The 52,195-nt window shown below is 67.5% G+C and carries 51 protein-coding genes and 2 pseudogenes; 31 read left to right on the forward strand and 22 right to left on the reverse strand.

What is annotated here, in order from left to right:
• The coding region (locus tag AC1DWC_RS21570; protein WP_477908196.1) for an integrase core domain-containing protein at positions 1-138 on the forward strand (138 nt) is incomplete at its 5' end.
• Between the two features lie 13 nt (positions 139-151).
• Here the strand turns inward: AC1DWC_RS21570 and AC1DWC_RS21575 are convergent.
• From AC1DWC_RS21575 to AC1DWC_RS21590, 4 genes are all read right to left on the reverse strand, one after another.
• Complete coding sequence (locus AC1DWC_RS21575; RefSeq protein ID WP_477911351.1) at positions 152-1,210, reverse strand: alcohol dehydrogenase catalytic domain-containing protein; 1,059 nt, start codon at positions 1,208-1,210, stop codon at positions 152-154.
• Positions 1,207-2,400 carry an LLM class flavin-dependent oxidoreductase gene (locus AC1DWC_RS21580; RefSeq protein ID WP_477911353.1) on the reverse strand — a complete coding sequence of 398 codons (1,194 nt, stop codon included), beginning with the start codon at positions 2,398-2,400 and terminating at the stop codon, positions 1,207-1,209. The genes AC1DWC_RS21575 and AC1DWC_RS21580 overlap by 4 nt, the downstream gene beginning before the upstream one ends.
• A 188-nt stretch (positions 2,401-2,588) precedes the next feature.
• Positions 2,589-3,227, reverse strand: coding sequence for a TetR/AcrR family transcriptional regulator (locus AC1DWC_RS21585; RefSeq protein WP_477911355.1), 639 nt, complete (start codon positions 3,225-3,227; stop codon positions 2,589-2,591).
• A gap of 170 nt (positions 3,228-3,397) precedes the next feature.
• Positions 3,398-4,471 carry a M48 family metallopeptidase gene (locus AC1DWC_RS21590; protein WP_477911357.1) on the reverse strand — a complete coding sequence of 358 codons (1,074 nt, stop codon included), beginning with the start codon at positions 4,469-4,471 and terminating at the stop codon, positions 3,398-3,400.
• A 61-nt stretch (positions 4,472-4,532) separates the two neighbouring features.
• Here AC1DWC_RS21590 and AC1DWC_RS21595 point away from each other — a divergent pair, with 61 nt between their 5' ends.
• Both AC1DWC_RS21595 and AC1DWC_RS21600 read left to right on the forward strand, forming a co-directional pair.
• Entirely contained in the window at positions 4,533-5,006 is a 474-nt protein-coding gene (locus tag AC1DWC_RS21595; protein ID WP_072845014.1) for a ribose-5-phosphate isomerase, read from the forward strand.
• Between the two features lie 9 nt (positions 5,007-5,015).
• Complete coding sequence (locus AC1DWC_RS21600; RefSeq protein WP_477911359.1) at positions 5,016-5,813, forward strand: Fpg/Nei family DNA glycosylase; 798 nt, start codon at positions 5,016-5,018, stop codon at positions 5,811-5,813.
• A 64-nt stretch (positions 5,814-5,877) separates the two neighbouring features.
• Here AC1DWC_RS21600 and AC1DWC_RS21605 read toward each other — a convergent pair whose 3' ends face one another.
• The 3 genes from AC1DWC_RS21605 to AC1DWC_RS21615 form a co-directional block, all read right to left on the reverse strand.
• Positions 5,878-6,705, reverse strand: coding sequence for a DUF1542 domain-containing protein (locus tag AC1DWC_RS21605; RefSeq protein WP_477911361.1), 828 nt, complete (start codon positions 6,703-6,705; stop codon positions 5,878-5,880).
• Positions 6,706-7,191: 486 nt separating this feature from the next.
• Positions 7,192-8,130, reverse strand: a complete 939-nt coding sequence (locus AC1DWC_RS21610) for an SMP-30/gluconolactonase/LRE family protein (protein ID WP_477911363.1) — start codon at positions 8,128-8,130, stop codon at positions 7,192-7,194.
• A gap of 37 nt (positions 8,131-8,167) precedes the next feature.
• On the reverse strand, positions 8,168-9,703 hold the full coding sequence (locus AC1DWC_RS21615; protein ID WP_477911365.1) for a class I adenylate-forming enzyme family protein: 1,536 nt from the start codon (positions 9,701-9,703) through the stop codon (positions 8,168-8,170).
• Positions 9,704-10,277: 574 nt separating this feature from the next.
• Between AC1DWC_RS21615 and AC1DWC_RS21620 the strand changes: the two genes are divergently transcribed.
• Positions 10,278-11,162 (forward strand): hydroxymethylglutaryl-CoA lyase, encoded by an 885-nt coding sequence (locus AC1DWC_RS21620; protein WP_477911367.1) that lies wholly within the window; start codon positions 10,278-10,280, stop codon positions 11,160-11,162.
• Here AC1DWC_RS21620 and AC1DWC_RS21625 read toward each other — a convergent pair.
• Positions 11,088-11,861 carry a GntR family transcriptional regulator gene (locus AC1DWC_RS21625; RefSeq protein WP_477911369.1) on the reverse strand — a complete coding sequence of 258 codons (774 nt, stop codon included), beginning with the start codon at positions 11,859-11,861 and terminating at the stop codon, positions 11,088-11,090. The genes AC1DWC_RS21620 and AC1DWC_RS21625 overlap by 75 nt on opposite strands.
• On the opposite strand from AC1DWC_RS21625, the gene AC1DWC_RS21630 reads away from it, so the two are divergent.
• Complete coding sequence (locus tag AC1DWC_RS21630; RefSeq protein WP_477911371.1) at positions 11,840-13,207, forward strand: CaiB/BaiF CoA transferase family protein; 1,368 nt, start codon at positions 11,840-11,842, stop codon at positions 13,205-13,207. The genes AC1DWC_RS21625 and AC1DWC_RS21630 overlap by 22 nt on opposite strands.
• 358 nt (positions 13,208-13,565) lie before the next feature.
• Here the strand turns inward: AC1DWC_RS21630 and AC1DWC_RS21635 are convergent, their stop codons facing one another.
• From AC1DWC_RS21635 to AC1DWC_RS21645, 3 genes are read right to left on the reverse strand one after another with little or no spacing between them, the layout of a single operon-like run.
• Positions 13,566-13,862, reverse strand: a complete 297-nt coding sequence (locus AC1DWC_RS21635) for a putative quinol monooxygenase (RefSeq protein ID WP_477842392.1) — start codon at positions 13,860-13,862, stop codon at positions 13,566-13,568.
• Positions 13,863-13,917: 55 nt separating this feature from the next.
• Positions 13,918-14,556 (reverse strand): carboxymuconolactone decarboxylase family protein, encoded by a 639-nt coding sequence (locus AC1DWC_RS21640; RefSeq protein WP_477911373.1) that lies wholly within the window; start codon positions 14,554-14,556, stop codon positions 13,918-13,920.
• Between the two features lie 20 nt (positions 14,557-14,576).
• Entirely contained in the window at positions 14,577-15,143 is a 567-nt protein-coding gene (locus tag AC1DWC_RS21645; RefSeq protein WP_477911375.1) for a VOC family protein, read from the reverse strand.
• 272 nt (positions 15,144-15,415) lie between these two features.
• Here AC1DWC_RS21645 and AC1DWC_RS21650 point away from each other — a divergent pair, with 272 nt between their 5' ends.
• From AC1DWC_RS21650 to AC1DWC_RS21665, 4 genes are all read left to right on the forward strand, one after another.
• Positions 15,416-15,802, forward strand: a complete 387-nt coding sequence (locus AC1DWC_RS21650) for a nuclear transport factor 2 family protein (protein WP_477911377.1) — start codon at positions 15,416-15,418, stop codon at positions 15,800-15,802.
• Positions 15,799-16,983 carry an acyl-CoA dehydrogenase family protein gene (locus AC1DWC_RS21655; protein WP_477911379.1) on the forward strand — a complete coding sequence of 395 codons (1,185 nt, stop codon included), beginning with the start codon at positions 15,799-15,801 and terminating at the stop codon, positions 16,981-16,983. The genes AC1DWC_RS21650 and AC1DWC_RS21655 overlap by 4 nt, the downstream gene beginning before the upstream one ends.
• Positions 16,974-18,350, forward strand: coding sequence for a phosphotransferase (locus tag AC1DWC_RS21660; protein ID WP_477911381.1), 1,377 nt, complete (start codon positions 16,974-16,976; stop codon positions 18,348-18,350). Before AC1DWC_RS21655 ends, AC1DWC_RS21660 begins: the two co-directional genes overlap by 10 nt.
• 205 nt (positions 18,351-18,555) lie before the next feature.
• Complete coding sequence (locus AC1DWC_RS21665) at positions 18,556-19,158, forward strand: TetR/AcrR family transcriptional regulator (protein ID WP_477911383.1); 603 nt, start codon at positions 18,556-18,558, stop codon at positions 19,156-19,158.
• 267 nt (positions 19,159-19,425) lie between these two features.
• Here AC1DWC_RS21665 and AC1DWC_RS21670 read toward each other — a convergent pair.
• From AC1DWC_RS21670 to AC1DWC_RS21680, 3 genes and pseudogenes are all read right to left on the reverse strand, one after another.
• Positions 19,426-19,562 (reverse strand): annotated as a pseudogene (locus AC1DWC_RS21670) (acyl-CoA dehydrogenase); the annotation flags it as partial.
• A 16-nt stretch (positions 19,563-19,578) separates the two neighbouring features.
• Positions 19,579-21,111: an endoglycoceramidase I gene (locus tag AC1DWC_RS21675; protein ID WP_477911385.1), complete on the reverse strand. Its 1,533-nt coding sequence runs from the start codon at positions 21,109-21,111 to the stop codon at positions 19,579-19,581.
• Positions 21,112-21,236: 125 nt separating this feature from the next.
• Positions 21,237-22,073: an SGNH/GDSL hydrolase family protein gene (locus tag AC1DWC_RS21680; RefSeq protein WP_477911387.1), complete on the reverse strand. Its 837-nt coding sequence runs from the start codon at positions 22,071-22,073 to the stop codon at positions 21,237-21,239.
• A 422-nt stretch (positions 22,074-22,495) separates the two neighbouring features.
• On the opposite strand from AC1DWC_RS21680, the gene AC1DWC_RS21685 reads away from it, so the two are divergent.
• The 12 genes from AC1DWC_RS21685 to AC1DWC_RS21740 all read left to right on the forward strand — a co-directional run bounded on the left by AC1DWC_RS21685 (position 22,496) and on the right by AC1DWC_RS21740 (position 34,266).
• A complete protein-coding gene (locus tag AC1DWC_RS21685; RefSeq protein ID WP_477911389.1) occupies positions 22,496-23,872 on the forward strand; it encodes an MFS transporter in 1,377 nt (458 codons plus the stop codon).
• A 35-nt stretch (positions 23,873-23,907) separates the two neighbouring features.
• Positions 23,908-25,371 (forward strand): aldehyde dehydrogenase, encoded by a 1,464-nt coding sequence (locus AC1DWC_RS21690; RefSeq protein ID WP_477911441.1) that lies wholly within the window; start codon positions 23,908-23,910, stop codon positions 25,369-25,371.
• Positions 25,372-25,468: 97 nt separating this feature from the next.
• Complete coding sequence (locus AC1DWC_RS21695; RefSeq protein ID WP_477911391.1) at positions 25,469-26,407, forward strand: VOC family protein; 939 nt, start codon at positions 25,469-25,471, stop codon at positions 26,405-26,407.
• The gene (locus AC1DWC_RS21700) at positions 26,404-27,210 is read left to right on the forward strand and encodes an aspartate dehydrogenase domain-containing protein (protein WP_477911393.1); all 807 of its coding nucleotides are present in this window, start codon (positions 26,404-26,406) and stop codon (positions 27,208-27,210) included. The genes AC1DWC_RS21695 and AC1DWC_RS21700 overlap by 4 nt, the downstream gene beginning before the upstream one ends.
• Before the next feature lie 5 nt (positions 27,211-27,215).
• A complete protein-coding gene (locus tag AC1DWC_RS21705) occupies positions 27,216-28,001 on the forward strand; it encodes an alpha/beta fold hydrolase (RefSeq protein WP_477911395.1) in 786 nt (261 codons plus the stop codon).
• Between the two features lie 25 nt (positions 28,002-28,026).
• Positions 28,027-28,563 carry a cupin domain-containing protein gene (locus AC1DWC_RS21710; RefSeq protein ID WP_477911397.1) on the forward strand — a complete coding sequence of 179 codons (537 nt, stop codon included), beginning with the start codon at positions 28,027-28,029 and terminating at the stop codon, positions 28,561-28,563.
• The gene (locus AC1DWC_RS21715) at positions 28,563-29,327 is read left to right on the forward strand and encodes a 3-oxoacyl-ACP reductase family protein (RefSeq protein ID WP_477911398.1); all 765 of its coding nucleotides are present in this window, start codon (positions 28,563-28,565) and stop codon (positions 29,325-29,327) included. The genes AC1DWC_RS21710 and AC1DWC_RS21715 overlap by 1 nt, the downstream gene beginning before the upstream one ends.
• Before the next feature lie 57 nt (positions 29,328-29,384).
• Positions 29,385-30,167, forward strand: a complete 783-nt coding sequence (locus AC1DWC_RS21720) for an SDR family oxidoreductase (RefSeq protein ID WP_477911399.1) — start codon at positions 29,385-29,387, stop codon at positions 30,165-30,167.
• A 37-nt stretch (positions 30,168-30,204) separates the two neighbouring features.
• On the forward strand, positions 30,205-31,854 hold the full coding sequence (locus AC1DWC_RS21725; RefSeq protein WP_477911401.1) for a thiamine pyrophosphate-binding protein: 1,650 nt from the start codon (positions 30,205-30,207) through the stop codon (positions 31,852-31,854).
• A 174-nt stretch (positions 31,855-32,028) separates the two neighbouring features.
• On the forward strand, positions 32,029-32,991 hold the full coding sequence (locus AC1DWC_RS21730; RefSeq protein WP_477911403.1) for a PDR/VanB family oxidoreductase: 963 nt from the start codon (positions 32,029-32,031) through the stop codon (positions 32,989-32,991).
• Between the two features lie 10 nt (positions 32,992-33,001).
• Complete coding sequence (locus tag AC1DWC_RS21735; RefSeq protein ID WP_477911405.1) at positions 33,002-33,220, forward strand: recombinase-like helix-turn-helix domain-containing protein; 219 nt, start codon at positions 33,002-33,004, stop codon at positions 33,218-33,220.
• Positions 33,220-34,266: a Rieske 2Fe-2S domain-containing protein gene (locus AC1DWC_RS21740; protein ID WP_477911407.1), complete on the forward strand. Its 1,047-nt coding sequence runs from the start codon at positions 33,220-33,222 to the stop codon at positions 34,264-34,266. Before AC1DWC_RS21735 ends, AC1DWC_RS21740 begins: the two co-directional genes overlap by 1 nt.
• 84 nt (positions 34,267-34,350) lie before the next feature.
• Here AC1DWC_RS21740 and AC1DWC_RS21745 read toward each other — a convergent pair whose 3' ends face one another.
• Together AC1DWC_RS21745 and AC1DWC_RS21750 are read right to left on the reverse strand one after the other, a co-directional pair.
• Positions 34,351-34,893 (reverse strand): MarR family winged helix-turn-helix transcriptional regulator, encoded by a 543-nt coding sequence (locus AC1DWC_RS21745; RefSeq protein WP_477911409.1) that lies wholly within the window; start codon positions 34,891-34,893, stop codon positions 34,351-34,353.
• A 71-nt stretch (positions 34,894-34,964) separates the two neighbouring features.
• Positions 34,965-35,330, reverse strand: coding sequence for a RidA family protein (locus AC1DWC_RS21750; protein ID WP_477841397.1), 366 nt, complete (start codon positions 35,328-35,330; stop codon positions 34,965-34,967).
• A 391-nt stretch (positions 35,331-35,721) separates the two neighbouring features.
• Between AC1DWC_RS21750 and AC1DWC_RS21755 the strand changes: the two genes are divergently transcribed.
• The gene (locus tag AC1DWC_RS21755) at positions 35,722-38,088 is read left to right on the forward strand and encodes an ATP-binding protein (protein WP_477911411.1); all 2,367 of its coding nucleotides are present in this window, start codon (positions 35,722-35,724) and stop codon (positions 38,086-38,088) included.
• Between the two features lie 725 nt (positions 38,089-38,813).
• On the opposite strand, the gene AC1DWC_RS21760 is transcribed toward AC1DWC_RS21755, so the two are convergent.
• Positions 38,814-39,500: a TetR/AcrR family transcriptional regulator gene (locus AC1DWC_RS21760; RefSeq protein WP_477911413.1), complete on the reverse strand. Its 687-nt coding sequence runs from the start codon at positions 39,498-39,500 to the stop codon at positions 38,814-38,816.
• A 268-nt stretch (positions 39,501-39,768) separates the two neighbouring features.
• Here AC1DWC_RS21760 and AC1DWC_RS21765 point away from each other — a divergent pair, with 268 nt between their 5' ends.
• On the forward strand, positions 39,769-41,445 hold the full coding sequence (locus tag AC1DWC_RS21765; RefSeq protein ID WP_477911415.1) for an Ig-like domain-containing protein: 1,677 nt from the start codon (positions 39,769-39,771) through the stop codon (positions 41,443-41,445).
• 68 nt (positions 41,446-41,513) lie between these two features.
• Entirely contained in the window at positions 41,514-43,022 is a 1,509-nt protein-coding gene (locus AC1DWC_RS21770; protein WP_477911417.1) for an Ig-like domain-containing protein, read from the forward strand.
• A gap of 337 nt (positions 43,023-43,359) precedes the next feature.
• Here the strand turns inward: AC1DWC_RS21770 and AC1DWC_RS21775 are convergent, their stop codons facing one another.
• Both AC1DWC_RS21775 and AC1DWC_RS21780 read right to left on the reverse strand, forming a co-directional pair.
• The gene (locus tag AC1DWC_RS21775) at positions 43,360-43,698 is read right to left on the reverse strand and encodes a hypothetical protein (protein WP_477911419.1); all 339 of its coding nucleotides are present in this window, start codon (positions 43,696-43,698) and stop codon (positions 43,360-43,362) included.
• Between the two features lie 239 nt (positions 43,699-43,937).
• On the reverse strand, positions 43,938-44,144 hold the full coding sequence (locus AC1DWC_RS21780) for a hypothetical protein (RefSeq protein WP_477911421.1): 207 nt from the start codon (positions 44,142-44,144) through the stop codon (positions 43,938-43,940).
• A 285-nt stretch (positions 44,145-44,429) separates the two neighbouring features.
• Between AC1DWC_RS21780 and lepB the strand changes: the two genes are divergently transcribed.
• Both lepB and AC1DWC_RS21790 read left to right on the forward strand, forming a co-directional pair.
• Positions 44,430-45,218: a signal peptidase I gene (gene lepB / locus AC1DWC_RS21785; protein WP_477911423.1), complete on the forward strand. Its 789-nt coding sequence runs from the start codon at positions 44,430-44,432 to the stop codon at positions 45,216-45,218.
• A gap of 43 nt (positions 45,219-45,261) precedes the next feature.
• Entirely contained in the window at positions 45,262-45,510 is a 249-nt protein-coding gene (locus AC1DWC_RS21790) for a hypothetical protein (RefSeq protein ID WP_477911425.1), read from the forward strand.
• Between the two features lie 220 nt (positions 45,511-45,730).
• On the opposite strand, the gene mihF is transcribed toward AC1DWC_RS21790, so the two are convergent.
• A complete protein-coding gene (mihF, locus tag AC1DWC_RS21795) occupies positions 45,731-46,042 on the reverse strand; it encodes an integration host factor, actinobacterial type (RefSeq protein WP_477911427.1) in 312 nt (103 codons plus the stop codon).
• A gap of 75 nt (positions 46,043-46,117) precedes the next feature.
• Between mihF and AC1DWC_RS21800 the strand changes: the two are divergent.
• Positions 46,118-46,340: pseudogene (locus tag AC1DWC_RS21800) on the forward strand (steroid 3-ketoacyl-CoA thiolase); the annotation flags it as partial.
• 281 nt (positions 46,341-46,621) lie between these two features.
• Here AC1DWC_RS21800 and AC1DWC_RS21805 read toward each other — a convergent pair.
• Positions 46,622-47,101, reverse strand: a complete 480-nt coding sequence (locus tag AC1DWC_RS21805; protein WP_477911429.1) for a GNAT family N-acetyltransferase — start codon at positions 47,099-47,101, stop codon at positions 46,622-46,624.
• Positions 47,102-47,780: 679 nt separating this feature from the next.
• On the opposite strand from AC1DWC_RS21805, the gene AC1DWC_RS21810 reads away from it, so the two are divergent.
• From AC1DWC_RS21810 to AC1DWC_RS21820, 3 genes are all read left to right on the forward strand, one after another.
• Positions 47,781-48,017 (forward strand): hypothetical protein, encoded by a 237-nt coding sequence (locus tag AC1DWC_RS21810; protein WP_477911431.1) that lies wholly within the window; start codon positions 47,781-47,783, stop codon positions 48,015-48,017.
• A gap of 384 nt (positions 48,018-48,401) precedes the next feature.
• Positions 48,402-48,740, forward strand: a complete 339-nt coding sequence (locus AC1DWC_RS21815) for a hypothetical protein (protein WP_477911433.1) — start codon at positions 48,402-48,404, stop codon at positions 48,738-48,740.
• 453 nt (positions 48,741-49,193) lie between these two features.
• Positions 49,194-50,597 carry an outer membrane protein assembly factor BamB family protein gene (locus tag AC1DWC_RS21820; protein ID WP_477911435.1) on the forward strand — a complete coding sequence of 468 codons (1,404 nt, stop codon included), beginning with the start codon at positions 49,194-49,196 and terminating at the stop codon, positions 50,595-50,597.
• A gap of 270 nt (positions 50,598-50,867) precedes the next feature.
• Here the strand turns inward: AC1DWC_RS21820 and AC1DWC_RS21825 are convergent, their stop codons facing one another.
• Positions 50,868-51,452 (reverse strand): hypothetical protein, encoded by a 585-nt coding sequence (locus AC1DWC_RS21825; protein ID WP_477911437.1) that lies wholly within the window; start codon positions 51,450-51,452, stop codon positions 50,868-50,870.
• A 417-nt stretch (positions 51,453-51,869) separates the two neighbouring features.
• On the opposite strand from AC1DWC_RS21825, the gene AC1DWC_RS21830 reads away from it, so the two are divergent.
• Positions 51,870-52,195, forward strand: a 326-nt coding sequence (locus AC1DWC_RS21830) for a PadR family transcriptional regulator (protein ID WP_477911439.1), incomplete at its 3' end; no start/stop codon positions are given.

Genomic DNA, 52,195 nt, shown 5'->3' on the forward strand with positions numbered 1-52,195 from the left:
TGGGCGTACCGGCAGGTCTTCATCACCAACGCCGAGCGGACCGCCGCACTTGCGCCCTGGCTTGAGCACTACAACACTCGACGCCGCCACAGCGCACTCGGCGGACTCCCGCCGGTCAGCCGTCTGGCACCAACCTGATGGCCGGGTACACCTAGGGCAGGACCAGGATCTTGACGTGCTCGTCGGGGCTGCGCAGCGCGGTGAACGCGTCCGCGACCCCATCCAGCCCCACCCGCCCCGTGATGATCGCGTCCGCGTCGATCTCGCCGTCGGCCAGTCGCCGCAGCGTGATGTCGTAGGCGTCCTCGTACGGGCCGTGGCCGAAGTTGATCGCGATCCGGCGGAACTGCCCGACCACGGGGATGATCGTCTCGTCCCCGAACGGCGCCGCCAGCACCTGGATCCGCGAGTTGAACGGCAGCGTGTGCATCAGGGTGCCCAGGACCCCGGCGCGGCCGCTGCACTCGTAGGCGATCAGGATGCCCGCGCCCGCCTGCCCGACGAGGGTGTTGCCCTCGGCGACCATCCGGTTCCACAGCTCGATCGGGTCCTGCTCGTTCGGGTCGACGACGATGTCGGCGCCCATCTTCGCGGCCAGCTCGCGACGTTTCGGTGACGGCTCGGACGCGATCACCAGCGCCCCGCGGGCCTTGGCGGCCACGACGGCGCCGAGCCCGATGGCGCCGCAGCCGATCACCAGCGCCGAGTCCGCGGCGGTGAGACCGGACTGCTGCATGTGCATCTCGCCGACGTGCAGCGGCTCGGCGAGGGTGGCGTGCTCGAGCGAGAGTCCCTCGGGGACCCGGCGGACCCAGAAGGCGTCGACGACGATGTGCTCGCCGAAGGCGCCGTGGTACTCGTTGGAGTAGCCGATGATCTTCGGGATCCCGGTGGCGGTGTCGGTCGCGAGCCCGATGCCGGCGACCCGGTCACCGACGGCGAACTCGGTGACGGCCGAGCCGATCTCGGCGACGGTGCCCGCGTACTCGTGACCGAGCACGACGGGGCGGTCGGTGTCGAAGGTGGCCAGCGGGTAGCCCGCGTTCTCCGCGACGTGGACGAACCGGCAGGGGTCCTTGGACATGCTCAGGTCGCTGCCGCAGATGCCGCAGGCGACGACGTCGATCCGGACCTGACCGGGGCCGACGGCAGGCGGGCCCGGGACCTCGGTGACCGTGAACGCGCCGTCGGCGAACTGCGCCGCCCTCATGCCTGTGCTCCCGCGGGCTGGCCGTAGTAGTCGGTGTGCGCCTTGGTGATTGCGCCGATCAGTCCGCCGATCAGGTAGTCGCGGTTGTCGGCCGCGTACTGCAGGCTGGCTTCACGGCCGGCGTTTCGGTTCTTGAAGTGCGGGACCACCTCGGAGGCGAACAGCTCGTAGCTGCGCTTGGTGTCCTCCCAGCTCGCCATGTCCACGTGCAGGACGAGCAGGGTGCCGAACCCGCCGGTCTGCTCGATCAGCCGCTCGATCTGCGCGATGGCGTCGTCCGGGGTGCCGATGATCGCCTGCCCGAACTCGCCGAGGGTGTCGCCCCGCCACTGGTCGACGATCCCCTTGGGGGTCTGCGCCCACTCCGGGTTCTGCCCGGTCTGCCGATTGACGTAGGCGGCCATCGAGCCGATCCGGCGGCCGACGGCGCGTTCGGCGTCCGCGCGGGTCTCGGCGAGGAACATCGGGTTGACCACGCGCCAGGTGGAGCGGTCCGCGACGTGGCCGTGTTCGGCCGAGACCTGCTCGTAGATGTCCCAGTTGCGGCCGAGTGCCTCGAAACCGGTCGGCGAGCTCGCCGCGAGCGAGAGCAGCGACAGGCCGTGGGTGCCCGCGAGCACCGAGCCGTTGGGGGAGATGGTCGAGGCGGTCGCGATCTCGATGCCGGCCGGGTCGTAGGTGGGCAGTTGGGCGCGCGCGTCGCGCAGCGTGAACCAGTCGGTCTCCATGCTCACCACCTCCCCGCGCAGCAGCGGCAGGATCGCCTCGAGCGCCTCGCCCTGCATGCGGCGCTGGTCGGACGGGTCGATGCCCATCATGTGCGCGTCGAGCGGGATCTTGCCCGGGCCGGTCCCGAAGATCAGGCGCCCGCGGGTCTGCAGGTCCAGTTGGGTGATGCGGTCCGCGGTGACGAGCGGATGGTGGTACGGCAGCGAGGTGACGCCGGTGCCGAACCGGATCCGCTGGGTGCGTTCGGCCGCGGCGGCGATGAACATGTCGGGCGCCGGGACGATCTCGGCCCCGGTCGAGTGGTGCTCACCCATCCACGCCTCGGCGAAGCCGAGGTGGTCGAGGTGTTCCATGAGGTCGATGTCCCGGCGCAGTTGCAGCGCGGGGTCGGCGTTGAGTGGGTGGTAGGGCGCGAGGAACGCGCCGAATTCGAGGGAATCTCTGGTCCACACGAGCGTCATCTCCTGACGGGCGACTGGTGACACGGCGAAGGTCGTGACGTGAGCGGCATCACATGCGCTCGGTCGATTCCTATCACCGAATTGGATCAGATGATCCAAAAATATCCCGCTCAGTGGGCACCGGGATTTCTGGATCAGATGATCCGAATGTGTCGGCGGTCAGGGGCCGGGTGTGGGTGGGGTCGGGTTCAGCTGCCGAGCAGCCGTTCGAGTCCGCCGACCACGAAGACGACCAGGTCCTCGTGGAACGTGGCGAGCTCGTCGGGGGACAGGCGGCCGCCGTCGCGGCGCCATTCGTCGGCGCGGCTCAGGGACTGCAGGAAGCTGGTCACCGAGATCGCCCAGCGCCGTTCCAGTCGGGCCGGGTCGGCCTCCGGGTAGGTCCGGCGGACCTCGCCGAGCAGTGCGACCTGCAGCTCCCGTCCAGCCGCCTCCAGCGTCGGGTGACCTTCCGGCGAGATCTGCGCGATGATCTTGACCCAGCGCATGCCCCGGGTGCGTTGGCGCAGAAGGAGTTCCAGGTACGGCCCGGTGACCGCGCGGACCAGCGCGTCGGCGTCGGCCGGCCGAGGCCCCGCGGCCAGTTCCGCGACGTTCGCCGTGATCTGGTCGTGCACCGCGCCGCCGAGATCGACGAGCACCGCCGCGAGCAGGTCCTCCTTGGTGCCGAAGTGGTAGTGCACCGACGCGGTGCCCAGTCCGGCGGCGGCGTTGACCGCACGCACCGACACGGCGTCGACGCCCTGGGTGGCGAAGAGTCGTTCGGCCGTCTTGATCAGACGCAGGCGGGTGGCGGTGCCCTGTCGGTTCCCGGAGGCGGTGGACATGCGCCGAGCATTTCACATCTTGACTGCGGCCCGGCGATGGCTTCCAATGGCACTAATTGGATCGGCTGATCCAGTTAGTGACACCGATGTCGGAGGAGTGCGTGCCATGCAGCTCGAGGTGGACCTGGATTCGGACGTCGCGGCGGTGACACTGACCGGTGTCGACGAGTTCACGCGGCTCGCGGTGACGGTGTCCGGGGATCCCGACACCGATCGGATGGCCTCGGTGCTCGGCGGGTGGGGCATCGTCGACGGCGGTCATGTCTGGCTCGAGATCGCCGAGCTCGAACGCGCGGTACGGGCGCACCCCGACCGGGTGACCGACTGGCTGCCGCGGTTCGTGTCGATGATCGACTACGCCGAGTCCAAGGGCTGGGTGGACGGAGAGAACCGGCGGGTGCGCGCCCACTGCGAGCGGGTGGTCCGCTCCTAGCGACTCCTGCCCGAGTCCGGCTCGTGCGCGGTTGACGGGTCCGCGGACCCGTCAACTCGGCCATCTCGTGGAAGCTCACCAGCCCCATCAGGTACTTGCCCGCGCCCAGCACCCCGATGGCCCCGACCGCCCCGGTGGGCCGGTTGCAGAGCCCGTGGTTGTCGGCGGTGTACTCCTGTGCCCGCGAGAGCGACGAGCCGATCACCGGGACGTAGTTGGCGCCGAACATGCCGAGCTGACGCCAGTACGACGTGTGCCCGGCCGCGATGTGCCCCACCTCGTGGCCGACGATGAACGCGAGGGCGTCGGGATCGCGGGCCTGGCCGCCGACCTCGAACAGGTCGCTGTAGACCACCACGTACCGCCGGAACCCGTGCCCGGACGCGAACGCGTTGATCTGCCCGTTGCCGAGGACCACGTAGCCGTCCGGCACCCGCGACATGCCGAACCGGGCCGCCGCGTCGGCGACCATCCGGTACCCGTCGGGGAACTGGGTGGGGCTCATCTTCACGCCGTTCACCCGCTGCGCGGCGTACATCCGTCCGCGGGCCAGGTAGACCAGAAGCGGTGCCAGCAGAAGGATTCCGATCCAGGTGTCCAGCCGCCCGCTGACGAGCAGCGCGATCGAGACCAGGTAGGCGAGCGCGGTGACGGTGATCGCGAGGACCAGCAGCGCGTTCTCGAACCGGTGCCGCGCGGGCATGCCCCAGGGCGAGAGTCCGCGCGGCGGCAGCATCGGCGGCGGGCCGTAGGTCGGTTGGGTGTGTCCAGGCTGGACGGGATGCGGGGCCAGGGGCGGGATCTGCTCCATGACGGTGACCCTATGTGTGGTCGGTTCCGGTGACGTCGCCGCGACCTGTCAGAATTGGGTCATGCGCGTATACCTGGGTGCCGACCATGCTGGCTTCGAACTCAAGAACCAGATCATCGACCATCTCACCGCCAACGGACACGAGGCAGTCGACTGCGGCGCCCACGTGTACGACGCGGTCGACGACTACCCCGCCTTCTGCGTCGAGGCCGCCCGCCGGGTGGTCGAGGACGAGGGCAGCCTGGGCATCGTCCTCGGCGGCAGCGGCAACGGCGAGCAGATCGCCGCGAACAAGGTGCCCGGCGCCCGTTGCGCCCTGGCCTGGAGCGTGGAGACGGCGCAGCTGGCCCGCCAGCACAACAAGGCGCAGCTGATCGGCATCGGCGGCCGCATGCACTCCCTGGAGGAGGCGCTGGCCATCGTCGACGCCTTCCTCGCGACCCCGTGGTCGGGGGAGGAGCGGCACCAGCGTCGCATCGACATCCTGTCCGAGTACGAGCGCACCGGCGTGCCGCCGGCGCTGCCGGAGGCGTGAGCTCGCAGCATGCCTGAGGGACACACCCTCCACCGCCTGGCACGGGAGCACCAGCGAGACTTCGCGGGTGCTCCCGTCCGCGTCTCCAGCCCGCAGGGCCGGTTCGAGGCAGGGGCCGCCCTCGTCGACCGCCGGGTGCTGGTCCGCGCGGAGGCGTGGGGGAAACACCTGCTGCACCACTACGAGGGCGGCCGCATCGTCCACGTGCACCTCGGCCTGTACGGCAAGTTCACCGACCTGCCGCTGCCGATGGGCGCACCGGTGGGGCAGGTACGCATGCGGATTGTCGGGGCCGCGATCGGGACCGACCTGCGCGGGCCCACCGCGTGCGAGATCTACGACGAGGAACAGTTGCACGCGCTCGAGCGCCGGCTGGGACCCGACCCGTTGCGCGTCGACGCCGACCCGGACCGCGCCTGGCGCCGAATCTCCAAGTCGCGGACCGCGATCGGCGCACTGCTGATGGACCAGGCGGTGCTTGCCGGGGTGGGGAACGTCTACCGGGCCGAGGTCCTGTTCCGCCACGAGATCAATCCGAACCGGCCCGGCGTCGAGGTGTCCGAGCAGCAGTGGACCGCGCTGTGGGCCGACCTGGTCACGCTGATGAACGTCGGTGTGCGGGAGGGCGTCATGCACGTGGTGCGGCCCGAGCACGACAACGGCGACCCGGCCTACGCCAGGAACCGTCCCCGCACGTACGTCTACCGCCGGACGGGGTCGGCGTGCCGGGTCTGCGGGACGCCGGTCACCGGCTCGGTCATGAAGGCGCGCAACCTGTTCTGGTGCCCCACCTGTCAGCCGGCCTGAACGAACTTCGGCAGGATTCCGCCCGGGATCCGGGCGGAATCCTGCCGAAGATGCGTGGGCGGAACTAGAAGCCGCCGAAGTCGCCCCCGCCGTCGAAGCCCCCGCCGTCGAAGCCACCGCCGTCGAACCCGCCGCCACCGAAGTCCTCGCCGCCGGCGTAGTTGTCACCGCCGCCGAAGTCGTCGCCGCCCCCGTCAGCACCGCCGTCGCCGCCGTCCGCGCCCGCGTCGGCACCGGCGTCGCCCTCGGCGCCCGCGCCGTCCTCGAACTGCTGGGCGTCGTAGGGCACGCCCGCCATGCCGCTGAACATGGTCGAGAACAGCAGCATCGAGCCGACGCCCCATGCTCCCGCCACCAGTGCCGGCTTCCACCACGGCTCGGAGTACCAGCCGGCGGGCACCGGACGGCCCGCGACCCGGCCGCCGGGGTAGTAGTTCGGGGTGCGCTGCGACGGGTTCGGTGACGCGGCAACCCGTCGCCCCTCGAAGTCGACCTCGCGGTCCTCGGTGACCTGGCCGGCGGCGCGCTGGCCGTCGATGCTGGGCACCTCGGGGCCGGGGTCCATGCCCATGGCCGTGCGGGCGGCGCGAATGTAGTAGAGCCCCTCGAGCGCGGTCTGCTTGGCGAGTCGGGCCTGCGCCGGGGTGGTGGCCTGGTCGATCTGCGAGCCCGCGGCGATGTTCCGCTCGGAGGCGTCTGCCAGGGCCTGCTTGGAGGCGGTGTCGGTGCCGGTCAGGATGTACACCTGTCCGGCGAGCCGCTCGATGGCCTGGCGTGCGTCGGCCATCGCGTCCTCGAGCTGGTTGGCGGCGTGGCCGGCCGAACGCTTCTGGCTCCGCATGACCAGAAATACGACGACGGCGATGATGGCGACGATCAGAAGGAGTTCCACTGGAGCCTTCCCGAAGGAGAAATCCGGACAGCGCCCAGCCTACCGGCGAATCGGACCCTGCTCCGCCGGTCACGTTGAGCGGGGACGCGGTGAGGAAGAACTCGTACCGGTTCTCCTGTAGTGGGCAGACCGGTGAATCGGGATCCTGCTGCGGATCCACCTCGACCGCCACGTTGTCGACGGCCCGCGCGGCGATCTCCTTCTCGTGGATCCAGGACGCCGCTTCCATGCCCAGTCCGGGCACGCCCGCAGACCAGAACTCGCTCACGGTGCAGGAGTCCAACTGCTCAGGGGTGATCGCGACGCCGCGGGTGCAGCACTCGACACCGAGGTGGCGTGTGACCCGGTAGCGGCGGCAGCTGGACATACTCGGCAGGCCTGTCACAGCAGGACAGGCGCCAGATACAGCGCTGGGCGTTGCACATGGCTTGTCGCCGTGTGCAACGCCCAGTCGAACCGATCGATGGTCTCCCGACGACGCGGTCGTCAGACCAGAGCTGCCTGGTTGTGGAGAACCAGACCGGCTCGGGGCCAGTCGAATCGGAGCACCTTGCCGGTGCTCGACGCGGTGACGTGCGCCGTTCGCATGTCCGGTCCGCCCCAGCAGATGTTCGTGATGCCGGGGTCGCCGTCGGTGTCGATGCTGACGAACTCGACCAGTTGGCCGTCCGGGCTGATCACACTGATGCCGGGCGTGGCCAGCGATGCGACGCAGATGTTGCCGTTGGCCTCGACGCCGAGCGAGTCGAAGTAGCGGAAGTCGGGCGACGCATAGAGGAAGTTGCCGCCGCCGGAGCCGGCGAGAGTGAGGCCACCGGCGATCTCGCCCGGTCCGGTGACCTCCCACCACCAGACGCGTGCGGTGTAGGTCTCGCTGACGTAGAGGCGGGTGCCGTCGGGGGAGAGGCCGATTCCGTTGGGGCCGTTCATTTCCGATGTGATGCGGCGGATGGACGAGCCGTCGCTGGTGCCGTAGTAGACGTGGCCATGATCGCTACCCCGGTCGTTGCTCTTGCCGTGGTCCGTGAAGTAGAAGCCGCCGTGCGCGTCGAAGACGATGTCGTTGGGTCCGCGGAGCGGGGTGCCGTCGCACTCGGTGTAGAGCGTCTCGACCTCGCCGGTCTCGAGGTCGACGGCCTGGATGCTGCCCCCGGCGTAGTCCTCCGGGGTGCCGCCGGCGAAGACGTAGCCGTAGGCCTCGGTGGCGTTCATTCCGCCGCAGTTGGTGATGTACGCGCGACCGTCGGGGCCGATCGCGGTGCCGTTGGGTCCGCCGCCGACTTCTGCGACCACCGTGGTGGTGCCCTCGGGGGTAACCCGGGTGAGCGTGCCCCGGTGGATCTCGACGACCAACACGTCGCCGTTGGGCAGTGCTACGGGTCCTTCAGGGAACTTCAGTCCGGTGGTTACTACGGTGAAAGCCATCGGGTTCTCCTCGGTTCGTGTGTTGCGGGAGGTGACGTCAGTTGGTGGTGAACTGATCGCGTAGGACGTTCTTGCGGATCTTGCCGCTGACGGTTTGGGGCATCTCGTCGATGAAGATGACCTTGCGGGGCTGTTTGAAGGCGGCGAGTTGCGACTTGCAGCTGCTGACAACCCCGTCCGCGGTCAGCTCGGTGCCGGGTTTGCGGACGACGACGGCGGTGACGAGCTCACCCCACTTTTCGTCGGGCGTTCCGATGACGGCTGCCCCGAGAACGTCGGGGTTGGTGTAGATCGCGTTCTCGACCTCGCTGGAGTACACGTTCTCACCGCCGGTGATGATCATGTCCTTGGCGCGATCGACGATGTAGAGGTAGCCCTCCTCGTCCTGGCGCGCCAGGTCGCCGGTGTGGAACCAGCCGCCCTCGAAGGCCTCGTCGTTCGCCGTGGGGTTGCCGAGGTATCCCTTGGTCACCTGGTCGCCCTGGACGACGATCTCGCCTACCTCGCCGCGAGCACAGTCGTCGCCGAGCGGATCGACGACGCGGACATCGACCAGGGACATCGGCTTGCCGACGGCGTCGAGCAGGTGTTCCTCGCCTTGAGCCGCCCGGACGTGCGCAGCCTTGTCGAGCGTGAGCATGTTGCCGCCAAGCTCTGTCATCCCCATGCCCGCGTAGACGACCGGACCGAATCGATCGAGAGTCTGGCGCAGAACATCGGCGGGGATCTTCGACGCCCCGTAGCCCATCCACTCCAGGCTGCTGAGGTCGTAGTCGTTGATCTTCGGGTGCGCGAGCAGCATCTGCATCATGGTCGGGGCGAAGCCGCCGCTGGTCACGCGGTTGTCCTGTACCAACTGCATCCACCGCTCGGGGTCCCAGCCCGACATCATCAGCACCGAGCCGCCATGGAACTGGTGCAGCGGGGTCAGGTATCCGGCGATGTGGCAGAGGGGCATGGCGTTGAGGAAGCAGGTGTCCGGCTTCGGGTCGTACTCGATCGCGGACTGGATCAGTGCGGTGTTGAGGTTGCGATGGCTCAGCCGGGCGCCCTTGGGCTTGCCCGTGGTTCCGCTGGTGTAGAGGAGCCAGGCATCGTCGTCGTCGCTGATCGCCAGCCGTGGGGCAACCGTCGACGCGGACTGCAGGACGTTCTCGTAAGCAGTGAAGCCCGCGGCCCCCTCGCCGATCACGATGATGTGCTCGACGCTCGTGAGTTCGGAGCGACAGTCGGCGATCATCTCGAGGTACTTCGACTCCACCATCAGCACGCGGGCCCCCGAGTCGTTGAGGATCCAGACCCACTCCTTGGGGTGCAGCCGGTAGTTGAGCAGCGTCAGAACCATCCCGGCAGTCGGGACCCCGTAGTAGGCCTCGACGTACTCGAGGTTGTTCTCGGACAGCAGTGCCACGCGGTCACCGGGGGCCGCGAGGCCACTCAAGCCGTTGGCCAGTCGCAGGGCGCGCTGGTAGAGCTCGGCGTAGGTCCGAGCGTCGGATCCGTCGTCCATTGCGAGCGCGGTCCGACGGGGGTAGCGAGCGGCGTTCCGCCGCAGAAGGTCGCTGTAAAGCATGTGGGCTCCAGTCAGAACGAGGCCGTGTGGCTTGGATTGCACACAATCTAGCGTGAAAGTGCGACAGGTCACAAGTACTTTCTTCGAAACAGGCGAATCGCCCGGGTCGATGGGGGAAAGCGTGTAGGGATCTTGGATGGGCGGCCGGCCGTCGGGGCAGTCGGCGTCGCGCGGTGTACGGCGATCCGCCGGGCGGGGGATGGGCGCTGGTAGAACCGCGGCCGGGGCGGCGCGGCATGCGCTGGTGCCGGCCGCCGAGGCGCTCGTCGTGTGAAACGCAATAATGTTGCATCACTAGGGATGTTGAGTACCTGGCCGGAGTCCGTGCGGGCTCTCGTCGGCGCTCGGGTTGTCCATCCGCTGCGCGGCGTCGGCGGCGGCGCAAGGCTCCGCGTTACGGGCTGCCACGCAAGCAGTGCCTGCCTTGTCGCGGACCGTGATGCCGCCCGCGGCGGTCGGTGTTCCCGCCGGACCGCGGTACGCGACCCCTTGGCCGGGTGTCTAGTTTGTATACAATAGTGGCGTAGGTCGGCGTGTAGTTGCCGAGCGGAGTTGTGACGGAAGGGGATACGCCGTGGAGATCGTCGAGGTGAGCCCCCGCGACGGGCTGCAGAACGAGGCGGTGCACGTTTCGACTGCTGACAAGATCGCGCTGATCGAGCACGCCATCGCATCGGGTCTGCGTCGCATCGAGGCAACGAGCTTCGTGCACCCTGCGGCGGTGCCGCAGATGGCCGATGCGGAGGCAGTCATGGCCGGGGTGCCGCGGCGCCCCGACGTCTCCTACAGCGGCCTCGTGCTCAATCGGCGCGGCTTCGATCGCGCAGTGGCGGCGGGCGTGAACGAGGTGAACTTCGTCGTCGTGGCGTCCGAGACCTTCAGTCTGCGCAACCAGCGCATGTCGGTCGCGGACTCGGTGCAGACCGTGCGTGATCTCGTCGACGACGCCCGCGCTGCCGGCGTCGGGGTGTCCGTCACCATCGCCACCGCATTCGGTTGTCCGTTCGAGGGGGAGGTTGCCGAGTCCGCGGTCCTCGCCCTGGCCGGGCAGATGGCCGATCTCGGGGTGGACGAGATTTCACTGGCCGACACGATCGGGGTCGGGGTGCCCGCCCAGGTTGCCCGGTTGGTCGCGGGGACCGCCGCGGCCGCGCCCGGAATCCGGTTGCGCGCCCACTTCCACAACACTCGCAACACCGGCTATGCGAACGCGGTTGCGGCCATCGACGCGGGGGTGGCGGTGCTGGACTCCTCGATCGGTGGGATCGGCGGATGCCCCTTCGCTCCGGACGCCACCGGGAACATCGCGACCGAGGATCTGGTCTATCTCCTCGACCGCAGTGGCATCGCCTCGGGCGCGCGGCTGCCCGAACTGATCGAAGCGTCAGACTGGCTCGGCGGGGTGCTCGGTGCGACGGTTCCCGGCCAGCTCGCTCGTGCCGGCGGCTTCCCGGGCTGACACGCCGAACAACTCGTCCACCTCGTCGCTGCTGGTTGCTGCGAGGTGGGCGAGAAGCACGTCGCGGCCCTGGAGGACGTGCTCGTGCATCAGGGCGGATGCCCGGCGTCCGTCGCCGGCGACGATCGCGTCGCGGATGAGCTGGTGGAACAGGTGTGACCGCTCGGTTTGGGCGCGGTCGTACTGGCGGAATGCCTGGAAGACCAGCGGGACGTCGGTGGTGCGTTCGAGCAGGCGGCTCAGGCGCTCGTGCTTGGCGCCGGCCGTGATCGCTCGGTGGATCTGGCTGTTCGCGGTGTCCACGGCCCGAACCCGGTCGACCGGGTCCACCTGCGGCGCGGTCAGGGCCAGGGCGAAAGCCTCGATCCCCGCGTCGAGCACCTCCCGTGTCGCGAGATCGATGCGCTCGGCCGCCAGCTCGGCGGCATAGGCCTCGAGTCGGGCACGAAGCCCGTACAAGTCCGACACATCTGCCGTCGACAGGGTTCGGACGATGGCTCCCCGGTTGGGCTCGCTGAGCACGAGACCCTCCGCCTCGAGTCGGCGGAGCGCCTCACGCACGGGCGTGCGCGACAGTGAGAACTGCTCGGCAATCCGCTGTTCGATCAGGCGCTGACCGGGCCGGTAGCGACCTTCGACGATTGCCTGGCGGATCTGCGAGTAGGCGGCCTGACCCGGTGCCTGCGGTGTGGTTGCCACGGTGCCTCTTCGTTGTGTGGGAATCGATTCGCGGCAAGCCTATCCCGGCCAGCCGTCCATCTTTGTATGCAGAACATGTCAATTTCGAGCACATGCAGTTCAATTGGGGACCAATTGTGTACAATCGACTCATGACGACATCAACTGGTCCGCTGAGCGGTCTGCGCGTGCTCGAATTGGGAAGCTTCATCGCCGGCCCCTTTGCGGGTCAGCTGCTGGGTGACTACGGAGCCGAGGTGCTCAAGGTCGAGGCGCCCGGATCCGGTGACTCGATGCGGCGGTGGGGTGTCACGGTCGACGGCGAAAGCCTGTGGTGGCCCTCCATCGCGCGGAACAAGAAGTCGGTTGCAATCGACCTGCGGCAGCCCGACGGTCGGGAGTTGGTTCGCAAACTGGTTGCCGAGGCCGACATCGTCCTCGAGAACTTCAGGCCCGGCACGCTTGCGAAGTGGGGACTGGACTATGCGTCCCTCTCGGCGATCAACCCCCGCATCATCCTCGTCCACGTCTCGGGGTTCGGTCAGAACGGGCCGCGCTCGACGGATGCCGGTTTCGGCAGCGTCGGCGAGGCGATGGGTGGCATCCGGCATACGACGGGCAATCCCGAACTGCCCCCCACCCGCGTCGGCATCAGCCTCGGGGACTCCCTGGCGGCACTGTTCGCCGTCATCGGGACCCTCGCGGCGGTCCACGAGCGGTCGGTCAGTGACCGGGGGCAGGAGGTGGACGTCGCGATCTACGAGGCGGTGGCTGCGCTGATGGAATCGACGATGGCCGACCATGAAATCGCCGGAGTCACTCGCGGGCGCACCGGATCCGTACTGCCCCGAGTTGCGCCGTCGAACGTGTATCCCACGTCCGACGGAGCCGAGGTGATCATCGCCGCCAACGCCGACACTGTCTTCCGCAGGCTCTGCGCCGCCATGGGCCGGGCCGAACTGGCCGATGACCCGAGGTTCGCCGAACACGGGCCGCGAGGAGAGAACATGGCCGAGATCGACGCCATCATCGGCGCCTGGACGTCGACGATGAGTGGCGATGTGCTGCTGAAGACCATGGAAGACGGCGGCGTTCCGGCCGGCCGGATCTACACGGCCCCGGACATGCTCACCGACCCGCACTACGCCGCGCGGGACATGGTGGTGCGCCTCGTCAACCAGTTCGGTGTGGCAGTTCCCGCCGCCGGCGTCGTGCCCAAGTTCTCCCGATCTCAGCCGACGGAACCGGTTCCCGGGCCGGGTCTCGGTGAGCACACCCGCGAAGTTCTCGCCACGCTGGCGGGCATCGACGACGGCCGCTGGACCGACCTGCAGGCGTCCGGTATCGCCATGCAGGAGAACGGCTGACATTCGGTCCGGCTGCGGTATTGCCGACGTCGTTCGCGGACGTACGTGACCGCTTGCGCGGCGTCGGCCGAAGTGGGCCCCACACCGATTGTGTGGGGCCTCGGTGTGGCGGAAAACCTGGCAGGCACGTACATCTCGTGGATCGGTCACGACTTCAAGCGGGCAGTGGCGCTGGTCCTGATCCTCAGCGTCCTGCTCCTCGAGCCCGAGGGCCTGTTCGGTGCACGAAAGGTTGGTGGACGACGAAGGTCTCCTGCCCGACGATGTCGGACAGGAGACCTTCGTTGTTCGGCGACCGACTGTTGCCCGTCGGTGCTTTCGTGCAACCAGCCCTAGCGGTACAGCCAGGGCTGTTCGATCACAGGTGCGGGTCGACGGTTCCCGTCGTGAGCGACGGTGCTCCGGCGAGGAGCGGACCGAGATCGGTGATGGCTCCCTCACCGGCTCGGAACTTGCGGTACTCGGCCTCGTGCTCGGCCGATTCCCAGGTCTCGACGAAACGCCAGGTGCTGGGGTTCTTGCTGTCGACGACCGAATTGACGCGCAGGCAGCCGGGGAATCCTCGGGTCTCCTCGAGCACCCGGGTCATCACGGTGCGTGCGGACTCCAGGGAATCCGGCTTGAACGTCAGTTCCAGGACGGCAATCTGTTCCATGTTCACTCCTAGGTAGCGGGTCGAAAGAGTCGTCTGACTTCCGCAGGCGAGGAAGTTACTCCCCGGACAGGTCCGCGGACAGGTCGGCGACCACGACGCCTTCGGGGATGCGGACCTCCTCGATGGGCTCGGGGCGGTCGTCGAATTCGAGTCGCAGTGCTCGGCAGATCGTGGCGTGCATGTCGTACATGCAGGTGATGTACGTCAGTTCCATGATCTGCTTGTCCGACAGGCTCGCCTGGAGGACGGTGAACACCTCGTCGGGGACCCGGCCGCCGTCGTGGACGAGTCCGTCGGTGTATGCCAGGACGGCGCGTTCGAGTTCGGAGAACTGGTCGCTGATCTGCCAGTAGGGGAGGGCGGCGATCTTCTCCTCGGTCATGCCGAGGGAGCGCATCTGCTTGCAGTGCTGGGAGAAGACGAACTGGCTGCCGCGTGCGTAGCCGGCGCGGGCCTGGCCGAGTTCGCGCAGCAGGGGGTCGAGGTCGGCGTTGCGGTAGAGGGCGAATCCTCGTACGGCGTGGCGGAACACGTCCGGGGACTGGGCAAACACCGTCCACCAGTCGCCGGGGGTGGCGTGGATGGTGCCGTGGTCGACGGCGGGGTCCTTGTCGGGGCCGAACAGCCGGTCGTAGAAGAAGAGGATCTTCTCGTCGGTCACCTCGGCGCGGGGGACCTCGCGAAGTCGGGGCATGGTGGGTTCCTTTCGGGTTGTCAGGAGGCGCTGGGCACGCGCCGGTCGGCGGCCGTCTTCGGCTCGTGTGCGACGTCGGCCTCGGTGAACTCGCGGGTCCAGCAGGCGAACTCGAGAAGGACGCCGTCGGGGTCCTGGAAGTAGAACGACCGGACGAAGGTGCCGGCATGGATCTCTCGCGACGCGCCCTCCGGGCTGTCGTCGTGGTTGAGGACGATGCTCAGCGGCACGCCGTCGGCCTTGAGTCGCTTGCGGTACTCGTCGAACTTCTCCGGCGGGACGGCGAACGCGACGTGATTCATCGAGCCGACCGCACTGACGAGCTCGTCCCGGTCGGGCAGTCCCGCCGGGGCGGAGATTCCGGGAACTGCGTCCGGCGCGTCCGCCAGCCAGAAGAACGCCAGCGTGTCTCCGCCGCCGCAGTCGAAGAAGAAGTGCTGCCCGAGGTTGCCGGGAAGATCCAGTGTCTTGACGAGCGGCATACCCAGGGTTCCCGAGTAGAAGTCGATGGTGCGCTGCATGTCCGAGCACACGAGTGCGAGGTGATTGATTCCGCGGAATTCGAACTTCGGATTGGTGGCGTTCATTGCGGTCCTTTCTGGGAACGGCGTGGCGCGAAGTGGGAGAAATCTGACTTGACAGTCATGTCATGTTCTTGGAATAGTTTCTCCATGGCCAAGTCATCTGTCAACACCGCGTTCCCGGTCGGTGGGGGCGAGGGCCCGTGTGGGTCAGCTCCGTCCCGGTCGTGGCCTGCGCGCTGTCGCGACGGTCGACCACGCCTGGTCGTGTCTCGGCACGTTTGTTGCCGGCCCGGGCGCTGCACCCGTGTTACTGCCGTGAGGAGAAGCACTTTCGCATGAACGACCTCGCAGATCGCTTCTTCGCCGCCGTCTGCGGCGGCGACGAAGCGACACTCACCGACCTGTATTCGCCGGACGCGCGCATCTGGCACAACGACGACGGCCAGGAGCAGACGGTCGCGGACAACCTCCGCGTCCTGCGCTGGCTCTCCCGCACCCTCGAGAACTTCCGCTACGAGGACATCCGCCGCCACGTGCTGCCCGACGGATTCGTTCAACAGCACGTCGTGCGCGGCACCCTCCCCGGGCACGGCCCTCTGGAGGTGCCGGCCAGCCTGTTCGTCCGCGTCGAGGACGGGCGGATCACCCGCATCGACGAGTACGTCGACTCGGCCGCCACTCGACCCCTGCATACCGCCGCTGCCACAAGGAGGCACTCATGACTGCGAACCATCCCGAAGGCGACATCGCCGACCTGTGCGCCCGGATGCGCGCGTTCATCGACGACGAGGTGATCCCGGCGGAACCCGTCCTCGCAAAGGAGGACGAGGCCGCCCACAAGACTCTCGGGCAACTGCGCTCCCGGGCGAAGGAACTCGGCCTGTGGGCACTCGGGCACCCGGCTGACGTCGGTGGCGGTGGAGTTCCGTTCCTGGACTTCGTCTACCTCAACGAGGTCATCGGCCGGTCCGAATTCGGCCAGCTCGCAGTCGGTTCGGTGTCCATGCAGGACACCCTGATGCTCCACAAGCACGGCACCGAAGAGCAGAAGCAGCGGTGGATCCCGCCGATTCTCGCGGGGGAGTTCCTGCCGTCGGTGGGTCTGACCGAACCCGACACGGCGGGCTCCGATCCCACACTGATCGAGACCCGCGCGGAACTCGACGGCGACACCTGGGTGATCAACGGCCACAAGTGGTTCACCACAGGCGTGGCGGATGCCGGCTACTGCTCGGTCTTCGCTCGCACCGAGCCCGAGTCGACCCCCCGGCACTCCCGGATCAGCGCGATCATCGTGCCGACCGACACCCCCGGGTTCGAGATCGTCCGGTCGATCCCGACCATGGGGCACGACCCCAGCGACCACTACGAGGTCCGTCTGACCGACGTCCGAGTGCCGGCCGCCAACCTCCTCGGCGAGCGGGGCAAGGGCTTCGTCGTCGCCCAGGACCGGCTCGGGCCCGGTCGGATCTTCCACTGCATGCGCTGGCTCGGTCAGGCGCAGCGGGCGTACGAGCTGATGTGCGAGCGCGCGAACACCCGCTACGTGCACGGGTCGCTGCTCGCCGAGAAGGGCGAGGTCCACCGGTACATCGCGGAATCCGCGGCGCAGATCCACGCCGCCCGCCTGATGACCCTCGATGCGGCCCGCGCGATGGATGCCGGCGAGGACGCCCGGGTTCGGATCGGTCTGGTGAAGTTCTGGGGTGCCCGGATGCTGCACGATGTCGTCGATCGCGCCATCCAGGTGCACGGCGCGCTCGGTCTGACCGCTGACACCCCGCTCGAACGGATGTACCGGCAGGCCCGCTACGCGCGCATCTACGACGGGCCGGACGAGGTGCACCGCATGTCGACCGCACGCCGACTGCTGCGCGACCCCGGTGCCGCACCATGGCTGTGACTCACACTGCCGGCAGCCTCGGTGACGGAATCCGCGTCGCGCTGAGCGACACCCTCGGCGCCGAGGTGACAGTGGGGGAACCCCGGCAGCTGACCGGCGGGGCGAGCCGACAGGTATGGGCGGTCGAGGTTCGCGGCGCAGACGGCCGATCGCAGGAGGTTGTGCTGCGCCGGGACCCGCCCGGGCACGGCGACGCCGACCGGATGCGGGCGGAGGTCGCATGCCTGCGGGCCGCCTCGGCAGTCGGGGTTCCGGTGCCCGCCGTCCTCGCATCGGGGGACATGGCGCCGGGCATCGATGCTCCGTACCTCGTGATGGACATGGTTGTCGGTGAGTCGATCCCGCGTAAATTGCAGCGGGACCCCGAACTCGACGAGGTACGCAAGCATCTCGCCGACGACATGGGTTACGCGCTGGGGCAGATTCACAGTGCCGACACCGGGACTCTCGGGATGCTCGACTCCGGCGACCCGTTGGACGCGATCGAGGCCGTGTACCGGGACCTGGACCAACCCCGTCCCGCTGTCGAGGTCGGACTTCGATGGCTTCGGGAGAACCGGCCCGCCAAGCGTCCGGACGCGTTGGTGCACGGCGACTTCCGGCTCGGCAATGTGCTCGTCGACGGCGCCGGAATTCGCGGGGTGCTGGACTGGGAACTTGCTCACCTCGGTGATCCGATCGAGGACCTCGGCTGGCTCTGCGTGCGTGCGTGGCGTTTCGGCGCACAGCCGCCGGTCGCCGGGATCGGCACCCGGCAACAGTTGCTCGACGGTTATGAACGCGCCACGGGCATCCGGCCGTCGGACGCCGAACTGCACTGGTGGGAGGCCTACGGCACGCTGCGGTGGTTGGTGCTGAGTCAGTTCCAGTCTCAGCGGCACCTCGGCGGCGCCGAGAACTCGATCGAGCTGGCCGCGATCGGACGGCGAGTGTGTGAGTCCGAGTACGACCTGCTCCTGATCCTCGGTCTGCTCGACGACGTCGAGCCGCCCCCGGACGTGACGGCGCCATCGCTGCACGACCGTCCGAGCCTGTCGGAGATCCTCGACCTCGTCACCGGCACTCTTAACGATGATGTCGCCCCCGTGCTCGACGGTGCGCACGAACGGGAGCGGTACCTGCTGCGGATCTGCGTCAACCTGCTCGGTACAGCCCGACGGGAGCTCAGCGCCGGAGACTGCGCGGGCGAGTTGGCGGAACAGCTTGCGGCCCTCGACTGCACCTCCGAAGCCGATCTTGCCGATCGAATCCGCACTGGCACCCACTCCTACGCGGACGTCGCCGTCCGTCGGCCGATCTCGACCGCGGTGCTCGCCCGGCTGCGAGTGGCGAACCCCCGTCACCTGCTCCGGCCGTCACGAAACTGATTCCACACCGAACTCAACCCCTCCCGCGAGACGTCTCTACGCTGGAGGGGTTGAGTGCGTCGTGGGCCCCACGACATGACTTGACTTGACAGTCATGTCATGTTGTTGGACACTCGGGAGAGTGAGCAAGTCATCTGCCAGTACGCCCTCCGTGCCGCCGCCCGTCGACACCCTGACCGCGCGGGGCCGAAAGACGCGGGACAGCTTGCTCGATGCGGCGCGCAAGGTCTTCGAGGAGGTCGGGTTTCTCGACACCCGCGTTGAGCTGATAGCGCACGAAGCGTCCGTCTCCTACGGGACCTTCTATCGGTACTTCGAGTCGAAGGAAGATGTGTTCAAGGAGTTGAGCACCCGGCTTTTCGACGATGTGCACCGCCGTGAACCTCTCGACCCCGACCTGTCGCCGGCCGCCAGGCTGACTGCGACGAACCGGTCGTACTACCAGGCGTACCGGCGTAACGCGAAGCTGATGGCCATCGTCGAGCAGGTCGCGACGTTCAACAGTGAATTTCGCGAACTTCGCCACGAGCATCGTCGAGGGCTGATCGATCGGACGGCCCGTGCCATCGCTCGCTGGCAGGAGCAGGGCGACGTCCGATCGTCCCTCGATCCGGTGATGGCTGCTCGTGCCATGGCCGCGATGGTCGACCACAGCCTGTACCTGTGGCTTGTCCAGGGTGACGAGGCGGACGAGGAGAGCCTGCTCGACACCCTGGATCAGATGTGTATCGGTGCGCTCGGTCTGGACTTCGGCGATGCCGAGTCCGCACACGGGTACACCGATCCTTCGGTCAGCCCTTCATCGTGAGGTAGCCGACGCCACCGACCGCCGACCGCCGACCGCCGTCCACGTCTCGGAATCGTTGTGGTCAGGCGACGCTGGGCACTTGACGGTCGGCGGCCGTCTTCGGTTCGTGTGCGGCGTCGGTGTCGGTGAACGTGTCTGTTCAGCAGGCGAACTCATTCCCTGCCGAGCTGTCCGTCGTATGGGTTCGGGGGAGTTCGCATCATCGGAACTCGGCGGCGATGCCTCGGCCGATCGGGTACTCCGTCATCTAGCCGAAGCCGCCGAGCAACTGCGGGCAGCGGTGATTGCAGCTACGGCGATGGAGATCCGCTCGAGCGGCAGGTTCTCCATCAGGTGAGGACATCCCCGGCCCTCGGTTCCGAGCAGGTTTCGGCCGGCACGCGCACGTCCTCGAAGTCCAACTCTGGGGAACCGGGGCGGTCAGGAACCCGAGCTGCCTGCCGAGCCCGAGGTGCCGGCCAGATCCGAGCTGCCTGCCGAGTCCGCGGCGGAACCGGCCGCGCCGGGCAGGTTGTTGCCGTCCGAGTCGGGCCGGTGGATCTTGACGGTGACCGGGCCCGTGCCGTCTGCCTCGACGGTGACCGTGCGGGCGCCCGCGGGGGAGGTCGTGTGGCCGCCGGTGACCTCGGTGACGTAGCCGGCGGGGTAGTGCCGGTCGGACACGTAGATCTCGGTCGGCCTGCTCGACGGCCGCGGGGTGTACGAGTACTTGAAGTCGCCGCCTTCCGGGTTGAACTTCAGAGTGCCGGGGGTGCCGGCGGTGGCTTGCGGGTAGGTGCGCACCAGCTGATCGCCGACCTCCCCGTGGAACGGATCCGCGCCGCCGCGGGGGCCGAAGATCGACGTGTACTGCCAGTAGTGCCAGCCGACGAAGCGTTCGTCGGCGCGAGACGTGGTGGCTTCCAGCGTGTCCGGGTCGACGTCGCCGAACTCGGTCACCAGGGCCGGTCGGTTGGTGCGGCGCATGAGGGAGTCGGTTCTGGCCCATGTGCTGTCGTGCTGGGCCGGGCACAACACCTTCACGCCCTCCGGGAATCCGCTGTAGATGCTCATCTGACTGGGGATGCAGTAGTCGTGCACAGAGAGGGCGACGTTGGGATCGGCGATCGGCGGCGTCGCGGGCGGATTGCCCAGGTTGCTGGGCATCAACTGATTCCACGTCACGTTGGGCTCCCAAAAGACGGGAACCGCGGCGCTCGCATTCCGGACGTGGTCGGTCAGCTTCTGCATCGCGGCCTGGTACTTCCCGTCGAACTCTGGGCAGCCGTTCGGGAAGCAGGTCACGAAGGGCGAACCCGGCCAGGGCTCGTTCATCAGCTCGATGCCGAGCACCGCCGGATTCCCCTCGACCTTCGTGGCCAGCGCCGCCAGCGCGTTGCCGAGGTGGTCGAGTACCCCGTTCTTGTTGGACCAGACCTCGTCCCAGCCGATGTTCATGCTCGGCATCAGGTAGTTCATCGGGAATCCCGGGTTCGGTTCGCCGGGGAAGGGTCGCGCCTTGATGGACCACTCCGGAAATCCGTTTCCGTCCCAGGCCGGGCTCAGTCCGTCCTGGTGGTTGTCCAGTAGGACGTAGATACCGCGGGTGCCGAGGACGTCGACCGTGTCGGCGATCCGATCGAGGTATTCAGGGTCGATCCGGCCCCGCTCGGGCATCAGGCCGTCGAAGGACACGCCAAGGCGAACGGTGTTGAACCCGTGCCGGGCGAGCAGATCGGCGTCGGCGGCGGTGAGCGTCAGTCCGTCCCCGGGGGTGACGTACGGCGCTTCCTTGTCGACGTTGTTGAACCCGTGCAGCAGGAGCGTGCGCCCGTGCCCGTCGACGAGGGACCGGCCCTCGACGCGGACCTGGCTCACCGGTGTCGTCGGTGCTTCGTCGGCGCCGGCCACCGCCGGCGTGGATGCGAACAGTGTTCCGAGCACCGCGATGCTTGTCGCGAGCAATCTGCGCATGACATTCCTTTGGAATTCAAAAAACAATTGGACGCTTGTTTAACTGATGGGCGCAAGGCGCCTTGCGCCCTGGTTCGCCGACCCGAGGGAGCTGGGCGCGTCGGCGAACTGTCGGCCGGGCCGGACTACTGCCCGATCGCCGCCATGACCTGATCCGCGAGTACGCGCTCACCGTCGGCGTTCGGGTGAACCGGAATCGGATGTGTGGAGCCGATCAGCGGCTCCACCAGTCGCTGACCGACCGGCTTGCAGGCGTCGCGGCCCTCGGACGCCTGTGCCATGTCGACGAAGGTCGAGTCGGTTTCCGCAGCCGCGCGCCTGACGGCGTCGTTGAGCATGGCCTGCATCTCGCGCAGGTAGCGGACGTCGCCCTCGGCAACCGGCATCTGGGGAAAGCAACCGCCGCTGGCGGGTAGCACCCACGGGTAGCCGACGATGACGACACGGGCGCGCGGTGCCTTGGCATGGATGTCGCGCAGCGCGGTGACCAGCGCGGGGTAGGTCTGGTTGACGATCGGATCGGTCAGGCTGGTCCCGTACTGCGTCTTGCAGGGGTCGACCGCGCCGGGGTGCGTCGCCGTTGTGCGGATGCAGGTGGCCATCGCGCCGGAGAAGGTGTCGTTGTTGTTGCCGCCGATCATCAGGGTGACCAGTTCGGTTGTCGGCGTGAGCGCCTCGAGCTGCGGTCGCATGCCCTCGTGCTGGGCGCGGTAGAAGGCGTCCGTATCGGCGCCGCCGCAGCTCACGTCGGTGAGCTGGTAGCCGAGCTGCGCGGCCACGATGTGTGAGAAGTTCTGCTCGGACTGGAAGCATTTCGGCTCTTGGCTGGGTGCGATCGGGAAGATGCCTGATCCGGCGCTGAAGCTGTCGCCGAGATTGACGTACTCGAGACTTGGCTGGGGATCGGCCGGTGTGGATGCCGATGCGGACCCGCCCGACGTGACCCCAATGACGGCGACCATTGCTCCCAGTGTCGCGACGAACCGCCTGACTCCAGCCTTCAACCCCATGGTGTTCTCCCTTTGTCGTGTGGCATCGGCGGTCGCACGACCGCTCACGTCGTGGCGTCACGTCAGACCGAAAACGACATTTTCGCCCTGACGTTGGCCGAGGCTACCGGACTGTGCGCCGGAGGGGAATGGGTCGCTGGCCGGGGGGGGTGGCCAACCAGCAGCAGCGCGAATGGGATGGACTCGCCGGCGGGCTGCAGCGGACGTAGTTCCTCCGCCGCGCGTGAAGGAGGTGCCGCAAGACGGCGGCCGTGCCTTATCACCGCGTACTCTATGAAGTCAACACTTGACGTAGCCCATGTGGGTCAGATTACATCTAAGCCCTAAGTGGTTAAGCGCTTAGATAAATGTCATCGACCCGTCAGAGGAACCCCATGACCATGGTTTCGCCCCTCACGGCCGGCACGGCCGAGATGATCAGTGCTCGACTCGAGCGCTTGCCGATGAGCCGGTGGCACGTCAAAGCGCGCGTGATCGTCGGCGCCGTCACCTTCTTCGACGGCTTCGATCAGCTGATGATCGCGTACTCGTTGCCGCAACTGGCGCCCAAGTGGGGACTGTCGGGCTCGGGCATCGCCTGGGTGATCGCGATCGGCGGCATCGGCATGCTGCTCGGTGCGCTCGGCGGCGGCTGGTTGGCGGACCGGGTGGGCCGCCTCAACGTGATCATGGGCTCGCTCGCGCTGTACGCAGTGATGAGCCTGGGAATGGCGTTCACCGACAGCCTCGAGCTGTTCCTCGTCTTCCGATTCATCCAGGGCATCGGGCTCGGCGCCGAGGTCCCGGTCGCGGCCAGCTACATCGGAGAGATCACCAAGGCCCACAAGCGCGGCCGGTTCGTGCTGATGTACGAGGTGATCTTCCCGATCGGCCTGGTCGTCTCGGCGGTGGTCTCCGCCTGGGTGGTTCCGAACTTCGGTTACAAGGTGCTGTTTGCGCTCGGCGCCCTGCCGCTGCTCTTGCTGCCGCTGCTGCGCAGGCTCCCCGAATCACCCCGCTGGCTCGCCTCCCGCGGCCGCATGGACGACGCCGAGCGCGCGATGACCGTGATCGAGGACGAGATCACCACGAAGTACGGAAAGGCGCTCCCGGAGCCGGTACCGCTCGCGGCCGCACCGGTGCAGATCAAGCGGGCCAAGTTCAAGGAGCTGTTCCAGGGCGTCTACCGGCGGCGGACGTTGATGCTCGCGTCGATCTGGCTGACCGCGTACTTCGTCAATTACGGCATCGCCGCCTGGTTGCCCACCCTCTACAGCAAGGTGTTCCACCTCAGCGTGGACACCGCCCTGCACTACAGCATCGTCACCTCGGTCGCCGGCCTCGTCGGCTGTGTCCTCGTGGCCCTGCTGATCGACAACCTCGGTCGCCGGATCTGCATCTCGGTGTCGATGGTCCTGTGCAGCACGATGCTGTTCATGCTGGCCGCGACCGGCACCGACTCGGCGACAAAGGTGCTGTTCTGGTCCGCCGGATCCGCGCTGTTCGTGTTCGCCGTCAACATGGCCCTGTACGTCTACACCGCCGAGCTGTACCCGACCCGGATGCGCGCCCTCGGCTGCGCGTTCGGCGGGGCCGCCGGCCGGCTCGGGATCGTCATCGGACCGCTGGTGGTCGGCTTCGTCCTCGACAGGGGCAGCTCGCTGACCGTGCTGTTCGCCATGTTCGGGGTCGTCGCACTGGTCGGCGCGGCCGTGGTCGCGGCGTTCGCGGTGGAGACCAAGGAAAAGACCCTCGAGGAGATCTCCCAGTGAGCACGTCATACGAGGTGGCCGGGGCATTCGAACCCGTGCAGAACGAGATCTTCATCGGCGGCTGCTGGAAGCGGGGCGCCGGGGCCGACGGCGCGGTGGTCGATCCCGGCACCGGCCAGGTCCTGCAGACCGTCAGTCAGGCCACTCTCGACGAAGTGGACACCGCGGTGGCGCAGGGCGCGGCCGCCGCCGCGGACCCCGCATGGCGGGCCCTACTCCCGCATCAGCGGGCCCGGTTCCTGCACCGGATCGCGGACGCCATCGACCGAAACGCCGAGCGGCTCGCCCTGCTGCAGAGTTACAACACCGGCAAGACGCTCGCCGAGACGCGGGGCCTGGTCTCCAGCGCGGCAGGAACGTTCCGGTACTTCGCCGCGGTGCTCGAGACCGCCGACGAGGACCTGACCACCCAGCGCGGTAATTACCTGACGATGAGCGTGCGCGAGCCGATCGGCGTCGTCGGGGCGATCGCGCCGTGGAACTCCCCGGTCGCAAGCGACGCGCAGAAGATCGCGCCCGCCCTCGCCGCAGGCAACGCGGTGGTCCTCAAGCCGGCGGAGTGGACGCCCCTGGTGTCTCTGGCACTGGCACGGATCATCGACGAGGCCGGGCTGCCGAGCGGCCTGCTGTCGGTGCTGCCGGGAAAGGGGTCGGTGATCGGGGACGCGATCGTCAACCACCCCGGCGTCGGGAAGGTGACGTTCACCGGCGGCACCAGGACCGGCCGGATGGTTGCGCACGCCGCGGCCGAGAAGCTGATGCCGGTCTCGCTCGAGCTCGGCGGCAAGTCGCCGACCATCGTGCTCGCCGACGCCGACGTCGAGCAGGCGGTCAACGGGATCATGCACGGGATCTTCTCCTCCACCGGGCAGAGCTGTATCGCCGGCTCCCGACTGTTCGTGGACCGGCGGATCTACGACGACTTCCTTGCCCGGCTGGTCGAGAAGACCACCCGGCTGCGGGTCGGGCCCGGCCGCGAACCGGGCACCCAGGTGGCGCCGATGGTGCACGCCAAGCACCGCGATTCCGTCGCCCGCTACGTCGACCTCGCCCGCGCCGAGGGTGGTCGAATCCTCTGTGGTGGAGGAATTCCCGACGACGACCGGCTGCGCGACGGGGCGTACTACCTGCCGACGGTGATCGACGGGCTGACCAACGACTCGCGCACCTGCCAGGAGGAGATCTTCGGTCCGGTGCTGGTCGCGCTGCCGTTCGACGGCGAGGACGACCTGCTGGCGCAGGCGAACGACTCGGTGTTCGGCCTGGCGTCGGGGATCTGGACCGCGGACTACCGCACGGCGTGGCGGCTGGCACGACGGCTGCAGGCCGGCACCGTGTGGATCAACACCTACAAGCAGTTCAGCATCTCCACGCCGTTCGGCGGCGTGAAGGAGAGCGGGCTCGGGGTGGAGAAGGGACGCGCCGGCATCGCCGCCTACTCCCGGCAGAAGAGCATCTACCTCGGGCTCGACGACCAGCCGAACCCCTGGGCCGACTGACCTGACCCGGGGTGGGGAGAAGAAAATCTCGGGACCCCTTCACACCTATATATTTAAGCGCTAAGATATTGAGACCTAAGTCACTGGAGGCAAGGCCATGAACGAACCGATCGCGCGCCTGCGGTCCCTGCGCTCGGTGGAGCTGCGGACCACGGCTTGCACCGATTCCACGGACTTCTACTCGGAGGTCTGGGGCCTGCGTGTCGTGGAACAGGGCACCGACGCGGCCTGGCTCCGCGGCACCGGCGATCAGCATCACGCTCTGCAGCTCACCGCCGCCGACCGCAACGGACTGGGCCGGATCACCTTTGCTGTCGGCACGCCCGCCGAGGTGGACGAGGCGGCCCGACGCCTCGAGTTGCGCGGCATCCCGCTCGTCTCCGGGCCCGGTCCCTCCGGCGGTGTCGGCGGGGGATACGGGCTGGCGTTCGTGGACCTCGAGGGCCGTGTCATCGAGCTTCTCGCCGACACCCTCGCGGTGCCCCGGCTCGGCCGCGAGGACGCGGTCCCGGTCGGCGTCACGCACGTGGTCCTCAACACCGTCGACATCGACGCGGCCGTGCGTTTCTACGGCGACGTCCTCGGCATGCGGGTCTCGGACTGGTCCGAACACCAGATGGCGTTCCTGCGCTGCAACTCCGACCACCACAGCATCGCCTTCAACCAGGCGCAGTGGACGTCGGTGAACCACGTCGCGTACGAGATGTCGACGGTCGACCACTTCATGCGGGGCATCGGCCGGCTGCGTCAGCACGGCGTGCTGCCGCTGTGGGGCCCGGGCAAGCACGGCCCCGGCGACAACACCTTCTCCTACTTCGCGGATCCCGCGGGCCTGGTGTGCGAGTACACCTCCGGCATCGCGCAGGTCGACGAGGACCGCTGGCTGTGCAAGGTGTGGCGCCGGGTTCCCGAGCTGTCCGACCTGTGGGGCACCGCCGGTCCGCCGTCGAAGGAGGTTCGCGACCACATGGCAGGCGTCGCTGACCCGGGTGCGTTCGAGCGGGTCGCCGCGCTGTCCGCCGAGGCGACCCGATGACCCGCCTGACCGCCGCGCCGGCGAAAATCGCTGTCGTCGGGTACGGCAGCATCGGGCGGACCGTGGTCGAGCGTCTGCTGCTCGGCGCGGTCCCCGACGCCCGGCTGGTCGCGATCGTCGACCAGGATCCGATCACGAATCCGCCTGTCCCGCAGGTGGATCTCGACGAGGCTGTCACGGTCAGCGACGTCGTCGTCGAGTGTGCCGGCCAGTCCGTGGTCGTCGACCACGGCGAGGCGATCCTCGAGGCCGGCCGCGACCTCCTGATCTCCTCGGCCGGCGCGCTCACCGACCCGGACTTCGCGCAGCGGCTGCGTAAGACCGGTCCGGGGCGGGTGCTGTGCACCACGGGCGCGATCGGCGGACTCGACCTGCTCGCCGCCGCCTCCGACGCCGCCGCATTCGACACCGTGACGGTCCGGACGACCAAGAAGCCCGCCGCGCTGGTGCAGCCGTGGATGGACGCCGAGCGGGCCGCCGAGATCACCTCGGCGACGCTGCCGATGCTGGTGTTCGAGGGTGACGCGACACAGGCCGCGCGGCTGTTCCCGCGCTCGCTCAACGTTGCGGCCGCGGTGTCGTTCGCGGTGCAGGACGCGCACCTGGTCCGGGTGGAGCTCGTCGCCGACCCGGGCGCGGACCTGACCCGGCACGTGATCAGCGCGCGGGGTCCGATGGGACGCTACGAGTTCCAGATCGAGAACCTGCCCAGCCCGGACAACCCGCGCACCAGCGGGATCGTCCCGTTCGCGGTGCTGCGGTCGCTGTCCACGCTGCTCGGGCGACCCGGACTGATCGGATAGAAGTGATGGCAGACCTCCACGTCACCGACGTCGGCACCGGACCCGCGGTGCTGCTGCTGCACGGGATCGGCGGCAGCGCCGACTCGTTCGCTCCGCAGTTCGACGAGCTGGCCGGACGGCTTCGGCTGTTGGCCTGGGACGCACCGGGTTACGCCCGCTCCGCGGACCCGGACGGCCCGCTGAGCCTCGACGACTACGCCGACGCCGCCGCCGAGGTGATCCGCGACCGCTGCGGCGACAGCGGCGCGCACGTCCTCGGGATGTCCTGGGGCGGGGTGATCGCCACCCGGCTGGTGCTGCGGCACCCGGAACTGGTGCGCAGCCTGATCCTCGGCGACTCCACCGTGGGCTCCGCCGCGACCGCCGAGTCCGCGGCGGCGATGCGCTCGCGCGCCGGCCAGCTCGCCGAGCTCGGTCCGGCCGAGTTCGCCGCAGAAAGGGCACCCAAGCTGTTGTCCGGCACCGCATCCGACGAGCAGGTGCGGGCGGCCGTCGCGGCGATGGCCGACGCGATCCGGCTGCCCGGTTACCGCCACGCGGCCGAGTCGATGGCCGCTACCGACCACACCGCGGACCTGACCCGGATCGACACACCGACGCTGGTGCTCTGCGGCGGCGCCGACACCGTCACCGGTGAGGCCTCGAGCCAGGTTCTCGCAGGCGGCATCCCCGGCAGCGTGTTCGTCACCGTGCACGGCGCCGGCCACCTCGCCAACCAGGAACGCCCCGCCGCCTTCAACGCGTGGTTCGAGTCATTCGTCCACATCACCGAGCGCCTTCACAACCACTGACGCACAACCGAAGCAAGGAGAACCCATGTCCAACCAGACCGCCGCACCCGCCCCCGGCACGCTCGAGTACGACTCCGCCGACCTCGCCGACTACACCGACTCGCTGATCCTCACCCGTGCCACCCGGCACGAGGATTTCGACACCCTGAGCTTCCAGGAGAAGGCTGGCCCGCAGTTCCGGCGTGCGCAGATCCGCTACGTCGGGTCCGGCGCCACCGGCAACCACGAGGGCGACACCCGCACCATCGCCTCCCGCGGCTTCACCTTCTCGAACATGCTGCTGCCGCCGGGCGGCGAGGGCCCCGAGCACACCCACCACGACGTCGAGGAGGCCTTTTTCGTCCTCGAGGGCCAGGTCGAGGTCGGAATCCACCGCGACGGCAAGGTCGAGAAGCGCACCCTCGGGTACCGCGACATGATCGTGGTGCCGGCCGGGGTGCCGCGCAGCCTGAAGAACACGGGCGACGTCGACGCGCTGTTCTGCGTCATCATCGGCGCCCAGAAGCCGCAGATCCCGACCTACCCGGAGACCTCGGTCATGCACGGAATCACCCGCGGCTGATGACCGCCGCCGAATCCGGCCTCGACGGTCGCACCATCGTCGTCACCGGCGCAGGCCGCGGCCTCGGCCTGGCCATCGCCCGGCGGCTCGGGGCGGACGGCGCAACGCTGTGGCTTGCCGACGTCCGGGCTGACTGGGGCGAGCCGGCCGCCGAGCAGTTGCGCGCGGACGGCGTCAAGGCCCGGTTTGTCCACGTGGACCTGCGGGCCGCGGACTCGGTGCAGGCAATGGCCGACACGGTGACTGCCGACGGGCCGCTGTACGGGCTGGTGAACAACGCCGCCCTCGCGGACGGCGTGGGCGGCAAGGCTGTTCACGAGCTCGCGGTCGAGGACTGGGACCGGGTGCTGAACGTGAACCTGCGCGGCACCTTTCTGGTCAGCAGGGCGCTGGTGCCCTCGATCATCGAGCACGGCGACGGCCGGATCGTCACCATCGGCTCCGACGCCGCGTTGTACGGCTCGCCTCGGCTGGCTCATTACATCGCCTCCAAGGGCGGTGTCGCGGCGCTGAGTCGCGCCATGTCCCGCGACCTCGGCCCGTACGGCATCACGGTGAACACGGTGTCGCCGGGGCTCACCGAATCCGAGTCGGCGGCAATGGTTCCCGGACATCGTCACGAGTTGTACCGGCTGAACCGGGCGTTGACCCGCCCCCAGCAGCCGGCGGACCTGGTGGGCGCGGTCGCCTTCCTGATGGGCCCGGAGGCCGCCTACATCACCGGCCAGCAGCTGGTGGTCAACGGCGGCTTCGTCCTCAACTGATCACACCCCCCAGACCGACCCCGCACCGAATCGTCTACACCGCAGAGGAATTGCTCGATGGACCTGCAGATGAAGGACCGCACCTACCTGGTTACCGGCGGCAGCTCCGGCATCGGGCTCGCCACGGTGGAACTGCTGCTCGCCGAGGGCGCCAACGTCGTCACCTGCGCGCGGAACCTGGGTCGCCTGGAAGCGGCGATCGCCCCGCTCGGCGACAGCGATCGGATCCACACCGCGGCGTGCGACGTGCGGGACACCGCCGCGGTGCAGCGCATGGTCGCCGACGGCACCGACCGGTTCGGCGGCCTCGACGGCCTGGTCAACAACGCGGGCGGATCCAGGATGAAACCCCGCGACCAGGTCACCCTCGACGACTGGCGCGACGAGCTGGACCTGAAGTTCTCCAGTGTGATCAACACCGTCGAGGCGGCGTTGCCCTACCTGACCGTGTCGCCGGTGGCGTCCATCGTCAACATCAACGCGGTGCTGGCCCGCCAGCCCGAGCCGCGCCTGGTCACCACCAGCGCGGCCAGGGCTGGACTGCTGAACCTGAGCAAGTCGCTGTCGCTCGAGCTGGCCGGTCAGGGCGTTCGGGTGAACTCCGTCGCGCTCGGCCTGGTCGACACAGGACAGTGGCGCCGCCGCTACGAGAAGTCCGGCGCCGCAGCGACCTTCGCCGACTGGGAGGCAGAGATCGCCGCCGACCGCGGTATCGGTCTCGGCCGGTTCGGCCGCGCCGACGAGGTGGCGAACATCATCGCCACTCTGCTCTCGCCGCGGGCGTCGTACGTCACCGGCACCACCGTCGACGTGGACGGGGGAGTGGCGCGCTATGTCTGAGTTCACGAAATCTGTACGCCCCGAAGGGAACACCATCATGACCTCCGAGATCACCGGCAACGGCGGGGACCTGCTCGTGCAGGTGCTCCGCGAGGCCGGCGTCGACACCGTGTTCGGCATCGTCAGCGTGCACAACCAGCCGCTGGTGCAGGCCGTCAGCAAGCACCTGCGGTTCGTGCCGGTGCGGCACGAGGCCACCGCGGTCAGCGCGGCGGACGGCTACGCCCGGGCCACCGGCGGGCTCGGCTGCGCGCTCACCAGCACCGGGACCGGCGCGGGCAACGCGGCCGGCTCGCTGATCGAGTCGCTCAGCGCCGGCACCTCGGTGCTGCACGTGACCGGCAACGTGGAGAGCCGGTACCTGGGCTCGGGTCGCGGCTTCATCCACGAGACCAAGGACCAACTCGGCATGCTCGAGGCGGTGTCGAGCTACGCGGCAAGCATTCTCGACGCCGAGAGTGCGGGCAAGGTGTTGCGCGACGGCATCGCACGGGCGCTCGAGAAGCCGGGCGGCCCGGCAAGCATCGAGTGGCCGATCGATCTGCAGTACGCCGCGCAGACCTTCACCCCGCAGCAGCTCGCCGCGACGGCCCCGGCCCCTGCCGACCCGACCCAGGTCCGAGCGGCGGTCGAGCTGCTGCGCGGGGCTAAGCGCCCGGTGATCTGGGCGGGCGGCGGCGTCGCGCAGGCCGGCCCGCAGCTCACCGAACTGGTCGAGCGTTGGGGGGCGGCGCTGCTGACCAGCAACTCCGGTCGCGGCGCGGTGGCCGAGGACAATGCGCTGTGCATCGGCAACTACGGGAGCTCGCCGCTGGGCCGGGCGCTGCTCGCGGACGCCGACGTGCTGCTCTCGCTGGGCACCCACTTCCGGTCCAACGAGACCGGCGACTATTCGATGCCGGTGCCTGCGGTGCACGTGCAGGTGGACCTCGACGAGAAGGCGCTCGGCCGGGTGTACCCCACGCAGGCGGGGGTCGTCGCGGACACGGCGCAGTTCCTGGACGCGGTGCTGGCCTCGGACATAGGAGCTGCCGTCGATCCGGACTGGACGCGGCGCGCCCGCGAGACCCGCGAGCAGGTGCGCGCGAAACAACGCGCGGGCCTGGGCGACCACGCAGCGCTGTCGGACGCGGTTCGTGCGGTGCTGCCGCTCGACTCCGTCATCGCCAGGGACGTGACCATTGCGTCGAGTTCGTGGGGCAACCGGCTGCTGCCGATCCACGACCCGAAGTCCAACGTCTTCCCGCGCGGCGGCGGCATCGGGCAGGGCCTGGGCATGGCGATCGGTGCCGCGCTGGCCGACGAGACCAGGCCCACGTTGGGCCTGGTCGGCGACGGCGGATTGGCCGTGCACTTCGGCGAGCTGCTCACGATGGCCCAGGAGCAGCCGTGGCTTGTGCTGTTGGTCTGCAACGACGGCGGCTACGGCGTGCTGCGAAACATGCAGAAGGGCGGCGGTCAGGAGACGTACGCCGTCGACCTGGTCACCCCGGACTTCGCGTTGCTGGCAAGGTCGATCGGGGTGCCGTACCAGCGGATTTCCGGTGCCTCCGAGGCGCGTTCCGTGCTCGAGTACGCGGTGGCGCTGCGCGGTCCGGTGATCGTCGAGGTCGACCTCGCCGCGTATGGCGAGATGCCGTCGCCGTTCACCCCGCCGGTGACGGTGCCGGGGACCGCGGCGCACTAGAACCCGACCGGGATGGCGGCGTGGCACCGGTGTCGCGTCGGTGCCACGCCGCCATTCCGCGTTCAGGGCCGAAGAAAAAGATGTTCGGGCGGGCTGTGGCGCAGATTACATCTTAGCGCTAAGCTATTGAGCACTGAATGAACTGACCTCGGTCGGTGACGAGAGGTAGCGAGGATGAAACTCGAAACGGGAACCGTCGAGCTGGTGGTCCGGCAGATGCGGTGGGAGTCGAACGACGTCATGTCGGTCCGGCTCGAGCACGGTGACGGCGGCGCGGTCGCGGCCTGGACGCCCGGCGCGCATCTCGACCTCCACCTCGGCAAAGGCCTGGTCCGGCAGTACTCGCTGTGCGGCGATCCCGACGACAAGACCGGCTACCGCATCGCCGTGTTCCGTGATCCCGCGAGTCGGGGCGGATCCCGGCACGTGCACGATGTCCTGCGCCCCGGCCACACGGTGCCCGTCAGCAACCCGCGCAACAATTTCGAGCTGCTGGACTCGCCGAAGTACGTGTTCATCGCCGGCGGCATCGGCATCACCCCGATCCTGGCGATGATCGGCGAGGCCCAGCGCCGCGGCGCTGCCTGGGAACTGCACTACGGCGGCCGAAGCCGCGAGGGCATGGCCTTCCTCGACGAACTCCGCGAGTTCGGCGACCGCGTCCACGTGGTCAGCGAGGACCGTGAGGGGGCCCTCGACCTGGCGGCCCTGCTCGCCACCCCACACGCCGACACGCTGGTGTACACCTGCGGGCCCGAGGGCCTGCTCTGCGCGGTGGAACGGATCGGTGCGGACTGGCCGGCCGGGGCCATCCAGCTCGAGCGATTCAAGCCGAAGGCGCGCGCCAGGGACGAGGAGCCCGACGCCGACCGCCCGATCCGTGTGGTGTGCAGCCGCTCCGGGATCAGCGTCACCGCCGCACCGGACAAGACCATCCTCGACGCGCTCGAGGGCGCAGGGATGAACCTGCCGAACTCGTGCCGTGAGGGCATGTGCGGCAGCTGCGAAACGCGCGTGCTGCAAGGGGTTCCGGACCACCGGGACTCCGTGCTGTCGAGCGCCGAAAAGAATTCCGGCAAAACCGTCATGATTTGCGTCTCGCGGGCCCGCACCGACGAGCTCGTACTGGACCTGTAGGAGGAACCCGATGAGTCTCTATCTTGTTGAACACCAGTCGCGTTCGGGGGGCCCCACCCCGTACGAGCTGAAGCTCGCCGGCGCCATCGAGGAGGTGTTCGGGGAGGGCGGTCACGGACTCGAGGAACTCGTCGAGGGCCTCAACGAGCGTGGCATCCACGGCCCCGACGGGCAGCCGTGGAGCAGCGAGACCTTCACCGCCGAGATCGCCCGGATGGGAGCACAGTAATGGCGAACGTACTCAACCGCGGACCGCTGTCGAGTGAGCAGATCTTCACGACAGGCATGCGCGACCAGTGGCATGCGGTGTGTCCGTCGCACTTCGTCGAGCGGGGCGGCATGCACCGCGTCACCCGGCTCGGAGAGGACTGGCTGCTCTTCCGGCAGGCCGATGGCACGGTCCGGATGCTGGCCGACCGGTGCCCGCACCGCGGCGCCCCGCTCTCCCAGGGGCAGCACCTCGGCGACCGGATCGCCTGCAAGTACCACGGCGTCCAGGTCGACGGCGACGGCACCGTCGTCTCGGTGCCCGGCATGCCGGGCTGCAACCTGGAGGGCAAGCGCCTGGTCACCAGCCTGCCCGTGCAGGAGGTCGGGGGCGCAATCCTCGCCTGGTTCGGCACCGATCCCAGCGCCGAGCCGGCGCCGCTCCAGCTGCCCGATCCGCTTGTCGACGAGGGTGTTTCGGCCTTCCTGTGCTACGCCGAGTGGGAAACCCCATGGCGCTTCACCCTCGAGAACCTGCTCGACCCGATGCACGGCGCTTTCCTGCACCGGGAGTCGCACTCGATGTCCGGTGGCGAGACCTCTGCCCGATTCCGGATCCGAGAGACCGAGCGCGGCTTCTTCTTCGAGAAGACCGACCAGCGCGGAGTGAACTTCGACTGGGTGGAGTTCTGCCGCACCGGCGCGGATTGGGTGGACCTGGAGATCCCGTACCCCGCGACGGCCGGCCCCGGCGGGCCGTTCGGCATCGTCGGCATGGGCACCCCGATCGACGCGCACACCACCGCGGTGTTCTTCTGGCGCTACCGCCGCGTCAGCGGCTGGGAACGTGATGTGTGGCGGTTCCTGTACCGCACCACGCTCGAGGAGCGGCACTGGGTGGTGCTCGAGCAGGACAGAGTGATGCTCGAGGGCATGGCCCACGACGCAGACCAGGCCGAGAACCTCTACCAGCACGACCTCGGGGTGATCCGGCTGCGGCGGCTCTACCTCGCGCAAGCCGAGGAACAGGCGGCCGCGATGGCGCCGACGGAACCGGCGCTCGTATAGCCCAACCGAAAGTTCCCTAATGTCACATCGGCTCACCTCGAGTGACTCAATGTGACATTAGGGAACTTCGGGCCGGTGTACGCGCTATGCGGAATGCTGCTCAGAGTCCGGGGATTCGCTCGACTCGATCGAGTGCTCGAGCTTGCGCAGCAGCCCGGCGAGTTGGTCACGCTCCGCTGCGCTCAGGCCGGCGAGCATCCTGGCCTCGTTCGCGAAATGCTCGAGCGCCGCTTCCTGGATCACCCGCAGGCCCTCGTCGGTGAGCTGGGCGTACACCACCCGGCGATCCTCGGTGTCTCGCTCTCGGGTGACGAGGCCCGCCTTCTCCAGCCGGTCCACCCGCAGGGTCACCCCGCCAGTGGTCACCAGCGACATCTCGGCGAGCTGCCCGGAGGTCATCCGGAACGGCGGGCCCGAACGGCGCAGGGCCGCAAGGACGTCGAAGGATGCGATGTTGATGTCGTGTTTGTCGAAGACTGCGGCGAGCGAGGTCTGGTAGCGCAGATAGCTGCGATGCAGTCGGCCGAAGACGTGCAGGGCGGAGACGTCGAGATCGGGCCACTGACTGGCCCACTGGCTCACGATGTCGTCTACGGCGTCATGAGTGGGTACTGCATCGCGTGCCACGCGAACTCCTCGTCATCCGGGGCATACCTGACAATTGAGTGCCAAGATTTTCATCAGATTACGCGTCCGGGCTAGTTGCCCGTGCCTGCTACGCGCGCAACCGCGTCGATCTCCGCCGATGCGCCGTACGGCAGGCTGCTGACCTCGAGGAACGTCCGGGCGGGGCGGGGCTCGGCGAAGATCCGCTCGAACTGCCGGTTGGCCTCCTCGCGCAGGGTCAGGTCGGTGACGTAGTAGGTCAGCTTGACGACGTCCTGCAGTTCGCCGCCGACGGTCGCGAGGCGCTCGCACATGCGGTCCACGGCGGCGTCGAGCGCAGCCATGCGACCGGGCACGGCCGCGCCCTCGGCGTCGATGGACAATGCGCCGGAGACGAACGCCAGGCCGCCTGCGACGGTCGCGGGGCTGTACGGGTGCTGAGCCGAGACCTCGGTCATTGCGTGCTCACTTTCGGTTGGGGAGGCGGGGTTGCCCGCACCCGCCAATTTACCTTAGCGCTCAACAAAATGCACGGGGTTCTGTTCCGGAGCCTGCCGTTCCGCTGGACATACGTACGTCTGGGATCCGGCAACGTTATGACCAAAATCGGTGGGCGCGTCGGAAGCCGCGTGAATAGACCTGCGGCAGAAGGTCGCTCGCCGTCCGAGCGCTCTGATGGGGAGAGGATCGGCAGACCGCCCATGCGCGAATGGTGGCGAAATGGGACTCGCGACTGGATACCTACGAGGTGGTGGACAACTGAAGACTGCAAGGTCATGGCCACGATGCGCTTCCTGACATTTCAGGTATAGCGTCATCACAGGAAGTCGCGAACTGAGGGAACGCTCGATGATGATCTCTGTGAAGGACAAGCTTGGAAATCTGCCGCTGGAGTTGACCAGTTTCATCGGTCGGCGCCGGGAGATTGACGAGACGAGGAGGTTGCTGGCGACCACGCGGTTGGTGACGTTGGCTGGCATCGGTGGTGCCGGCAAGACCCGGTTGGCGTTGCGGGTTGCGAAGGATTCGCGGCGGGGTTTCGCCGACGGGGTGTGGTTTGTCGCGCTCGGCGATCTGCACGATTCTGCCTTGTTGGCGGAGACTGTTGCCGCTGCACTCGGGCTGCCGAATCAGTCGGGCCGCCCCGTGTCTCGTGTGCTGATCGACTACCTCTCCACCAGGCAGACGTTGGTGGTCCTGGACAATTGCGAGCACTTGGTGGGTGCTGTCGCCGATTTGGCGCAGGCACTGCTGCGATCATGTCCGGACCTACGAATCTTGGCCACGAGCCGCGAGGTTCTCGGGGTGGACGGGGAACGGGTGTTGCGGGTGCCTGCGCTGACGGTTCCGGGCGCGGGGCAAGCCCCGTCGCTGGATGCGATGCCCGGGTACGAGTCGGTGGCGCTGTTCGTCGCACGGGCCGCTGACCGCCAGGCGGATTTCGCGCTCACCGAGGCCAATTGCGCTGCAGTGGCGGGCATCTGCGACAGGTTGGACGGGCTGCCGTTGGCGATCGAGTTGGCGGCGGTGCGGATCCGGGCGATGTCCGCCGAGCAGATCCTGCAGCGCCTGACCGACCGGTACCGGCTGTTGACCGTCGGTTCCCGGGTTGCACCGACCCGGCAACAGACGTTGCGGTCGTGTGTGGACTGGAGCTACGAGCTGTGCGATGCCCGGGAACAGAAGCTGTGGGCCTGGTTGTCGCTGTTCGTGGGCGGTTTCGAGCTGGCTGCGGCCGAGGGCATCTGCCCCGAGGAGCTGGTCGCCGACGATCTTCTCGACGCGGTGGGCTCGCTCGTGGACAAGTCGGTCCTGGTCCGTGAGCAGGCCGGGGCGGTCGTGCGCTTCGGCATGGTCGAGATGATCCGCGACTACGGCCGGGAGAAGTTGCGTGAATCCGGCGACTACGACCGGGCCCAGCGGCGTCACCTCGAGTGGTACGAACGACTGGTGCTGCGTGCGCAGTCCGAGTGGATTGGCCCCCACCAGGCGAACTGGATTGCCAGACTGGATCGGGAACAGCCGAACCTGCGGGGTGCGATGGCGTTCAGTCTGACCGAGCCGATCGTCGACACCGATCCAGATGTCAACGTGCGCATCGTCAATGCGTTGTTCGAGTTCTGGACGTGCCGGGGCCTGTTGTCGGAGGCCAGGCATTGGCTGGGCCGCGCCCTGGCAAGCTCCGGCACCGCGCGGGCCGAGGAACGTCTGAACTCGCTGTACGGCGACAGCGTGTTGGCGGGACTACAGGGTCAACTCGGCGAGGCTGCGGCACGGGTCGCGCTGTGCCTCGAGCTCGCAGCACAGCTGGGAGACGCGGAGTCGCTCGAGGTCGCGAACTTTGCGAGAGGGCATCTCGCCTTGTACAGCGGAGATCTCGCTGGTGCGGTCGAGTGGTACCGGGCCGCTCTCGCAAATGCAGGTGCACCGGTCACGGCCGAGTCCGGTCCGAGTCGAACCGTGTCCCGAACCGCCCGACAGATAGGCGGTCTCCTCGGCCTCGCGCTCGCGAGCGGACTGTTGGGGGACGAGGAGACTGCCGATGCCTGCCATGAGCAGGTGCTGGCGATCACCACCCCTCAAGGTGAGGCCTACTACCGCGCGTACTCGTTGTGCGCTCTCGGCCTGACAGCCTTCCGGGCGGGCGAGGCCGATCGGGCCGCAGCCCTGATGGAACAGACGTTGCGGCTGATCGGAAAGGTCAGCGTCCCGTTCGTGGCTGGCTGGTGCCTGGAGACGTTGGCCTGGGTCGCGATACGCGAACACAAGCCGACGCGTGCCGCCGTCCTGATGGGTGCCGCCGAGAGAATCTCGCAGACGCTCGGGAGTGTTTCGGTGACCCAACCGCACCTGCTCGGGAACCACGACGAATGTGAGGCCGCCACCCGGGATGCGCTTGGGAGTCAAGCCTACAGCGAGGCATTTCGCACCGGTGCCGCCATGGGCATCGGCGACGCTGTCGCCTACGCACTGGGAGACCACCGCGCCGACAAGCCCCCGACAAGATCAGCCGCATCCGTGTTGACTCGCCGCGAAACCGAGGTGGCAAACCTCGTCGCAGCCGGCCATTCGAACAAGGTGATCGCGTCCATGTTGGTGATCTCACCGCGGACTGCCCAGGGCCACGTCGAGCACATCCTGACCAAGCTCGGGTTCACCTCGCGGACTCAGATCGCGGCCTGGATTACCGAGAAGAATTGGAATCGACAGCTCTGATCCGGAGTGGAGGGACCGTCTTGCTGGGACAACATGCGGGTTGTCCCAGCCATCGAGGTTCAGCGCACCAGATGGCCATGGCGAAGTCCGCTTGGCCGTGGGCGATCGGACCCGCTCGGACGAGGGCCGCGTGAGCGCGCCGGAGGGGGGATGCGGTTCGCTCCGTCCAATCATGCTGTCTAACAGGTTCATTCGTGAGGTGTGGGTGGAGGGGCGGTGGGTAGAGAGGAGAGGGGTGTTCACCAATGCCGGTTCGTTCTGCGCCGCATGCGGATTGGATGGTTGACCAGTCGGTGATCTCCCCTGTGGGGGCTCCAGATCACGCAAATCTGGATGGGTTCCAGCGTGGTTGCGACGTTTGGGGATCCAAATGCCTCGGCAACGGACGCGCGTTCGCCCTGGCTTCCGGTCCGAGGGAACCGGGAGCCAGGGCGAACCGTCGACCAGGCCTGACAGTCGCGCCGTGGCGCCACTCTCCGTGAAAACGATATTTTCACTCGGTCTCGACAGAGGCTACGGGACGTTCGCCAGGCCCGCCAGTCCTGTGAGGCGACGCGAACAATCGGCCGGCAGCCGTGCAGCGCGGGACTGTCGTCGAATCCGGACACCGTCCACCTGTCTGTGAACGGTGGCAAGCCTCGGTCGGTCGAATCAAACCTGCGGGTTGGCCGAGGTGGCCCACGCCGCAGAGCGAGGGGCGGGGGCCTGCACGGACATGGGACCGATCAACCGGATGGATCGGTCGCGTCGGGCGCCGTTGTCGCGCTGAAAGAGGTGGCGACGAGTGCGGCCATCTCGGTGAGCCCAGCGACGTCGTTGGGATCGACGAGTCGCTTTTGTGCCTCTGCGCGGCAGGCGACGCCGAAGAACGAGTCGAAGATGATCTCGGCCGCGGCTTGCGCGGGTTTCGTGTCGTCTTCGCCGCGGAGATCGGCGATTGCCTGAACGAGTGGCTGCAGGAGTTGCTCGCGCATCGCTGCGAGTTCGGTGGGGAACACGGTCTCCCATCGGTACGTGTGGAGCAGGATTGCTCGATACCCCTGCAGTGGGTCCTGGGTATAGGGGACGACGACGGCCCGAACCCATGCGTCGACACGTTCGAGCGGTGTGCTCGCCGATGACATTTGTTCGATGACATAGCTGGTTTTCGTGGTGGTGCCATCTTGTAGGACTGCGATGATCAGCTCTTCCTTCGAGTTGAAGAGCCGGTAGAACGCGCGGGTTGCGAGACCCGCTCGCTCGAGGATTGCGGCGACAGGGCGATCCACCTGACCGGTTTCGGCGATGAGGCTGCTGCAGGCGCGAATGAGGCGCTGCGCCTCCGTGAGGTATTCGTCACGCTGCCGTCCCAACAGCCGATCGACGGCAGCGGTAGCGATGGGGTTGACGGCCTCTTTGTCTGCGGAAGTCACCTTGTCAGTCCTCGTGGTTGTGGCGAAGTTGCCAGTCCGCGGAGTCGGGGCCCGTGATTCGCAAGGCTTACTACCGGGACTGCTCGGGACCCCGAGCGTAAATCCCATACTCGAAGTTGAAAATGGCGTTGTCAAAAAGAGCTCACAACGGCTACGCTGCGGCGCACCAATGTGATGCAAGTCATTGGCATCGCCCACCTTGATGGTTTGCCTGGAGGTAACTGTGTTTCTGTCCATGTCGCGTCGCCTTGCGACACCCTTCGTCGCGGTGACCGCTGCCGTGGGCCTGCTCTTCGCAGGTACCGGGGCGGCTCTCGCTGATGACCCGCCGGTCTCTCAGATCTCGGGGACCGCCGCCAACCTCACCTTCAGCGCGAATGTCGTCGGCTCCAGCGTCGTCCACCCGGGTGACACGGTCTCGTTCCAGTACGACATCGCGAAGCCGAGCGGCGTCACTCGCTACGTCACCTCGTGGAAGAGCCTCGTCCCGCCCGGCTTCAGTTACGTGGAGGGCAGCGCGAGCGTCAACTACGGGTTCAAGATCACGAACGTCGAAGCGGACGGTGTGAGGGTCCAGTGCAACTCCGGCTGCAGTGTCCTGGGCGGCGGCTTCGTGGTCGGCAATCCGATCCGCTACACGGTGAGCTACAAGATCCCGGCGGACTTCGCCTTTGGTCGCTACAACACCGGCGTCGGGTTCGACGTCTACTCCTACTCCGGCTCGCAAGGCGGCAGCGGCGTGCAGATCGACGTCGTCGACCCCGCCGTGGATACCACTACCGATCTGCAGATCCCGGCGAACGCCAAGACCGGTGATTCGGTGTCGTTGGCAGCGAACGTCGGCCCGGCCAACGCGGTCGGCACGGTGCAGTTCAAGGACGGTGGCACGAACATCGGTGGTCCGGTGACGGTGTCGGGTGGTGTGGCGACCCTGCCGCACACCTTCGACACGGTCGGTACGCATAACGTCTCGGCGGTGTTCACCGCGGGTGCGGGCTTCCACGACTCGGTGTCGGCCGCGCAGACGGTCGACGTCACCGCGGACACCACCACCACGCTGACCGCTCCGGCCACCGCCGTGGTCGGTGAGGACGTCACCTTTACTGCGTCGGTGGATCCGTCGGCGGCGACCGGTCAGGTGCAGTTCAAGGACGGCGGGGCGAACATCGACGGCCCGATGAACGTGGTGAACGGTCAGGCGAGCGTGACCCGGAAGTTCGTCGAGGCGGGCAGTCACAGCGTCACCGCGAACTTCGTCGGTGCCGGTGGCTACAACGCCTCCAACTCCGCACCCGCCGAGTTGACCGTCAAGGACGCCGACTTCGGTACCACCACCACCGTGCTCGAGCCCGTTACCGCGACCGTCGGCACGCCGGTGAACCTGTCCGCGACCGTCGGTCCGATTCCGACCGGTGGTGACGTGAAGTTCCGCGTCGACGGCGTCGAGGTCGGCTCCGTGCCGGTCGGCACCGGCGACGGAGTCGCGATCCTGCAGCACACCTTCACCGCCCCCGGCACGGCCAAGGTCGTTGCCGAGTTCACCGGTACCCAGGGCTTCACCGGATCCACCTCGACCGAGTTCGACGTGACGGTCAAGGCGCCGGACACCCGAGAGGCCACCACCACCGCACTGGCGGTCTCCGGAAACGCCGTCGTCGGGCAGGCCATGAGCTTCAAGGCCACCGTCGCACCTGCCGGCGCCAACGGCACCGTCCAGTTCAAGACCGGCACCACCGCCATCGGCGCCCCCGTGCCCGTCATCGACGGCGTCGCCACCCTGACGCACACCTTCGACACGGCCGGGACCTACGGCGTCACCGCCAACTTCGTCGGTGGCGACGCGTTCAAGGACTCCGTCTCCGGCCCGACCGTGGTCAACGTGGCCGCGGCCGGCACGCCCGGCGAAGGCGGAACCGGTTCACTCTCGAGCCTGTTCGGTAGCTGACGTCCGCCGTTGCCGGACCGACCGTAGAGGCGCAGCCCTCCTCGGTCACGGTCGATGCCCCGGGCGAGGTGAACGCCGGCGACCAGTTCGACGTTTCCATCACGCCGCCGCCGATCACCTTCCCGAACTCGGTGTCGGCGGCGACCGTGCAGAACGTCTCGCGGATCAAGATCGACGTCGCCATTCCGCAGAACGCGGAGTTCCTCGGTGCCGACATCGTGCCCGGTACGGGCTTCGGGCTCAGCGGCGTTACGCCGAACATATTGCGAGTCAACGAGAACGGCAACGTCGACCCGAACGGGACCATTATCCGTCTCTCGGGCAACAACGCGGTGATCGGAAACGGTCCCAATTCCAGCAAGAGCTCCGAGGGAGGCATCGTCGCGAAGGCGGTGTCCGGCACGAACACCACCTTCCAGCTGCCCCAGGTCAAGGCGCGACTGAGGGCGGGCGCGTCCGGCGACGTCGACATCAAGCTGCGCACCGCCGGCGCTGCAGGCCAGTGGGCGAACGATGCGAACTTCCTGACGTTCCTGCCGAAGGCCACGGCTCTGTTCGTCACCGCATGGGCCCCCACCCAGTGCACCCCGCGTGACGGCGCCAGCGCGCCCCTCAACTCGGGTGCCGGCGCGCTGGCGACGACGAGGATCGTCGAGGCCGACAAGGCGACCACGACGACGATCGTCGGACCCGGCGCCGTCAAGAACGGCACCCCGGTCACCTTGACCGCCAACGTCGCTCCCGGCGCCAACGGCGGCACCGTGCAGTTCAAGGACGGCGGCGCCCCGCTCGGCGACCCGGTCACCGTCGCGGGCGGCAGCGCGTCGATCTCGCCGACCTTCACCACCGACGGCGACCACTCGATCACCGCCGAGTACTCCGGCGCCACCGGCTTCCTGGCGTCCACCTCGGCCGCCAAGGTCGTCACGGTGACCACGGACGCACCCCCGGACGCGCCGACCACCACGACGGTGACCGCGCCGAACAACGCCAAGGTGGGCCAGGACGTCAACCTGACCGCGAAGGTCGATCCCGCGGGCAGCGGCGGCACAGTGAACTTCGTGGTCGACGACGGTGCCCCCATTCCGGGCATGGTCGGCACCGACGGCGTGGCAGTCGCGCCGTACACCTTCACCAGCACTGGTACCCACAAGGTTGTTGCGAAGTTCACCGGCACAACGGGATTCGCCCCGTCCGCCTCGCTGGCCTACCCGGTCAGCGTCACCACGCCCGCTCCGGCGGACGTGGACACCACGACCACGTTGGCCCCGCTCGGCACGGTCGAGAAGAACGTGCCGGTGGTTCTCGAGGCGACGGTCGACCCGGCCAACGCCAAGGGCAAGGTGCAGTTCAAGATCGGTGACGCACTGATCGGTGGACCGGTCGACGTGGTCGACGGTGTCGCGACCCTCACGACGACGTTCGCCAACTCCGGCACCTACAACGTCACCGCGGAGTTCACCGGTGCCGCGGGGTTCACCAGCTCGTCAGCGGCGCCGCAGACGCTGATCGTGCCCGGCGCGACCAACCCCGGCGGCGGTTTCGGCAGCCTCGGTAACCTGTTCGGTTCCTCCTGACAGGCACCAGCTCGCAAACGGGGTGCGCCGTTGACACAGTCGGCGGCGCACCCCGCGTTCGGGGCATCACTGCCCCGCAACGGCGGGAGTGTCAGATTTCCGGTTGGTCGGGTCTCGCCCGGGTGATCCGGGCCTCGAACGTGGTCGCGGACGCGCGTTCAGCGCTGGCTTCCGCCTCGCTGCCCATCGCGCTCCGACCTTCCCAGTCGGTCCAGTGCCAGGGTGGCGAGATAGAGACATTTCAGCACGGCCTGATCGGTAGAAAAGCGTCCACGGGCGCCGACGGCGCACCGGTACCGCACTGCGAACTGGTCACTGGCGGTAAGGCCGGCTCGTCTCAGTACCTGAAGTACGCAACCCCGGCGCAGTTCGCTGCGCACACCGTCGGTGTAGTCGCGAATGCCCATTGAACGTTCGGGTCGGTTCCGCGAGGATCCCAGGTGGCGATCGGCCCAGCGACCCCGGTCGGGAGAACCCCGAACGTTTCTGGAGGCCGCTGACCGGTGACGACGAACTTGGGGGACGGCGTCGACAACGCGTTGCGGTCGGTGACCACGCGGTAGAAGACCGTCGGATTCGAGTACCACGGCGGCTTTTGGGTTCCCGCGGCCTCGACGACCGGCATCCCGGCGTCGAATGCCGCGGTCAGCACCCCCTGCGTGAGGCCCCCAGGCAAGGTCGGCAGCGTAGGCGCTGAAGACCCCGAAGACAGCGGCGGCGGCGCGGGCGGGGGATTCGCCCCTGCGGCCGGCGCTAACGCGATCTCCATTCCCAAAGCCAGTGCGGACAACGCAAATACCCGTCGGCCAGCTATGACCATTCCATTCCCCCTGAATCGATCGATATCCAGTGATGTTTCAACGGCTGCAAGGAACATGAGTCAGTATTCGGCTCCGCCGGGAAGGCGTATGCGAGCTAGGACGAAAGCGCGCCGAAGAAGTTCCATGTGTCCACGGCCAACTGCACGACTGGTGCGAGGACGGCGCGAAGGAAGTCGGCGACCGGCAACGGTAGACCACCCAGCGGGTCGAACCCCGGCGGGCTCGCATTCGCCACGCCGCCGCCGAGCAGCACGAGCGCACCGACAAGTCCCACCGTGATCGCAGCTCTCATCTTCGTCATGCACAGTTCATCGCGCCGTACTGGACGGTCGTTACCTGGAGGACCAGGAGGTGTTCACCAAAGGTGGTTCATCATGGGCTGCAGGAGGATTGGATAGGGCGACCGGTCGGCAATCACGCAGCGAGGGCTCCTGATCACACAGATCTGGGCACGCTGACGTGCAGCTAGGGCGCGACCGCGGAACGCTGGAAGCGCTCGGTCCAGTCTTGCCGACGTTCGTCAAACAGGACGCCCGGTCAGTGCAGAATGGGAGTGCCGGGGCGACATCTCGAATAGGTTTGCCGGGTGGCGGAATTTGGGGGGCCTGATCCTGCATCCTTCGACCCGGAAACGGGCGACCGAGTCGACGACGATCCGCGCGAGACGACGGAATCGGCGGCGCCGAAACCGCGGCGCCGATCCGGTTGGCACGAACTGCCAATCCTCATCGGCGTTGCACTCGTGCTCAGCTTCCTCCTTCAGATGTTCGTGGGCCGGGTCTACCTGATTCCCTCGGAATCGATGGAACCGACATTGCACGGCTGCGCGGGATGCACGGGCGATCGGATCGTGGTGGACAAGATCGCCTACCGCTTCGGCGACCCGGAACCGGGCGACGTCGTGGTCTTCGAGGGGCCGCCGTCGTGGAACACGGACTATTCGTCGCGGCGGTCGGGGAACCCCGTGCTGCGCGGGATCGAGAATGTCGGCTCGGCAGTGGGTCTGGTGCCGCCGGACGAGAACGATCTCGTCAAACGTGTTGTCGCGGTGGCCGGACAGACGGTGCAATGCCGGCCCGGCGACGAAGGGCTGAAAGTCGACGGGAAGACGCTGGTCGAGCCGTACATCGACAGCCGTACATCGCCCCGCAACGGTGTCCCGTGCCAAGGGGTGTTCTTCGGCCCGGTGGTGGTGCCGGACGCCAGCGTGTGGGTGATGGGCGACAACCGGGCCAACTCGAAGGACTCGCGATTCCACATGAACGACGACCTGGGAGGTGCGGTCCCGGTGTCGAACATCATCGGCGAGGTGCGGCTCATCGTCCTTCCGCCATCACGGTGGGGAGTCGTGCACGCCGTCGACCCGCAGCGCTAGGCGGGAGTCGGTCGGCAGAATCTGTTACTGCGACTACGGGGGAGTGGCGGTCTACACCGATGACAGCTACTCGTCGACCGATCCCGCGTGCCCGGACACCCGCCCGGGCTCGGGGGCCGGCACCTCCGGCTATCCCTACGACCCGAGCCAAGACCGCGAGGGTGACGGAGTCGTCAGCGGCTACGAGAGATGCGGGACCCTGTGCGGTGAGGACCCCACCAGCGGCGAAACCCAACTGCAGTACCTCTGCCAGCAGGGAACCGTCACCGGGCGATCCTGCGAGGGCTACTGACCCCGGGTGCGCGGCATCTCAGGTGGGGACGCCGTTTCTGCAGGCCCGGCGATGAAGAGGTGCGCCGGGCCTGCACTGCAGCAGTGGGGGCGTCGGCCTGTATCGCCCACGGACGACACCGGTCAACTCCAGGACGCCGGCCGCGGCCCCGCGGCTGTCCACCCGCCTTGCGTCCTTCGCTGCGAATCAGATCAACCCCGGGGCCGTTGGGCGGAAACGGTCAGTTCAGGCGGCTGAGCAGATCCACGCGCTGGCGGGATCCGAGGCCGCTCAGGCGGCGGGTCTCGGCGATGCCGAGTTCGGTGATGATCTCGCGGGCGGTGACCTTGCCGACGCCCGGGAGCGATTCCAGGACGTAGAGCACCTTGGTGCGGCCGACGAGCTCGTCGGTGTCGGCACGCTTCACCACGTCGTCGAGGGTGATCGACCCGGCCTTGAGCGATTCACGGAGCTCGGAGCGTGCGCGCCGCGCGGCCGCAGCCTTCTCGAGTGCTGCAGCGCGCTGTTCGGGGGTCAGGGTGGGCAGTGCCATCAGGATGTCCTCTCGTCTGGCTGCCGGGCACGGACGGTCCGGCAGCATCGCACGGACCGTAGCGGGTGCTACTGACACCTCGACGGTCCGATCGCCGCCACGCAGCGCGTCGTCAAGGCGGACTGGGACAACGTCAACGTCAACGGCGGCGCTATTGCTCTCGGGCATCCCGTCGGAAGCACTGGCGCTCGACTGATCACCACAGTGCTGCACGAACTCGAGCGTCGCGGGCCACCACTGCGTTGATCGCGATGTGCTGCGGGGCGCTTTGGCGACCGGGACGATCATCGAACGTCTCCAGTCGGTCTCACGAATGAGAGAGATGGATGAGATGGGAGAGATGGCGGGATGTTCGCCGATGGCGATTCATCCTGGGCTGCATGCGCATTGGAAGGTTGACCAGTCGGTGGTCTCGTTCCACTGTGGCTCCTGATCACACAATCTGGATAGTTTCCACATCGTCGCGGTCGGGGAGTCCGATTGTAAGAATCGCCGCGCCGAGGCAGTTCGGCCGATCGACTCCGGGCCCCAGTCGTCGAAGCGTTGTGAATGCGGGGGGAGCGAGCTCTGTCGCAGAGCTCAGCGCAGCCGCTTCGTGAGATGGACCAATGCGTAGCCGGCAGGAGTCGGAGTGCGATGGGTTTCCTGGTATCCGAACCGGGCGTATAGCCGGAGATTGCCGACGCTGCGTTCGCCCGTGAACAACTGCAGATCGGTGACCGACTCAGGTAGACGATTCTCCACGAGTTCGAGCAGCCGACTGCCCAGCCCTCGGCCCTGCGCATCCGGGGCCACGACCAGCCTGCCCAACTCGGCCAAATGCGAATCAGCCGTGGAGCGGAACACGCGCACAGCAGCGACGAGACGATCGGCATCGTCGCGCAACCCGATTGCAGTCACTTCGGGCCGGGACAGCTCGCTCGTCAACTCGTCCAGTGACTGCGTCAACGGGGGAAGGTTCAGGTCGCCGTGGGCCTGTGCCTCGGTCACGTAAGCAGCACGCTGCAAGGTGAGCAGTTCACCCGCATCGTTCACCGTCAACGTCGCAGCCGATTCCATGGGCGCAACTATTGCAGGTCCTCGCCCGCCAGTACCCACATGCGAGCGGAGCGGGGCGAGTGAAGAGCAGGCGCGGCCAGGCCTGCAGCCAGACCAGAGAGAGGGATGGATCGAGACCGGTCGGCCAGCGAGACGGCCGGCGAGGCAGCAGAGGAGACCGGCCGGGCATTGGTACATGGACGCGTGGACGCCGTGCACAGAGAGAGAAGGGGTGTTCACCAATGTCGGAGCGTGCTGGGCTGCATGCGAACCGGATAGGTTGATCAGTCGGAAATCACACTTGAGAACGGCTCCAGATAACACAAATCTGGATGAGTTCCAGGGTTCATGTCGGTTGAAGTCCGTTGGGCCCAGGTTCCCTGGACTGACATTCAGGAGTGTCGCTGGAACGCCTGTGCTGCCCTCCCGTTGTCGAGATGCGGGAAGGGGCAACGGAACGCACGGTCGATTTGCCGAAACTCGGTCATGTTGAATGAATCGACCAAAGTAGTTGAACCCCTACGGGTTCGACGATTCTGCGCATGTCGTGCTGGATCTGGACGAGGATTATCACCTCGCCGGGTAGGGCTGACCCCAGGTTCCGCGCGCGGGAGTTGACTAGGGTGTCAGCGTGACGTACCCGTGGTCGGGGCGAAGAACTGCTAGTAGGGGCTCGGGTGCTTGAAGGAGTCGATCGATCGTGGATGACATCGAACCTATGAACATGATCGAGCAGGAAAGCCTCGAGCTGGGTGGCCCTCATCGCTACTGGATGTGGGCGACGAGCGTGACCATGTTCGTTGCCGGGTTCGTTTCGATCCTGCTGGGCTTTCCATGGTGGAGCGCCGTGTTGATTCTCGTGGTGGCTGTTGCGATTTGGGCAGCTGGGGAGCGCTTCCTTGTTTCGCGGTGGAAAGGCCAGCTCCGACAGCAGTAAAGGGCACCGAGAGTGACGCCGGCGGGGCCAGTCATCTTGACCACACTGCTCCGGAGTAGACGTTGTCCCACGGTGCCGGTGGCGACGGGATACGGTGGCGATCAGAAGCAGATGAGGGGACATCAGATCCATCAACCCACTTGACGGGGAATGACTTTCAGGGAGATCGCCCGAACCTGGGTTCGCCATCAAAGAGCGCGCCTCGCCTGGAGCATCCCTATCCAACCTTCGCGGCGGCCATTTTCTACATCAATCTGCGCATCAACTAGACGCACGGCATCGAGTACCGGGACATGTCATCTCCACAGCTCAGAGCAGTGAACGACCCGACGCCCGCCAGCGGCGGCGAGTAGGTCGCCCACAACCACGAGGGGAAGCCGCCAGATGCGCAACGCGCTAGCACTGCTCGGCATCGCGGCCGGCCTCGTCGTCTACACCGCTGCGTTCTTCGTCAATGCCCCGATCGAAGTGTGTATCTCGCAGCCGATCATCCCGCCATCGATGCTGGCCGGTGGCGACCCCGTCGTGGCGTCCCCCGCGCTCTTCCAGAAGGCCTGGGTTGTCATCGTCGCGTCGCGCTGTGAACTGACCTTCCCCGCTACGGGCACTCACGTCTCGACTCTCGTCATCGAATGGGGCCCGTCAGCACTCGCCATCGCCGGCCTGATCGGCGCAGCATCGTCGCTGTGGATCTGGCTCAGATACCGGCGCAGCGAAGCATGAAAGAGCCGGCAAGCAGGGCGCTGCCGGTGCTGTGGCAGCCTGGCGGGATGGCATCGAATGGTCGACGCTTGTCGCCACTGTTTGGCGCGATGATCACGCTGTGCGTGTTGAGCGCTGTCCTCGTTGATGTGCCGGGGATGGCAATCGCTGGCTGGACACTGGTGTTGATTCTTGCTGCAGCGTGGATGGTGACAATGGTCCGATCCCGGAATTCTTCTGAGGAGAGGTGATCAGCGAAAAGTCGATGGGCAATCCGCAAGTTGATCTTCCCAAATCCTGTAGCGCCGCAACCAGTATTGGACAAACCAACGCTGGAAGATAAGGGGAACGCCGACATTGCTGCCCTGAGCAGCCCCGAGGTCCACTGAGTCGACAATCGTACGGCTTTGCGCGACGAGGATGACGATTGTCTCTCTTCAGAACATGTTGGGCCAGGTCGGTTAGCGTGTGGCGATGCGCGCAGCTGTGAAGGACCACCGGAAACTCGTCGTACTCGGGTTGGTGTTCGTGGTCGCGGTCGGGGCGCTCGTGACGCTCCTTCGCACGGACCGTTCCCCGACCGGCGGTGAACCGCCTGCCGGCGCCGAGCGTTCCGTCGTCACCACCTCACTCGATACTGCGCCGCAGCTCGCCTGGACGCTCGACGTCGGACGGCTCACCGACAACACCGGTGAGGTCCTGTTGGCGATGCCGTATCAGCTCGGCGCCTACTACGGCTACGGCGGAGTTCTCGACGGCGGTGACCTCGTCATCGCCGCCACCGCCGTGCCCCTCCCCGAAATCGCGGGGGAGTCCGGTCGCCCGGTCGGCGCCGTCACACTCGTCGGGGTCAACCCGACGGACGGATCCCCGAAGTGGAAGACGCGGGTCGGCCACGTAACTCAATGCAGTCCGATGGTGGAGGGACCGGTCATCGCGTGCTGGGAGGCCCGCCGGATAGCTTTCGTGGACACCACATCCGGGACTCTGCTGGCCGAACTCGGCACCGACTTCGACTTCAACGGCGCACAATTCAGCGGCGACACCGTCTACCTGTCGGGTTCCACAACGGACCGCGGATCCACGACATCGGTGCTCACCAGCGGAACCGTCACCGACCTCACCGCGTATTTCCGGCACACCTTCGACACCCCCGGTGACGCCGCCTCGATTTACGCGGTGCCCGACACCGGCACGATCATCGGCCAGACGCGGGGCCCGGGGGATCCGCAGTACCACTTCACCGTCTTCGATCTCGACTCCGGGGCCGAGCGGTTCACCTTCGACGGCGATTCGCTCCAACCGGTCGGGGATGGCCTGTTTCTCGTCAGTCGCGGCTCCCGGTCGGGGACGGTCGGCACGCAGGACCTCCTCGCGTCCGACGGCTCACCTGTCCGCGCGATTCCCATTCCCGCGTTCGGCGCACAGATGTACCCCAGCAAGACCTCGGAGGCGGCGCCGATGTTCTTGGGCGACGGCGCGTACGACCCTGTGACAGGCGACGAACTGTGGCGGAGCCCTGCGCTGGTGCAGGACAGCGGGGCTGGCAGGACCAGTTCCCTGGCTGCACTCGTCGGAAGCACCGCACTGGTCACCTCGCCGGACTCGAAAACCATCACGGGCCTCGACGTGGCGACGGGCGAGCAGATGTGGCAAACACCGTGGGAGGACGCGTACTGGGTGCGCGGCGGAGCCACCGACGGCGAGTACTTCGTGTTCGGCGACTACACCGGCACGCATGCGATCCGGGCGAGCGACGGGACGATCATGTGGTCGCTTCCTCTGCCGGACGGCGCCGATCCTCGGCAGGTTCAGGTGTCGAGCGCAGGGGGCAGCCTCATGACGTCGTGGCTCGACCACGTGACCGTCTGGAGGTAGCTGCAGCGATGCGCCACCCTACGAGATCGTTCCGGGCACCGGGCGAATAAGCTCCCTGCCCGGCGGTCGCGCTTGACGGCAGCGAGGGTGGCCGGCCACTCTGTGCGCTTCGCCCTGATCGCCCCAGCTTTCAATGACGGCAGTTTCGTTGTTGCCCTTCCTGATCGGCGGCAATGTCGCGCATGTGTTCCGCCAGCGGTCCGTGGTCGCAGTCGTTGGAGCTTGCACCTGCCCACCGCTCGCTCTTCGAGAGGCATCGGGGCCGGACATTCATTGCTTGTCGACGAACGACTCACAGTCGATCTGACCTGAGACGCGTACCAGGATCGGTTCTGCGTCGATGCTGGCCGCGTTGCCGGTCACCTCGAACGTGACCATGGGGTCGTGGTCGTTCGCGGTCATCGTGGCGCCCTTGCCGTCCTCTGCGCTCAGGCGGAATTGGCGGCCCTGCTTGTCCGAGAAGACGACGATCACGGACGGCACGGAGGGCGAGCCATCGGGGTACGGGGAGGCGTCGGGGACATGGACGCCGACCTCGAAATCTCGTCCGGGGGTTTCACCACCGGCGTCGTAGTCCGCAAAATCGCTGGTCTTCGCAGTGAAACTGCGGGCGGAAACGGTGTGAGGGCCGGTGTAGCGGATACATTCCGGGCTCGCTTCGGGCGGAAGGGTGACCTTCTCGGGCCAAGCTCCGCTGACCTCGAGCCATGCTCCGCTCGGCGGGCCGGCGACCGGCGTCGGCGGTCGCGGATCGTCTGGCTGTTGAGGCGCCCCGCATCCGGCGATCACCACTGAGATGGTCGCGAGTATTGCCGACACAGTGACGTACTTGTTCCCACCCTGCATGACCGCCACGGTAGGCGATCGGATTCACCGTGTGCAGCTGGGTGCCCCCGCCGGGAGAGGCAAATACCTGAAACCGGTCCGAGGCCTGTGGAGGAGTCGCTTTCGGCCACGCCGCCACACTTGTAGCACTCGTTCGAGCGCGCGCGTTCGTTGCCGCAGTTGACGATGCCGCGCCTGCGGTCGACCTGGCTGACCTATGTGCTGGCCGATTGTGCTGTGGCGGAGATCTTCTCGGACGGCCGGTATCCGGAGAGGCAAGGGCTTCCACGGATGGACTGGAAGTGTTTCACCTAATGCGGGAGATGCGGTGCGCCATGGGGATTGGCTGGCTTGACCGGTCGGACCAGTCCCCGCAATCCCGTACCTCTGAGGAAATGTCACCCGAGTCTCTTGCTTAACAAGCTAGCGGTCGCTAGCTTGTTAAGCATGAGTGCGGTGGAGAGACGAAGCCTAGTACTTCGAGGCGTGCTGGACCTTTGCTTATTGGCATTACTTAGAGAGCGGCCGGTGTACGGCTACGAACTGACAGAGCGACTGGCCGAGCAAGATCTGCTCGTCTCTGGAGGATCGGCCTATCCGTTGCTGGCCCGCTTGGAGAAGGCCGGCCTCGTGGTTTCCGAGAAGCGGCCGTCGCCGTCAGGGCCGCCGCGGAAGTACTACTCGCTCAGCGAGATCGGCGTGAATGCGCTTGCGAGTGGCACTTCGGAGTGGCTCGCAGTCTCCACCAGCGTCACCTCACTACTGCAGTCACC

Source organism: Rhodococcus sp. P4_C10, from assembly GCF_056402135.1.

What these genes read in the sequence shown, in the direction of transcription:
- AC1DWC_RS21680 (WP_477911387.1), bottom strand. Translation starts at nt 22,073, where the DNA reads ATGGTCGCCGTCATTGGGGTCACGTCGGGCGGGTCCGCATCGGCATCC.
- AC1DWC_RS21660 (WP_477911381.1), top strand. Translation starts at nt 16,974, where the DNA reads ATGGCTGTGACTCACACTGCCGGCAGCCTCGGTGACGGAATCCGCGTC.
- AC1DWC_RS21615 (WP_477911365.1), bottom strand. Translation starts at nt 9,703, where the DNA reads ATGCTTTACAGCGACCTTCTGCGGCGGAACGCCGCTCGCTACCCCCGT.
- AC1DWC_RS21590 (WP_477911357.1), bottom strand. Translation starts at nt 4,471, where the DNA reads ATGGAGCAGATCCCGCCCCTGGCCCCGCATCCCGTCCAGCCTGGACAC.
- AC1DWC_RS21650 (WP_477911377.1), top strand. Translation starts at nt 15,416, where the DNA reads ATGAACGACCTCGCAGATCGCTTCTTCGCCGCCGTCTGCGGCGGCGAC.
- AC1DWC_RS21695 (WP_477911391.1), top strand. Translation starts at nt 25,469, where the DNA reads ATGAACGAACCGATCGCGCGCCTGCGGTCCCTGCGCTCGGTGGAGCTG.
- AC1DWC_RS21675 (WP_477911385.1), bottom strand. Translation starts at nt 21,111, where the DNA reads ATGCGCAGATTGCTCGCGACAAGCATCGCGGTGCTCGGAACACTGTTC.
- AC1DWC_RS21635 (WP_477842392.1), bottom strand. Translation starts at nt 13,862, where the DNA reads ATGGAACAGATTGCCGTCCTGGAACTGACGTTCAAGCCGGATTCCCTG.
- AC1DWC_RS21640 (WP_477911373.1), bottom strand. Translation starts at nt 14,556, where the DNA reads ATGCCCCGACTTCGCGAGGTCCCCCGCGCCGAGGTGACCGACGAGAAG.
- AC1DWC_RS21715 (WP_477911398.1), top strand. Translation starts at nt 28,563, where the DNA reads ATGACCGCCGCCGAATCCGGCCTCGACGGTCGCACCATCGTCGTCACC.
- AC1DWC_RS21600 (WP_477911359.1), top strand. Translation starts at nt 5,016, where the DNA reads ATGCCTGAGGGACACACCCTCCACCGCCTGGCACGGGAGCACCAGCGA.
- AC1DWC_RS21805 (WP_477911429.1), bottom strand. Translation starts at nt 47,101, where the DNA reads ATGGAATCGGCTGCGACGTTGACGGTGAACGATGCGGGTGAACTGCTC.
- AC1DWC_RS21720 (WP_477911399.1), top strand. Translation starts at nt 29,385, where the DNA reads ATGGACCTGCAGATGAAGGACCGCACCTACCTGGTTACCGGCGGCAGC.
- AC1DWC_RS21735 (WP_477911405.1), top strand. Translation starts at nt 33,002, where the DNA reads ATGAGTCTCTATCTTGTTGAACACCAGTCGCGTTCGGGGGGCCCCACC.
- AC1DWC_RS21750 (WP_477841397.1), bottom strand. Translation starts at nt 35,330, where the DNA reads ATGACCGAGGTCTCGGCTCAGCACCCGTACAGCCCCGCGACCGTCGCA.
- mihF (WP_477911427.1), bottom strand. Translation starts at nt 46,042, where the DNA reads ATGGCACTGCCCACCCTGACCCCCGAACAGCGCGCTGCAGCACTCGAG.
- AC1DWC_RS21610 (WP_477911363.1), bottom strand. Translation starts at nt 8,130, where the DNA reads ATGGCTTTCACCGTAGTAACCACCGGACTGAAGTTCCCTGAAGGACCC.
- AC1DWC_RS21730 (WP_477911403.1), top strand. Translation starts at nt 32,029, where the DNA reads ATGAAACTCGAAACGGGAACCGTCGAGCTGGTGGTCCGGCAGATGCGG.
- AC1DWC_RS21780 (WP_477911421.1), bottom strand. Translation starts at nt 44,144, where the DNA reads ATGACGAAGATGAGAGCTGCGATCACGGTGGGACTTGTCGGTGCGCTC.
- AC1DWC_RS21820 (WP_477911435.1), top strand. Translation starts at nt 49,194, where the DNA reads ATGCGCGCAGCTGTGAAGGACCACCGGAAACTCGTCGTACTCGGGTTG.
- AC1DWC_RS21740 (WP_477911407.1), top strand. Translation starts at nt 33,220, where the DNA reads ATGGCGAACGTACTCAACCGCGGACCGCTGTCGAGTGAGCAGATCTTC.
- AC1DWC_RS21755 (WP_477911411.1), top strand. Translation starts at nt 35,722, where the DNA reads ATGATGATCTCTGTGAAGGACAAGCTTGGAAATCTGCCGCTGGAGTTG.
- AC1DWC_RS21710 (WP_477911397.1), top strand. Translation starts at nt 28,027, where the DNA reads ATGTCCAACCAGACCGCCGCACCCGCCCCCGGCACGCTCGAGTACGAC.
- AC1DWC_RS21725 (WP_477911401.1), top strand. Translation starts at nt 30,205, where the DNA reads ATGACCTCCGAGATCACCGGCAACGGCGGGGACCTGCTCGTGCAGGTG.
- AC1DWC_RS21580 (WP_477911353.1), bottom strand. Translation starts at nt 2,400, where the DNA reads ATGACGCTCGTGTGGACCAGAGATTCCCTCGAATTCGGCGCGTTCCTC.
- AC1DWC_RS21585 (WP_477911355.1), bottom strand. Translation starts at nt 3,227, where the DNA reads ATGTCCACCGCCTCCGGGAACCGACAGGGCACCGCCACCCGCCTGCGT.
- AC1DWC_RS21595 (WP_072845014.1), top strand. Translation starts at nt 4,533, where the DNA reads ATGCGCGTATACCTGGGTGCCGACCATGCTGGCTTCGAACTCAAGAAC.
- AC1DWC_RS21700 (WP_477911393.1), top strand. Translation starts at nt 26,404, where the DNA reads ATGACCCGCCTGACCGCCGCGCCGGCGAAAATCGCTGTCGTCGGGTAC.
- AC1DWC_RS21685 (WP_477911389.1), top strand. Translation starts at nt 22,496, where the DNA reads ATGACCATGGTTTCGCCCCTCACGGCCGGCACGGCCGAGATGATCAGT.
- AC1DWC_RS21655 (WP_477911379.1), top strand. Translation starts at nt 15,799, where the DNA reads ATGACTGCGAACCATCCCGAAGGCGACATCGCCGACCTGTGCGCCCGG.
- AC1DWC_RS21815 (WP_477911433.1), top strand. Translation starts at nt 48,402, where the DNA reads ATGCGCAACGCGCTAGCACTGCTCGGCATCGCGGCCGGCCTCGTCGTC.
- AC1DWC_RS21705 (WP_477911395.1), top strand. Translation starts at nt 27,216, where the DNA reads ATGGCAGACCTCCACGTCACCGACGTCGGCACCGGACCCGCGGTGCTG.
- AC1DWC_RS21575 (WP_477911351.1), bottom strand. Translation starts at nt 1,210, where the DNA reads ATGAGGGCGGCGCAGTTCGCCGACGGCGCGTTCACGGTCACCGAGGTC.
- AC1DWC_RS21645 (WP_477911375.1), bottom strand. Translation starts at nt 15,143, where the DNA reads ATGAACGCCACCAATCCGAAGTTCGAATTCCGCGGAATCAATCACCTC.